Annotated in this window: 42 protein-coding genes and 3 pseudogenes (1 of these 45 running past the window's edge); 13 read left to right on the forward strand and 32 right to left on the reverse strand. The window is 70.4% G+C overall.

The annotated features are described in order from the left end of the window. A protein-coding gene (locus E0504_RS25925) for an alpha/beta fold hydrolase (protein WP_112107876.1) crosses the window boundary here: on the reverse strand, positions 1 to 299 show its 5' portion. It extends 517 nt beyond the left edge of the window; 299 of the gene's 816 nt are visible here — the first part of the coding sequence; it begins with the start codon at positions 297 to 299; its stop codon lies off the left edge, out of view. 575 nt (positions 300 to 874) lie between these two features. Here E0504_RS25925 and E0504_RS25935 point away from each other — a divergent pair. Then, a complete protein-coding gene (locus tag E0504_RS25935) occupies positions 875 to 2134 on the forward strand; it encodes a cytochrome P450 (RefSeq protein ID WP_112107877.1) in 1260 nt (419 codons plus the stop codon). Positions 2135 to 2204: 70 nt separating this feature from the next. On the opposite strand, the gene E0504_RS25940 is transcribed toward E0504_RS25935, so the two are convergent. From E0504_RS25940 to E0504_RS25955, 4 genes are read right to left on the reverse strand one after another with little or no spacing between them, the layout of a single operon-like run. After that, on the reverse strand, positions 2205 to 3419 hold the full coding sequence (locus tag E0504_RS25940; RefSeq protein WP_243657620.1) for an ABC transporter ATP-binding protein: 1215 nt from the start codon (positions 3417 to 3419) through the stop codon (positions 2205 to 2207). 4 nt (positions 3420 to 3423) lie between these two features. Continuing rightward, positions 3424 to 4281 (reverse strand): carbohydrate ABC transporter permease, encoded by an 858-nt coding sequence (locus tag E0504_RS25945; protein WP_071067025.1) that lies wholly within the window; start codon positions 4279 to 4281, stop codon positions 3424 to 3426. After that, the gene (locus tag E0504_RS25950) at positions 4268 to 5212 is read right to left on the reverse strand and encodes a carbohydrate ABC transporter permease (RefSeq protein WP_071067026.1); all 945 of its coding nucleotides are present in this window, start codon (positions 5210 to 5212) and stop codon (positions 4268 to 4270) included. The genes E0504_RS25945 and E0504_RS25950 overlap by 14 nt, the downstream gene beginning before the upstream one ends. A gap of 2 nt (positions 5213 to 5214) precedes the next feature. Beyond that, a complete protein-coding gene (locus E0504_RS25955) occupies positions 5215 to 6558 on the reverse strand; it encodes an ABC transporter substrate-binding protein (protein WP_112107880.1) in 1344 nt (447 codons plus the stop codon). A gap of 493 nt (positions 6559 to 7051) precedes the next feature. On the opposite strand from E0504_RS25955, the gene E0504_RS25960 reads away from it, so the two are divergent. Beyond that, positions 7052 to 8245, forward strand: coding sequence for a winged helix DNA-binding domain-containing protein (locus tag E0504_RS25960; RefSeq protein WP_112107881.1), 1194 nt, complete (start codon positions 7052 to 7054; stop codon positions 8243 to 8245). Here E0504_RS25960 and E0504_RS25965 read toward each other — a convergent pair. The 5 genes from E0504_RS25965 to E0504_RS25985 all read right to left on the reverse strand — a co-directional run bounded on the left by E0504_RS25965 (position 8226) and on the right by E0504_RS25985 (position 12529). Further along, positions 8226 to 8708: a PaaI family thioesterase gene (locus E0504_RS25965; RefSeq protein ID WP_071067033.1), complete on the reverse strand. Its 483-nt coding sequence runs from the start codon at positions 8706 to 8708 to the stop codon at positions 8226 to 8228. The two genes, E0504_RS25960 and E0504_RS25965, sit on opposite strands and share 20 nt — an antisense overlap. A gap of 306 nt (positions 8709 to 9014) precedes the next feature. Further along, positions 9015 to 9899 (reverse strand): pyridoxamine 5'-phosphate oxidase family protein, encoded by an 885-nt coding sequence (locus tag E0504_RS25970; protein ID WP_112107882.1) that lies wholly within the window; start codon positions 9897 to 9899, stop codon positions 9015 to 9017. A 178-nt stretch (positions 9900 to 10077) separates the two neighbouring features. Continuing rightward, positions 10078 to 10917 (reverse strand): patatin-like phospholipase family protein, encoded by an 840-nt coding sequence (locus E0504_RS25975; protein WP_112107883.1) that lies wholly within the window; start codon positions 10915 to 10917, stop codon positions 10078 to 10080. 48 nt (positions 10918 to 10965) lie between these two features. After that, on the reverse strand, positions 10966 to 11892 hold the full coding sequence (locus tag E0504_RS51395; protein WP_200835393.1) for a hypothetical protein: 927 nt from the start codon (positions 11890 to 11892) through the stop codon (positions 10966 to 10968). Positions 11893 to 11947: 55 nt separating this feature from the next. After that, positions 11948 to 12529 (reverse strand): TetR/AcrR family transcriptional regulator, encoded by a 582-nt coding sequence (locus E0504_RS25985; protein ID WP_112107908.1) that lies wholly within the window; start codon positions 12527 to 12529, stop codon positions 11948 to 11950. A gap of 158 nt (positions 12530 to 12687) precedes the next feature. Here E0504_RS25985 and E0504_RS25990 point away from each other — a divergent pair, with 158 nt between their 5' ends. The 4 genes from E0504_RS25990 (at position 12688) to E0504_RS26005 (ending at position 16557) form a co-directional block, all read left to right on the forward strand. Beyond that, positions 12688 to 13884, forward strand: a complete 1197-nt coding sequence (locus E0504_RS25990; RefSeq protein WP_112107884.1) for an acyl-CoA dehydrogenase family protein — start codon at positions 12688 to 12690, stop codon at positions 13882 to 13884. Further along, a complete protein-coding gene (locus E0504_RS25995; RefSeq protein WP_112107885.1) occupies positions 13881 to 14924 on the forward strand; it encodes a phosphotransferase family protein in 1044 nt (347 codons plus the stop codon). Before E0504_RS25990 ends, E0504_RS25995 begins: the two co-directional genes overlap by 4 nt. 30 nt (positions 14925 to 14954) lie before the next feature. Further along, complete coding sequence (locus E0504_RS26000; RefSeq protein ID WP_071059944.1) at positions 14955 to 15722, forward strand: SDR family NAD(P)-dependent oxidoreductase; 768 nt, start codon at positions 14955 to 14957, stop codon at positions 15720 to 15722. A gap of 193 nt (positions 15723 to 15915) precedes the next feature. Continuing rightward, positions 15916 to 16557: a CatB-related O-acetyltransferase gene (locus tag E0504_RS26005; RefSeq protein WP_112107886.1), complete on the forward strand. Its 642-nt coding sequence runs from the start codon at positions 15916 to 15918 to the stop codon at positions 16555 to 16557. Positions 16558 to 16569: 12 nt separating this feature from the next. On the opposite strand, the gene E0504_RS26010 is transcribed toward E0504_RS26005, so the two are convergent. After that, on the reverse strand, positions 16570 to 17193 hold the full coding sequence (locus E0504_RS26010; RefSeq protein ID WP_112107887.1) for an NAD(P)-dependent oxidoreductase: 624 nt from the start codon (positions 17191 to 17193) through the stop codon (positions 16570 to 16572). Between the two features lie 102 nt (positions 17194 to 17295). Here E0504_RS26010 and E0504_RS26015 point away from each other — a divergent pair, with 102 nt between their 5' ends. Next, a complete protein-coding gene (locus E0504_RS26015; RefSeq protein WP_112107909.1) occupies positions 17296 to 17685 on the forward strand; it encodes a helix-turn-helix domain-containing protein in 390 nt (129 codons plus the stop codon). A 59-nt stretch (positions 17686 to 17744) separates the two neighbouring features. Here E0504_RS26015 and E0504_RS26020 read toward each other — a convergent pair whose 3' ends face one another. The 9 genes from E0504_RS26020 to E0504_RS26060 form a co-directional block, all read right to left on the reverse strand. After that, the gene (locus tag E0504_RS26020; RefSeq protein ID WP_112107888.1) at positions 17745 to 18752 is read right to left on the reverse strand and encodes a LacI family DNA-binding transcriptional regulator; all 1008 of its coding nucleotides are present in this window, start codon (positions 18750 to 18752) and stop codon (positions 17745 to 17747) included. Positions 18753 to 18903: 151 nt separating this feature from the next. Further along, entirely contained in the window at positions 18904 to 20259 is a 1356-nt protein-coding gene (locus tag E0504_RS26025) for an amidohydrolase family protein (protein WP_112107889.1), read from the reverse strand. A gap of 7 nt (positions 20260 to 20266) precedes the next feature. Continuing rightward, positions 20267 to 21394 (reverse strand): FAD-binding oxidoreductase, encoded by a 1128-nt coding sequence (locus E0504_RS26030; protein ID WP_112107890.1) that lies wholly within the window; start codon positions 21392 to 21394, stop codon positions 20267 to 20269. A gap of 118 nt (positions 21395 to 21512) precedes the next feature. After that, positions 21513 to 22637, reverse strand: a complete 1125-nt coding sequence (locus E0504_RS26035; protein ID WP_112107891.1) for a CaiB/BaiF CoA-transferase family protein — start codon at positions 22635 to 22637, stop codon at positions 21513 to 21515. Then, positions 22634 to 22840, reverse strand: a complete 207-nt coding sequence (locus E0504_RS26040; RefSeq protein WP_112107892.1) for a hypothetical protein — start codon at positions 22838 to 22840, stop codon at positions 22634 to 22636. The genes E0504_RS26035 and E0504_RS26040 overlap by 4 nt, the downstream gene beginning before the upstream one ends. Positions 22841 to 22971: 131 nt before the next feature. Next, positions 22972 to 24666: a TIR domain-containing protein gene (locus E0504_RS26045; RefSeq protein ID WP_112107893.1), complete on the reverse strand. Its 1695-nt coding sequence runs from the start codon at positions 24664 to 24666 to the stop codon at positions 22972 to 22974. A 283-nt stretch (positions 24667 to 24949) separates the two neighbouring features. Then, a complete protein-coding gene (locus E0504_RS26050; protein ID WP_112107894.1) occupies positions 24950 to 26158 on the reverse strand; it encodes a hypothetical protein in 1209 nt (402 codons plus the stop codon). After that, a complete protein-coding gene (locus E0504_RS26055; protein ID WP_235014364.1) occupies positions 26155 to 26682 on the reverse strand; it encodes a SigE family RNA polymerase sigma factor in 528 nt (175 codons plus the stop codon). Before E0504_RS26055 ends, E0504_RS26050 begins: the two co-directional genes overlap by 4 nt. Before the next feature lie 146 nt (positions 26683 to 26828). Then, positions 26829 to 27968: a PP2C family protein-serine/threonine phosphatase gene (locus E0504_RS26060; protein ID WP_112107896.1), complete on the reverse strand. Its 1140-nt coding sequence runs from the start codon at positions 27966 to 27968 to the stop codon at positions 26829 to 26831. A 152-nt stretch (positions 27969 to 28120) separates the two neighbouring features. Between E0504_RS26060 and E0504_RS26065 the strand changes: the two genes are divergently transcribed. Further along, positions 28121 to 28963, forward strand: coding sequence for an alpha/beta hydrolase-fold protein (locus E0504_RS26065; RefSeq protein WP_112107897.1), 843 nt, complete (start codon positions 28121 to 28123; stop codon positions 28961 to 28963). A 77-nt stretch (positions 28964 to 29040) separates the two neighbouring features. Here the strand turns inward: E0504_RS26065 and E0504_RS54325 are convergent. The 5 genes and pseudogenes from E0504_RS54325 to E0504_RS54330 form a co-directional block, all read right to left on the reverse strand. After that, a pseudogene (locus E0504_RS54325) lies at positions 29041 to 29306 on the reverse strand (hypothetical protein). Continuing rightward, positions 29227 to 30255 (reverse strand): diacylglycerol kinase family protein, encoded by a 1029-nt coding sequence (locus E0504_RS26075; protein WP_165938604.1) that lies wholly within the window; start codon positions 30253 to 30255, stop codon positions 29227 to 29229. Before E0504_RS26075 ends, E0504_RS54325 begins: the two are co-directional and overlap by 80 nt. 1 nt (position 30256) lies before the next feature. Continuing rightward, positions 30257 to 30889, reverse strand: a complete 633-nt coding sequence (locus E0504_RS26080; RefSeq protein ID WP_200835394.1) for a DUF1003 domain-containing protein — start codon at positions 30887 to 30889, stop codon at positions 30257 to 30259. 140 nt (positions 30890 to 31029) lie between these two features. Further along, on the reverse strand, positions 31030 to 31461 hold the full coding sequence (locus E0504_RS26085; protein ID WP_112107899.1) for a hypothetical protein: 432 nt from the start codon (positions 31459 to 31461) through the stop codon (positions 31030 to 31032). Between the two features lie 336 nt (positions 31462 to 31797). After that, positions 31798 to 32265 (reverse strand): annotated as a pseudogene (locus E0504_RS54330) (fumarylacetoacetate hydrolase family protein); the annotation flags it as partial. A gap of 32 nt (positions 32266 to 32297) precedes the next feature. Here E0504_RS54330 and E0504_RS51400 point away from each other — a divergent pair. After that, entirely contained in the window at positions 32298 to 32720 is a 423-nt protein-coding gene (locus tag E0504_RS51400; RefSeq protein WP_235014366.1) for a WD40 repeat domain-containing protein, read from the forward strand. Positions 32721 to 32841: 121 nt separating this feature from the next. On the opposite strand, the gene E0504_RS26100 is transcribed toward E0504_RS51400, so the two are convergent. The 3 genes from E0504_RS26100 to E0504_RS26110 all read right to left on the reverse strand — a co-directional run bounded on the left by E0504_RS26100 (position 32842) and on the right by E0504_RS26110 (position 37417). After that, positions 32842 to 34488 carry a vanadium-dependent haloperoxidase gene (locus tag E0504_RS26100; RefSeq protein WP_131626010.1) on the reverse strand — a complete coding sequence of 549 codons (1647 nt, stop codon included), beginning with the start codon at positions 34486 to 34488 and terminating at the stop codon, positions 32842 to 32844. 755 nt (positions 34489 to 35243) lie between these two features. Further along, entirely contained in the window at positions 35244 to 35654 is a 411-nt protein-coding gene (locus E0504_RS52255; protein ID WP_235014368.1) for a CoA transferase, read from the reverse strand. Between the two features lie 62 nt (positions 35655 to 35716). Next, positions 35717 to 37417 (reverse strand): glycosyltransferase family 2 protein, encoded by a 1701-nt coding sequence (locus E0504_RS26110; protein WP_235014370.1) that lies wholly within the window; start codon positions 37415 to 37417, stop codon positions 35717 to 35719. A 799-nt stretch (positions 37418 to 38216) separates the two neighbouring features. Between E0504_RS26110 and E0504_RS26115 the strand changes: the two genes are divergently transcribed. Continuing rightward, positions 38217 to 39377: a glycosyl hydrolase 53 family protein gene (locus E0504_RS26115; protein WP_131626011.1), complete on the forward strand. Its 1161-nt coding sequence runs from the start codon at positions 38217 to 38219 to the stop codon at positions 39375 to 39377. Between the two features lie 325 nt (positions 39378 to 39702). On the opposite strand, the gene E0504_RS26120 is transcribed toward E0504_RS26115, so the two are convergent. From E0504_RS26120 to lnt, 4 genes and pseudogenes are all read right to left on the reverse strand, one after another. After that, positions 39703 to 39966 (reverse strand): hypothetical protein, encoded by a 264-nt coding sequence (locus E0504_RS26120; RefSeq protein WP_131626012.1) that lies wholly within the window; start codon positions 39964 to 39966, stop codon positions 39703 to 39705. A gap of 59 nt (positions 39967 to 40025) precedes the next feature. Next, positions 40026 to 40148 (reverse strand): annotated as a pseudogene (locus tag E0504_RS54335) (transcriptional regulator); the annotation flags it as partial. Further along, positions 40145 to 40438, reverse strand: a complete 294-nt coding sequence (locus tag E0504_RS26125) for a helix-turn-helix domain-containing protein (protein WP_071061835.1) — start codon at positions 40436 to 40438, stop codon at positions 40145 to 40147. The gene E0504_RS26125 and the pseudogene E0504_RS54335, both read right to left, overlap by 4 nt. A gap of 160 nt (positions 40439 to 40598) precedes the next feature. Beyond that, positions 40599 to 42236 carry an apolipoprotein N-acyltransferase gene (gene lnt, locus E0504_RS26130; protein WP_131626013.1) on the reverse strand — a complete coding sequence of 546 codons (1638 nt, stop codon included), beginning with the start codon at positions 42234 to 42236 and terminating at the stop codon, positions 40599 to 40601. Positions 42237 to 43112: 876 nt separating this feature from the next. Between lnt and E0504_RS26135 the strand changes: the two genes are divergently transcribed. The 3 genes from E0504_RS26135 to E0504_RS26145 all read left to right on the forward strand — a co-directional run bounded on the left by E0504_RS26135 (position 43113) and on the right by E0504_RS26145 (position 44075). Beyond that, on the forward strand, positions 43113 to 43400 hold the full coding sequence (locus E0504_RS26135) for a hypothetical protein (protein ID WP_243657622.1): 288 nt from the start codon (positions 43113 to 43115) through the stop codon (positions 43398 to 43400). A 152-nt stretch (positions 43401 to 43552) separates the two neighbouring features. Then, entirely contained in the window at positions 43553 to 43786 is a 234-nt protein-coding gene (locus E0504_RS26140; protein WP_112107904.1) for a hypothetical protein, read from the forward strand. Continuing rightward, positions 43773 to 44075, forward strand: coding sequence for a transcriptional modulatorof MazE/toxin MazF (locus E0504_RS26145; RefSeq protein ID WP_020459472.1), 303 nt, complete (start codon positions 43773 to 43775; stop codon positions 44073 to 44075). The genes E0504_RS26140 and E0504_RS26145 overlap by 14 nt, the downstream gene beginning before the upstream one ends. Positions 44076 to 45021: the final 946 nt, after the last annotated feature.

Here is a 45021-nt window from a genome sequence, read left to right on the forward strand (position 1 = left end):
ATGGACAGTCCCACCCAGTGCACGGGCGCGAGGCCGAGCCGCTGGATCACGGCGACCGCGTCGGCGGTGAGGGTGTCCATGTCGTACCCGCCGGGGGTCGGCGGTGTGTCACCCTGGCCGCGCCAGTCAAGGGTGACGCAGCGGTAGTGCTCGCGCAGCGCCGCGACCTGCGCGCGGAACACCCAGCCGCCGAACAGCAGGCCGTGCCCGAACACAATCGTCGGCGCATCCGGCCGACCTGCTGGAGAACCGGTATCTCCATAAGAGATCGACACGCCCCGGACATCGATGGTCGACACAGCGCTCCGCTCCTTCTTGAGATCTTGTCCCACGCCAGGAAGCGGGCACCCAGGCTACCCGCCCCGATATTCTCCACGACATCCGAAAAACATTCAGTTAATATACGGAAAAATAAGATCGAAAAGATTAGGATATTTCCCGCAAAGCGATTCCGGTAAGCGTTCCCGGTAACCCCGAAGTGACGTCCTGGTCGGAGGTGGCCGATCCCGCGCGCCGCCCGGCGCGAGCGACATCCTCGACCCGGAGTGCGCCGGCCGGGTCTCCGCCATCGGCGCGGCCACCGACGCGGGCGGGCCGGCCGTCGGCGACGAGGTGTGTGCCCTGCTGACCGGTGGTGGGTACGCGGCCCGCGTCAACGTTCCGGCGACGCCGGCACCGGAACACCGAACACCGAACACCGTCCCGTCGTCCGAAAGCCGTACCCATCGACGGATCGTGAAGTACTCTTGCGGCAAACCTCGCTATCCGGCTATTGTCACTGACGGCTATTGTCACTGACAATTGGCGGTCAGATGATTTGGCGGTCAGATGATGGAATCCCGCACTCGGATCGTCTTATCCGAGCGAGGCTGACATGGTGACGCGCGACGCCTCGGCCCTGGACCCTCGACGGATCCGCGAGCTGTTCGATCTCCGTAGTGAGGTGTACGCCGCCCGCGGCGGGGCGTTCGAGGGCGACATCTACCCGGAGTTCCACCGGCTGCGCGAGACCGGCCCGGTGCACCCCGGCATCGTCGGTCCTCTGGTCGGATTCCACGGCGACGCGTTCTTCCCGGGCCTGCCCTATCCGGAGCTGCCGCACTTCTCTGTCTTCGACTACGCCACCTGCCAGGCGGTGCTTCGGGACACTGGGACCTTCGCCTCGGCGCCGGCCATCCCGGGCTTCGAGAACGAGCGGAGCGAGACTGTTCTGCTCTTCATGGACGGCGCGCGGCACCGCCGCTACCGGGCGCTCGTCCAGCCGTCGTTCGTGCCCAAGCAGGCTGGCTGGTGGATCGACCGGTGGATCAGATCCACCGTGCACATGCTCATCGACACCTTCGAGGCCGCCGGCCGGGCCGACCTCAACGTCGAGTTCTGTGCCGCCATTCCGCTGCTCACCATCTGCGGCAGCTTCGGTGTCGGCGCCGCCGACGCGTTGCGCATAAAGGCGGCGGCGACCTCGGACGGGCGCAGCCCCGACGCGTTCGTCGACATCGTGATGCCCATCGTCGCGGCTCGTCGCCGTGATCCGCAGGACGACCTGATCAGCGTTCTCGCGCAGGCGGAAATCACGGATGAGGACGGCGAGCGCCACACCCTCGCCGACGAGGAGATCCTGGGATTCGCGTTTCTGCTGCTGACCGCCGGCTCCGGTTCGACGTGGAAGCAGATGGGCATCACGCTCCTCACCCTGCTGACCCGTCCCACCTGGCTGGAAGCCGTACGCGCGGACCGCGCGCTCCTGCGCCCGGCAATCGACGAGGCCATCCGCTGGACGCCCACGGACCCGATGTTCTCGCGTTTCGCGAGAGTGGACACGACGCTGCGTGAGGTCGCGATCCCCGCCGGGTCGGTCGTACATCTGTGCTTCGGCGCGGCCAACCGCGATCCCGCGCGCTGGGAGCGTCCGGACGAGTTCGATCCCACCCGCCCGGCGGGTCCGCATCTCGGCTTCGGTGGCGGACCGCACATCTGCCTGGGCATGCACGTGGCCCGCGCGGAGATCCACACCGCGGTCTCCGCGCTGCTCGACCGCCTACCCGGTCTGCGCCTCGATTCTCATGCCGAGACCCCGCGCGTCATCGGGATGTACGAGCGGGGACCGTCCGCCGTGCCGGTGGTGTGGCGATAGGAGCCTACGTCCTCGTCGCCCGGCCGGACGGCACGAACGCCGTCCGGCCGCGGCACGGCGTGACCCGCACTCAGGCGGTGGGATCGTCGATGCGCCGGCCGGTGGTCGCGTCGAACAGGTGGAGATGCGCGGCCGCGACCCTGGTCCGCACCCGGTCGCCGACGGCCGGCTGGTCGACGCCCGCCCGGACGGCCACCGCCCAGCGGCCGAGCTCCCCGGCGCAGTGCACGACGACGGCGTCGCCGGTGAACTCGACGACGTCGACCACGCCGTCGGCGTGCAGCCCCGGCCCGGTCGGCTCGCCACCGGCGGCCGCTCCGGCGTCCGGCAGCCGCTCGAGGACCCCGTCCCCGGGACGCCACCCGAGCCGGGCCTCGGCCGGCAGCCCGTCGCCGGGGATCACCACGCGCAGGCCGGGCGCGGTCAGCTCGGTCCCGGCGGGATGCGTGCCCGCCCGCACGTCGTGCAGGTTCATCGCCGGGCTGCCGACGAAGCCGGCGACGAAGGTGTCCGCCGGGCGCCGGTAGACCTCACCGGGCGTGCCGGACTGGACGACCTTCCCGCCGTTCATCACCACCAGGTTCGTGCCCATCGACAGTGCCTCGAGCTGGTCGTGCGTCACCAGGACCACGGTGTTGCCGAGTTCCCGGTGCAGCCGGACGAGCTCGGCGCGCGCGTGCTGGCGCAGCTGGGCGTCCAGGGCGGACAGCGGCTCGTCGAGCAGCAGCACCGAGGGGCGACGGACGACCGCGCGGGCCAGTCCGACGCGCTGGCGCTCGCCGCCGGAGAGCTGAGCCGGCCGGCGTCCGCGCAGCTTCTCCAGGCCCAGCATCGCGCACGCCTCGGCGACCCGGCGGGCGATGTCGGCCTTGCTCGGCCCGTTGCGCCGGTCGTGGCGGGCCTCGAGCCGCAGGCTGAACGAGATGTTCTGCTCGACGGTCAGGTGCGGGTAGAGCGCGAAGTCCTGGAAGACCATCGAGACCCCGCGCCGTCCCGGCGCGACGTCCGTGACGTCCACACCGCCGATCACGACCCGGCCCGTGTCCGGGGTCTCCAGGCCGGCGACGACCCGCAGCCCGGTGGACTTGCCGCAGCCCGACGGCCCGACGAGCACGGTGAACGAGCGGTGCGGGACCTGCAGTCGCGGCACGTCGAGGACGGTCTGGCGGCCGTAGCGCTTCGTGACGCCGTCGAGCAGGACTCCGGCGCCGTCCGGGGTGAGGTCATTCGCGGTGCCGCCGTCCGTGGTGACGCCGGCAGTCATCGGGGGGGTCTCAGTCGTCAACTGGCTACCGCAATCCGGCCTGGAGGAAGGCGTCGGCTATCCGCCGGGACGCCAGGACATACGCGGCGGCGACCGGGAGCGTCGCGAGCATCGCCGCGGCGAGCATCGGGCCGTGCTCGGGCCCCTCTGTGGTCTCGAAGAGCTGGAGCCCCATCTGGATCGTGGTGTGCTCCGGACTGGGCGCGGCCAGCGAGGGCCACAGGTACTCGTTCCACGTCGTGATGAACACGACGATCCCGACCGCGCCGAGGGCGGGGCGCAGCAGCGGCAGCACGATCTGCCGCAGCGTCTCGCCGTGCGTCGCGCCGTCAAGAGTGGCGGCGGCGATCAGCGTCGGCGGTATCGCCCGGATGTGCTCGCGCAGCAGCAGGACGGCGAGCGCGCAGGTCGCGAGCTGCGGGACGATCAGGCCGACGAAGCTGTCCCGCAGGTCCAGCCGGGTGATCATCAGGAAGTGCGGGATGATCAGCGACTGCGGGGGGACGACGAGGGCGACCGTGACCAGGCCCAGCACCAGCCGCTGGCCCCGGTGGGCGAAGCGCACGAACGACCAGGCCGCGAGCACCCCGGCGACCAGGTGCAGCAGGGTCACGCCGATCGCGGTGACGAAGGTGTTGACCAGCAGCCGCCAGAGCGGGAACTCCCGCAGGGCGTACCGGTAGTTGTCCAGCGTGCCCGGGAACGGCAGCGGGTTCGCGTTGTAGATGTCGGTGCCGGGCTTGAACGACGCGGACAGCGCCCACAGCAGCGGGAACAGCATGACGAACGCGGCCAGCAGCAGCACCGCGTGCCGGCCCACCGTCGCGCCCCGGCCACCGGACAGGGCGCGGCTTCCGGTCAGTGCGCGGCTACCCGAGGGCACGGCGCCTCCTCAGCAGGGTCGACAGTCCGAACAGCGCGGTGAGGATCAGCACGATCAGGACCGCGGCGGCGGCTCCCGTCCCGGCGTCGAAGAAGGTGAACGCGTAGGTGTACAGGCGGTAGTAGATGTTGTCGGTGCTGGCGTCCGGGCCGCCCTGGGTCAGCACGGCGACGTTGGTGAAGGTCCACTGGCCCGCGAAGACCACGCAGAGAAACGACAGCAGGACGGTCGTGTTGACCAGCTGGGGGACCACCAGATGCCGGGTGATCTCCCACTCGGTGGCGCCGTCGATGCGGGCGGCGTCGAACGCGCGGCGGTCGAGCGCGGCCAGCGCCGCGCCGTACAGCAGGATGTTCAGCGCGACGAACCGGCTGGACGTGATCAGCGAGATCGCCCAGATGGCGGTGTCGGGATCGCCGAGCCAGTCCTGCTCGGGCAGGCCGACGGCGCCGAAGACGTGGTTCGCCACGCCGCCGAGCGGGTCGAGCACGAACCGCCAGGACAGCGCCGTCGCGACCGGGGCCAGGACGACCGGCAGGAACAGCAGCGACCGGTAGTTGTCGCTGGCCCGCCCGGGCCGCTTCCACAGCATGATCGCCAGCGCCATGGGGACGATCGTGGCGAACGGCAGCAGCGCCAGGACGTAGAGCCCTGTCCGCGCGAGCGCGTGCGGGAACTCCGGTTCCTCCACCAGGCGGCGGTAGTTGTCCACGCCGACGAACGTCCTGTCCGGCGACACCAGGTCCCAGTCCAGGAGGCTGAGCACCATGGTGAACACCAGCGGGCCGTACACGAAGACGAGCAGGGAGATCAGGACCGGGGCCTGGTAGGCCCAGGGCGTCAGTCGGGCGCGGACGGCGGCGGCGGGGACACGCCTGTTCGCGTGCCCCCGCGCGTCGAGCGTCGAGGCGCCGGCCTCGAGGGTGGTCATCGTCAGGCGCTGAGCTTCCGGATCTTCTCGGCGACCGAGGTGAGCGTCGGCCCCGGGTCCGCGCCCCGCAGCACGATCGGTTCGACCGCCTCGTCCTGCAGCGCGACGACCGCCTGGTTCGCCTTCGTGCCGCGGAAGGCGGTGTACGGCGCGACGGTGTCGAGCTGCTCCAGCGACGGGGCGAGGAGCTTCACGATCGCCGAGTCCTCCAGCTTGGTGGCGACGGACTCGCGCAGCGGCAGGTAGCCGATCTTGGAGGTGATGATCTCGAAGCCGGCGTCGCTCGTGACGAACTTGATGAACTCCCAGGCCGCCCGCTTGTGGACGTCGTCCTTGGCCAGCACCGCGAGACCCGCGCCCGAGTAGGTGGGCCGGGCGGGCTTCGAGCCGAAGGTCGGGAAGCCTGCGGTCCGCAGCTCGAACTTGCCGGTGGCGGCCTTCATCGCGCTGGCGAGGACGGAGGTGCTGGTGACGAGCATGCCGAGTTTGCCGGTGGTGAAGGCGGCCAGCGCCGTCTCGGTGTTCACCGCGGGCATCGCCCCGGACTTGACCAGGTCCTGGATCCCCGTGAGTGCGCCGACCGCCGCCGGCTTGTCGAGGGTGACCTCGCCGTTGGCGTCGACCAGGCTGCCGCCGTTGCCGTTCACCACGGACTGGGTGAGGAAGTCGGACTTCGCGGAGTCCACGACACCGTAGTAGACGCCCTCGGACCCGGTGCCCTTGATGGCCAGCCCGGCCTTCTTGACCTCCTCGATCGTCGTCGGCGGCTTGGCCGGGTCGAGCCCGGCGGCCCGGAAGAGGTCGGCGTTGTAGTAGAGGACCGGGATCGACATGGTGTAAGGCATCGCCTTCACCTGGTCGTCGACCGAGACGGCCGAGAGGATGCTCTTCGACATCCCGGCGACGTGCTCGTCCCACTCCGCCGTCGGCGGGATCTCCTGGACGGGCACGATCGGCAGGGCCTGCACGGCCTCGGCCATCTTGCTCCAGCCGATCTGCGCGACGTCCGGCGGGCTGCCCGCGGCGGTGTCGGTGCGCAGCCGGGTCAGGACGTCCTTGGTCGCCACGCCCTGCGGCTCGATGGTGATGTTGGGGTGGGCCTTCTCGAACGCGTCGATGAGGGCCTGCGTCCCCGTGCCGCCCAGCCCGGGGGTGCCGTAGTTGTAGGAGAGGAACTTGATGGTGACCTTGGTCGCGCTGTCCAGCGGGGCCAGCGCCCCCGCGGCGTTCTCGGTGCCCGAGTCGCCGTCGCTGCTGCCACACGCCGCCGCGGCGAACACCGAAACCGCGGCGAGCAATGCGGGAATCAGCCGCCGACCACGCACGCGCCCTGTCCGGCCTGTCATACTGTTACCTTTCCGAGGTTCGTGCACACCCGTGTCACCGATGTGCGTGAGGCCAGCGCAACGCACTGGTGGAATCGTCGGGGAGAACCGTGCCGGCCCGCCTTCCGATCCGCGTCCGGCGGCGGGATGTCACCGCGATTCCCGAGGTCCAGGTGGAGCATGACGGCCGGTCCCCCCGAGCAGGCAGGCAGGCGGACCCCTGGGAACGGAACCAATGCCCGTTCCCCCGCCCCCTGCGCACCGGACCCGAATCGGGCTGTTCGGGCCGCCGCGAGCAATCGTGCTACCGCGGATTCCCGATCGCAAACGTAACTTCGAATCCGATCATCACGTATTCCAATCGGCGTCGGCCTCTAAACCATCCGGCCAATACGCCGATAAACGTCGGATGAACAAACCGGGTCGATTTGATGACAGCCGCCAGCCGCCAGCCGCGGGCGGCTGGCGGCTGGCGGCTGGCTCGGTTACTACGCGGACCTGGCAGGCTGACGGGATGGCAGGTCGGGACACGGCGCCGGACGAGGTGGCGCCCGCGGTCGCCGCCGCCCGGCTGGCCGCGCAGGGGCTCGCGGGCACGGCGTGGTGCACGGCCGTCGACACGGTGGCGCATCTCCTCGCGGTTCAGGCGCAGGACCCGCGCGGCATGCGGCTGGCGATCAGATCACGGGTGGCCGGCTCCCACGCCGCCGACGTCGACGAGGCCCTGACCACCGACCGCTCGCTCGTCGTCACCTGGCTGAACCGGGGGACGCTGCACCTCGTCCGGGCCGAGGACTACTGGTGGCTGCACCCGCTGACCGCCCCGCGGATGCAGGCCCAGATCCGGCGTCGGTTCACCGAGGAGGGCGTCTCCCCCGCCCAGGCCGAGAGGGGCGTCTCGGTCGTCGAGCGGGCGCTGGCCGCCGACGGGCCGCTGGGCCGCGACGCGCTGCGCGAGCGTCTCCGCGGTGCCGGCGTACCGGTGGACGGGCAGGCGCTGATCTACATCCTCATCGAGGCGTCGGTGCGCGGCCTGGTCGTGCGCGGCCCGGTGGCCGGCGGCGAGCAGGCTTACGTGCTCGTCCGCGACTGGCTGGGCCCGCCGCCGGAGCCCCGCGAGCGCGACGACACGCTGGCCGAGCTGGCCCGGCGGTACCTGGCGGGCCACGGCCCGGCCACCGACCGCGATCTCGCCCGCTGGGCCGGGCTGCCCCTGGGCGACGCCCGCCGCGGGCTGGCCGCGATCGCCGCGGACCTGGCCGACCGCGACGACGGCCGCGCGCAGCTTCGGTGCCCACCTGGCCTCGGGCCGGCAGCCCCCGCGGCCGGCCCGGCCGGGGCAGGCGCGGCGGCCGTGGCGGGCGTAGCGGGCGGTGACGGCGCCACCGATGTGGCCGGCGCAGGCCGGATGCCGCCACCGAGGCTGCTCGGTCAGTTCGACCCGGTCCTGCTTGGCTGGGAGTCGCGGGACTGGATCGTCGGGCCGCACCGCGGCATCGTCACGTCCAACGGCATCTTCCGCCCGTTCGCCCTGGTCGACGGCCGGGCGGCCGGCACGTGGGCCGTCCGCGCCGGGCGGGTCGAGCTGACTGCCTTCGCCCCGCTCTCCCCTGCCGTCACCCAGGCGCTGCGTTCCGAGGCCGCCGACGTCGAACGGTTCCTGCGCCCGGCCGGCCAACAGGCTTCCGTCAGCTCCCGGCGCCCATGACGAGGCAGGTGCTGCTCGCGGTGGCCACGACTCGGCCCTGCGCGTCGCGGACGTCGCCCTCCGCGAATGCCGCCCGGCGGCCGGGACGGGTGACCCATCCGTGCACGGTCAGTGTGTTCACCCGGCCGGGGAGAACCTGGACAGGGCGGACGTAGTTGACCTTGATCTCAAGAGAGGTGTACGCGACACCGACCGCCAGTGTCGTGTGCACCGCGCAGCCCGCCGCGGTGTCGAGAAGGGTGCAGACGAGACCGCCGTGGACGAGCCCGATCGGGTTGTACGCGGACTCGTCCGGCTCACAGGTGAAGACCACGTCGCCGACCTCCGCCGTGACCGGGCGGAAGTCGAAGACTCGTGAGATCGGCGGAGGCGGGACGGTGCCGTCGACCATCGCCCGCAGGAACTCCAGGCCGGACATGGTCAGGCTCGACCGCGCGCTGGCGGCCGGGTCGTACCAGGTCACGGTCTTGCGGCGCAGGTCGCCCCACCTGGGGTCCGCGCCCGGCGGCGCGGCGACGGGCTCCGCCGGTGCACCGGCGGACCGGGGTGCGGGCTCGGACACAGGCTCGGACACAGACACAGACACAGACACGGGCTCGGGCTCAGACGCGGGCTCGTTGGGCGCGGCGGGTGGCATGAGCAGGAGCCTAGCCACCCAGACCGTCTGAGTTGGAAATTGCTTCCCAGCCACGCCTCGCCCCCGTGACACGATCAGGTCGACGGGCTCCCGGTCGACGACTCCGCCCCGGTCCGCACGGACCGGGGCGGGTCAGGCGGCGCGGATCGGCAACGGCGGGCCGCCCGAGACCACCCGGGAGACGGTGAAGACCACGCGCCGGCCGGTTCCGCCGTCGTCGTCCGCCGGGCCGGGGTCCGCCCATTCCACATGCGCGCGGCCCGAGAGCTGCACGGTGTCGCCCGTGCCGAAGTCGACGAAGGCCAGCGCGGCCGTGTCGTCGACCTGCAGGTTGCCGAGACTGTTGAACATGTTGTTGCCGGGGTAGTCGGGCCACGCCAGGTCGCCTCCGGCGACCTGGACGAACCCGGCCGGGCCACCGCGGTGTGACGCGTCGGCACCGCGTTCCGGATGGATGGTGCCGAGGAAGAAGGTGTCGGCCGCGCGCACGATCCGGGTGGCCGACTCGTCGAGCCGATCACCGACCAGCGGAGCCGGGTGCTCGGTCCGGCGGGTCGGCCCCGTGCCGATCGTGCGCTCCTGGATGTACTGCGGGCAGTTGCCGTAGGCCTCGCCGACCTCGACCACCAGGCTCCCGGGACGGGCCGAGATCAACGTGCCGTTGACGCGCATTCGGCGCCGCGCCTGTGGATCGATCGCCACGATCCCGACCGGCTGGTCCGCGCCGAGGTCGGACAACGGGTCGCCGGGCACCGGAGCCGCGCGGATCCGCAGCAGCTCCCCGGCACCGTCGAGGAATCCCGGTGGACCCGTCAGGACCGAGATCCACAGCGTTCCGGCGCGGTCGCGCGCGGTCAGCGCCGCCAGCCGCAGACCTGCCAGGAAAGCGGTCGAGCCGGGGCGCAACCGGGTGGGCCCGAGCATGCCCGCGAGCCGAGCCGCCTCCCGGGCGACACCAGCCCGCTGCTGCACCGCCAGTTCGCCGTCATGGAAACCCCGAGCCGGGTCGGCTGTCATCGGAACGTCACCTCGCGGTCTGTCGAATGCCGACTACGCCGCCGGGAGACGGACAATCGGCCCTCGGTCGCGCCCCGCTCGGCAGCCGAATGCTCCACACCACCGATCGTCCCGCCGACGCCGCCTACGGGGAACCGTCAGATGACGGTAGCGGGAGGCCTACGGAACTCGCTCGACTTCACCGGCGGATGAGTCCGGCGGCCGTCCGGGCCTGGTTCACCCCGGCCTGGTAGACCGGCCGCCAACGGCTCCGGTCACCCAGGTCGGAGCCGAAGCTGTTCCGCGCGGCCTCGTCGGGGGCGATCCGCACGACGGCGGGCGCGGGCCGCACGGCGACCGCCACGGGCGACACGGCGGCCGGCACGGCGGACCCGGGCCTGGGAGCCCCCGGTTCGATGACCACGACCGGGTCGGCGCCGTCAGCGAGGTGGATGTTGGATCCGCCGCCCAGCGCGCCGTCCATGTAGCGCCGGCCCTCGATGGTCACCGGCGGGTAGGCGGCGGGCATGGCGCAGCTGGCCGCCACGGCGGAGGCCAACGGGACGCCGCTGGCGCGGTCCCAGACGACGGGCCGGCCGGTCTCGACGTCCACCGCGGTGATCAGCAGCCGCCGGTCCGGCCAGTCGTGGGCTCCGATCAGCCACGCCATCCGGGCGACGTGCACGTCCTCGGGAATGGTCGGGGCGGTGAGCGCGATCCGGCCGACGCGACGGACCCGCTCCGGATCGGCCTGATCGGCGAGGATCGCGAACACCTCGCCCATCAGGCCGGGGTCCGGGCGGGTCCGCGGAGCGGTCGGGTCGGGGCTCGGATCGGGCAGGGCGGAGAGGCGCTCGGGGCCACCGCCGGTGGCCAGGACCGCCCCCACGATCGCACCCGCGGAGGTTCCCACGATCAGATCGGCGTCGGCGAGGTCCACGCCGCCACGACGCAGGCCGGCTGCCAGCCCGAGCAGCCAGGCCGTGCCGACCAGCCCACCCGGCCCCAGGACGACCGCCGCACCATCGGAGAAGGTCATGCCGATCAGCGTCGGGGCTGAAGTCGGGTTCAGGTCAAGGCCCGCCGGCTACGGCTCGGCGCGCTCGTCGACGGCTCGCCCGGCCGGCCCACCGACCTCCGCGGGTGCCGCAGGTGTGAAGCCCATGACAGCGGCGACGTCCGCCGGTCGGAACGTCGGGCCCTTGACCGCCTTGCCGCCGGCGGGATGCGCCTCCTTCGTCAGGTTCGCGCGGTGGATCTCGGCGAGGACCGCGTCCAGCGGGATCCCGTACCGGGCGGCCGTGCCGTAGGCGACGTACACGACGTCGGCCAGCTCCTGGGCGAGGCCGACGAGGTCGCCGTTCTCGTCGGCGGCGACGGCCTCCGCGGCCTCCTCGGCCAGGAACTCGCGCCGCAGCCGGCGGGTCGCCGCGTCCTGGAGACGCGGCGAGCCCGGCAGGTCGTCACCCAGCGCGCCGTGGAACTCCCGCACCATCGCCATGACGGACGGCGCGGTGGGGATGCCGCGTCCGCGGCCAGCCGGCCGGCCGGGATCACCACCAGGATCACCACCGGGGTCGACACCCGGCGCCACGGCCGGCGCCGCCGGTGGCACCGTGCCCGGTGCCGGTGACGCCGCCGCCAGCCCTCCTGGTACCACCGCGACCAGCCGCGACGTCTTGGTCAGCACCTGGTCGCCGAACCGCTCGGCCCAGGAGCCGGTCAGGGACGCCGCCGTGACCAGGGCGCTGAGCGCGACGTCGAGAAGCTCGTCCACCAGATCCTGTTCGGAGGAGCGCGGCTTGCGCGGGTTCTGGCCGCGCAGACCGATCAGGGCGGCGCTCGCCTCCCCGCACTCCTCGACCAGCTTCAGGACCCGCAGCGCCAGGCCCTCCTGGGGCCCGATCCCGTTGCGCGCGTCGTTCACGTCGAGCGCGCGCACGGCGGCGTCGATCGCCGCGACGGGAAGCGCGGGGTCAGGCACCGCCGGCCGGTCCGGGAGGGAAATCACCACGTCGACGCTACCGCCGGAACCCGCACGCCTGATCGCTGGCCGAAGCCGGCCGCGCCTACGATGCGCCCACGATGCGCAGGGCGAACTGGCTGAACTGCCAGACCACGGCGTCCTCGGTCAGCTCGCCGTCATCGCGGAACCACACCGCGACGCCCATCCCCAGGTCGAGGATCGCGTACGAGGCCAGCCTCGCGGACTCCACCTGGAACCGCCCCGCCCGCAGGCCGGCCTCGATGAGGTCCCGGAAGCACCGCTCGTACTCCGCGCGCAGGCCCAGCACACGCTCGCGGTTGGGCTGGGTGAGGCTGCGGATCTCGCGGTTCCCGACGAACGCCTCCAGCCGGTGCCGCGCGTGGTACCGGACATGCGCCTCCGTGGCGCGCCGCAGCCGTTCCACCGGGTCCGCCGTGGTCGCGACGGCCGCCCGGTGCGCGGCCAGGAGCGCCTCCATCGTGCCGGTCATGATCTGCTCGAGGACGTCCTGCTTGGACGCGACGTGCTTGTACAGGCTGGGCCCGCGCATGCCCACGGCGGCACCGAGGTCGGCCATCGTCGTGGCCTCGTAGCCGGAGCGCGTGAACAGGTCGAGCGCGGCGGCGCGGATCTGCGCGGACCGCGCCGAACTGGGCCGGACCACGTCCTTTCCCGCCACGTCCCTCCCCGATCGCTAACAGGTGATAGCCAAGCCTGGCCACCATCACGTCGCATCATAGCCAGGATCACTTGCGGCCAGAACAAAGTCGTAGCTAGCATCCGGCTAATAGTCATTAGCCCCTGCGGCAGCCAGGAGATCCGATGGTGGTTGACCTCGCGCCCGAGCCGGCGGTCGCCGACCTCGCCGAGCGCACCGCGCGGTTCGTCCGTGACGTGGTGCTTCCGGTCGAGGAGCGGCATCGGGACCCGGTCCCCTCCGAGGCGGTGCGGCGCGAGCTGCAGGACGCCGCGCGGAAGGCGGGCGTGTTCGCCCCGCACGTCAGCACCGGGTACGGCGGCCACGGGCTGGACATGCGCGGTCGGGCCGCCGTGTTCGAAGAGGCCGGGTACGCGCTGCTCGGCCCGCTCGCGCTGAACATCGCCGCCCCCGACGAAGGCAACATGCACCTGCTGGAGGCCGTCGCCTCCGGCCCGCAGAAGGAGCGCTACCTGCGCCCCCTCGCGGCCGGCGAGATCCGGTCCTGCTTCGCGATGACGGAGCCCGCCCCCGGCGCCGGGTCGGACCCCAGCGCGCTGGCCACCCGTGCCGAGCGGGTCCACGGGGGCTGGCGGATCAACGGGCGCAAGTGGTTCATCACGGGCGGCGACGGGGCGGCGGTCACGATCTGCATGGCCCGCACCTCGGGCAGCCCCGGGGACGCGGGCGGCGCGACGATGTTCCTGGTCGACGCGGACAACCCCGGCATGAAGACGGTGCGACACATCGAGACGCTCGACCAGAGCCTGTTCGGTGGCCACGTCGAGCTGCTCTTCGAGGACTGCGAGGTGCCCGACGACGCCGTGCTCGGCCAGGTCGACGCGGGCTTCCGCAACGCGCAGGTCCGGCTCGGCCCGGCCCGGATGACGCACTGCATGCGCTGGCTGGGCATCGCCCGGCACGCCAACGACATCGCGATCCGGCGTGCCAACGAGCGTGAGCTGTTCGGCTCGCGGCTGGGCGAGCTGGGCATGGTCCAGCAGATGATCGCCGACAACGAGATCGACATCGCCGCCTCCCGGGGCCTCATCCTGCGGGCCTGCTGGGAGCTCGACCAGGGCCGTTCGGCCGCGCAGGCCACGTCGATCGGCAAGACGTTCTGCGCCGAGGCGGTGTGGCGGGTGGTGGACCGGTCCCTGCAGATCTGCGGTGCGCTCGGGGTGTCCGGGGACGTCCCGCTGAGCCGGTTCCTGCGCGAGGTGCGCCCGTTCCGGATCTACGACGGCCCGTCCGAGACCCATCGCTGGGCGATCGCGCGCCGCGCGATCAGGCAGCACGCCGCGGCCACGGCCGCCCGATGAGGCGCCCGACGAGAACCGCCGTCGAGGGGCTGGACCTGCCGGCGCTCGACCGGTTCTTCGCCGAACGGGTCCCCGGTTTCCGCGGCGAGCTGACGGCCGAGCGGCTGTCGGGCGGCCGCTCGAACCTCACGTACCTGCTCACCGACGGGACGACCCGCTGGGTGCTGCGGCGACCGCCGCTGGGTGGGCTCACCCCGTCGGCCCACGACGTGCTCCGCGAGCACCGCGTGGTGTCGGCCCTGTCCGACAGCGTGGTCCCCGTCCCCCGCGCGGTCGCCCACAGCGAGGGCGACCCGCTGGGCGTGCCGTTCTCCGTGGTCGAGTACGTTCCCGGCCCGGTCATCCGCACCGAGGAGGAGCTGCACGCGCTCCCCCAGATCGACATCGACCGCTGCGCCCACGCCCTGATCGACGTGCTGGCGCGGCTGCACTCCGTCGACCCGGACGGGGTCGGGCTGAGCGCCTTCGGCCGCGCGCAGGGCTATCTCGGCCGCCAGGTACGGCGGTGGAACGACCAGTGGCAGCGGATCCGCACCCGCGCCCTGCCCGACGTCGACGCCCTGTACGCCAGGCTCGCCGAGGCACACCCGGTGGAGAGCGGCGCGTCGATCGTGCACGGCGACTTCCGGATCGACAACGTCATCCTGACTCCGGGCGAACCGGCGGCGGTGCGGGCGGTCGTCGACTGGGAGATGGCCACCCTGGGCGACCCGATCGCCGACCTGGGGGTGCACATCGCCTACTCCGATCCGGCGTTCGCGCCGGTGCTGGGCGGCTCGGCGGCGTCCACCAGTCCGCGCCTGCCGGCCGCGAGCGAGCTGACCAACCGCTACGCCGAGATCACCGGCCGGGACCTGAGCAACTTCCCGTTCTACCTCGCACTCGGTTACTTCAAGGTGGCGGTGATCGCGGAGGGCATCCACTACCGGTTCGAGCAGGGCGTGACCCGCGGCGCCGGGTTCGACTCCGTCGGCGAGGCGACGGCACCACTCGCCGCGGCCGGGCTGCGCGCCCTGAGCGGAAACCTGGAGACACCTTGACCTGGGAGAGACCGTGACCCTGGAGACACCATGACCAACGTGCTGGACCTGTTCCGGCTGGACGGCAGGGTCGCCGTCGTCACCGGCGCCAGCTCGGGGCTCGGCGTCGGCTTCGCCCGCGCGCTCGGCCAGGCCGGCGCGGACGTCGTGCTCGCCGCCCGCCGCGCCGACCGCCTCGAGGAGGTCGTGCGGGACGTGCGCGGGACGGGACGGCGGGCGCTCACGGTCACCACCGACGTCAGTGACCCGGAGCAGTGCACCGCCCTCGCCGAGGCGGCGGTCGCCGAGTTCGGCCGGATCGACATCCTGGTCAACAACGCCGGAGTCGGCACCGCGGTACCCGCCCTCCACGAGCGGCCGGAGGAGTTCCGGCGGGTCATCGACGTCAATCTCAACGGCGCCTACTGGGCGGCGCAGGCGTGCGCCCGGGTGATGGAGCCGGGCTCGAGCATCATCAACATCGCCAGTGTTCTCGGGCTCATCAAGTCCTACGCACCGCAGGCCGCCTACGCCGCCAGCAAGGCCGGGCTGATCGGGCTGACCCGGGACCTGGCGCAGCAGTGGTCGGGCCGCCGGGGGATCCGGGTGAACGCCATCGCCCCGGGATACTTCGCCTCCGAGATGACGGCACAGATCCCACCAGACAAGCTGATGACGTTCATCGGCAACACCAGCCCGCTGCGCCGGCTCGGCGAGCAGCACGAGCTGGACGCGGCGGTGGTCTTCCTGGCCGGTCCGGGAGCCTCCTACATCACGGGATCAACGCTCGCGGTGGACGGCGGCATGTCCGGCCACTGAACCCCCACCCCCAGCCAGCTGGCCGGGACCAGACCGGCGTCGGCGAAGTGTGGCGGGTGGGCGTGTCCATAGACTCATCAGACCGCCACACATCATGACGATCAAGGCTGGGGATCGGACAAAATAGGTTAAAGGGTGCAGGGTTGGGTTCTGGGGGGCCTGATGGGTCTGGGCTGATGGGAGGTGGTTGGTGATGGCGGACGTGCCCGCCGATCCGACCGTGGTGCACCCGGTCCCCGGCCAGCCGCGGGTGGTGCTGCTGAAGCCGCTGTGCACCTCGCCGCTGATCGAGGTCGGGGAGTTCTCCTACTACGACGACCCCGACGACCCGACCGCCTTCGAGACCCGCAACGTGCTGTACCACTACGGGCCGGAGAAACTGGTCATCGGCCGGTTCTGCGCGCTGGGCGCGGGCGTGCGCTTCATCATGAACGGCGCGAACCACCGCATGGACGGCCCGTCGACCTTCCCCTTCCCGATCATGGGCGCTTCCTGGGCCGAGCACTTCGACCTCATCACCGGCCTGCCCGGCCGCGGTGACACCGTGGTCGGCAACGACGTCTGGTTCGGCTACCGCGCCATGGTGATGCCCGGCGTCCGCATCGGCCACGGCGCGATCATCGGGTCCGGCTCGGTCGTCGTGGACGACGTCCCCGACTACGGCGTGGTCGGGGGCGACCCGGCGCGGCTCCTCCGCCTGCGCCACAGCGAGGCGGACGTCGCCCGCCTGCTGGCGCTGGCCTGGTGGGACTGGCCGATCGAGCACATCACCCGGCACATCCGCACCATCATGGCCGGCAGCGTCGACGGCCTCGAGGCCGCGGCCCCCAGGTAGCCGGGCGCGGGGTCACGCCTCCCGGACGATGAGCGCCGCGCGGTGGTGGCCCGGTGTCCCGATCTCGTCGAGCAGCGCGATCGCGAAGTCGGCGTAGGTGATCCGGCTCGCCCAGTCCGCGTGCCCGGCGACGCGGTAGCGGCCGGTGCGCGTGCCGTCGTGATCGAAGTCGCCGGCGGGTGCGACGTACACCCAGTCGAGATCGCGGCCCCGGAGCTCGTCGAGACCCGCCGCATGGCCGAGGGCGAAGGGACGGTACTCGGTCGGGAAGGCGGGCTCGTCCATCAACGGGACACCGGACGCCCCGGCCATGATCGAGGCGAGGCCGACCATCACCAGGCGGCGCACCCCGGCCGTCGGCAGCCCGGTGCTCAGCGCACGGGCCGACGCGGTGAAGAAATCGTGGGACGGCACCGCCAGGTCGACGGCGGCGCTGATGGCGGCGTCGTGCCCGGCCGCCACCTCCTCGACACTCGCCACATCGACGACGTCGCCCCGCACTACCCGCACGTCGGACGGCATCTGGTGACGCGCCGGGTCGCGCACCACGGCGGTGACCTGGTGACCGCGCCGGCACGCCTCGGCGACGGCCTCCCGGCCGGCCCGACCCCCGGCGCCGAAGATCACGATGTTCATGCGGGACCGCCTCTCACCGGAGCCGGAGCCCTCACGCCCGGCCAGTGCCCGGACGCTATGGGGGACAGCGGTTACCTCCCGGATAGCGGCTACCATGCCGCCATGAGGGAACCACTGCCCTCCGACATGTTCGACGAGCTGTGCCCGTCCTCGCTCAACCCGATCCGGTTCGGCGACAAGTGGGCGGCTCTCGTCATCCGGTGCCTCGAGCACGGCCCGCGCCGCTTCTCCGAGCTGCGGGTTCCGCTGCGCCGGGTCTCTCCCAAGGTGCTCACCGCGTCGCTGCGCTCCCTCGAGCGGGACGGCCTGGTCAGGCGCACCGTGTACGCCGGGCCGAGCCCGCGGGTGGAGTACGAGCTGACCCCCCTGGGCCGCAGCATCCTGGAGCCGATGGCCGCCGCCTGCGCCTGGGCGGAGGAGCACTGGGACGAGCTGCTCGAAGCCCGGGAGGCGCACGACGGCGCGGGCCGCCTGGACCCCACCGGCTCGTGACGAGCCCGCCCGGCGGCCCTGACCGAGGCGTCCCGGAACACTGACCGCTGCTGCTCAGGTCACGGACTGTTTCTCTCGCCGGCGGAGCCGCGGGGGACCAGTGTCGGCTCGAAGACGATGCTGACCGCTTCACCGGGGCGTTCGACGACGAGCTCGGCTGCCCGCCGGCCCATCTCGTACGAGGGCTGGGTGATCACGGTGATCCCGAGTGCGGTGGCCCAGGGAAAGTCGTCCATCGTCACGAACGCGATGTCGTCGGGAATGGCGAGGCCGCGAGCCGTGAGCGCCGAGTACGCGGCGACGGTCAGGCGGCCCGTGGCGCAGGCGACCGCGTCCAACGGCGTTCCGCGAGCATGCGCGCGCGCGAGGAGCGCGCCGACAGCATGGTCGGCCTCTTCCGCCGTCTCGGCGACGGCCACCGCGTCCGCGGGCAGCGGACGTCCGAGCTCGATGAGCGCCTGCCGCAGCCCCGCCGTGCGCTCGAGCTGGGACGGGCGGCTCCCGGAGGTGACGACCCCGACGGACGACCGCCCGCACCCGGCCAGATGCCTGGCCATCAGACGACCGGCCCCGACGTTGTCGAGGCTGACGGCGTGCAGGTCGGGCGGAGGGTTCCGCACGGTACGCGCGACGATCACGCACGGCGTGCCGGTCTCGGCCATGCGGCGGGTGCGGCTGTCGGTCTGCTCGCCGGCGGTCACGATCAGGCCGCGCACCCGGTGCTCGTCCATCATCCTGACGAGCGCGATTTCATGGTCGGCCTGGCGGAACGTGTTGGCGAGCATGACGAGGCTGTCGTTGGCGGCGGCCACGTCGTCGATGCCACGGATCAGGTCGAGGTAGAAGGGGCTGCTCAGGTCACGGATGACAACACCGATCGTGCTGGAGCGACCGGCGAAGATACTTCTGGTGAGCGCGTTGGGGCTGTACTCCAGCGCGGTGACCGCCTCCCGCACCCGGGTCGCGGTCGCCTCGGTGACGGCGCCCCCGTTGAGCACGCGGGAGACCGTCGCCGTGGAAACGCCGGCGTGCGCGGCGACGTCACCGATGGTGACTCGCTTCGCCATGGTCGCTGCGCGTCCCTCCGAACGGTTCCGGCGGTGCCCGGTCAGGCCGCCTGGTCGGCCGACGCTCCGGTCGGGTGCCCTGCGGGCTGACGTCCCGGCGGCCGTCCAGTCGGTAGGCGGCCGTCGGATGCCCGGTCAGGAGGGCGGCCCGTCAGCGGGCGACGCACCGGCCGTCGCGAACGGCGAACCTGCCGCCGACCATGACAGTACCCACGTCGCGGAGCTCCGCCGGGTCGGTCACCACCAGGTCGGCGATCGCCCCGGGGACGACACGGCCACGGCGTGGCGCCAGGCCGGGGATGGCGTCCGCGGCGTTGGCGGTCGCCATCGCGACCGCGGCCGGCAGGGTCACCACGCCCGCCCGGACGGCCCGGTCGATCGCGAGCAGGACCGGGTCGTGGTGGCCGCCCGCGTAGTCGGTCGAGATCGTGTCGACCAGCCCCGCGGAGAACATCGCGTAGAGCAGCTCGGGGCCGGTCGTCAGCCGCCGCGCACCGAACGTGTCGAGGGTGGAGACGTCCACGACAGCGCCGAGCTCCTTGAGCCGCTCGGCGTGGTCGAGGGCCTCGCGCAGCCCGAAGCTCGAGTGGTTCGAGTGCCCCGCGACCAGTGGGACGTCGGTCCTCGCGATGGCGGCGACCTGGGTCATCGACGCGGCCGCGTTGTGCACCACCACCGGGACGCCTGCCTCACGGGCCTGGTCGGCCGCCTCCGTGAGCCCGCGCAGCGCGACGTCGAAGGCCGGCAGCACGACGGCCGAGACGATCTCACGCGCCTCCTCGGCCGACAGTCGGCCCGCCAGCCCCGCGTCCGCGAGCGCCCGATCGACGCCGTCCCGGTCGAACGCGGACGCCGAGATGTGCCGGCCCAGCACCGCGTCCCGCAGCCCGCTGGCCTGCCGCGGCGTGATCGTCACGCCGCTGCGCCGCTCGATCTCAACCGGGATGTACCGGTAACACGCCCCTCCCCCGCCGAGGGTGTGCCCGGCCCCGATCTCGCCGAGGGCCACCGCGCCGGCGTCGACTGCCTGCCGCGCGGTGAACCTCCGGTTCGCCTCGGTGAGACCGCCGCCGTCCACGATGGTCGCCGCCGCCAGGCAGGCCGGGGTGTTGCAGGAGGCGAGCCGGACGTTGACCGGATGTGCCTCGTCCGTGCCGGCGAGATCCGCCGCGGTGACGAAGCCGTCCACGCAGAGCACCGTCGTCGTCCCCTCCAGCAGGTGCCGGTCGAGGTTGGCCAGCACCTGCTCGCGCGGCAGGCCCACCTGCCCGCTGGGGAACAGCGGCCCGAACGCGGTGCCGTGGGTGTGGTTGTTGACGAGGCCCGGAAGCACCAGCCTTCCGGCGCAGTCGACGATCTCGTCAACGGCGACGTACGCCTCGGCGGACCGGGTGGGGGTGATCTCGCGGACGGTGCCGCCCACGACGATGATGTCGACGTCGCGCCGCGGTTCCCCTCCCCGGCCGTCGACGAGGTCACCTCCGTTCAGGACGACCGTGCGCGTCATCCGCCCCTCACCGGGCCCCCGCCGGGTGGAACCGCTCGAACCGGAAGGCGGCGAGCTCGTCGCCGTGGTCCTCCCCCGCCACCTCCGCCGCGACCAGGTCACCGGCGTGCACGCTCAGGGTCACACCGCTGTGCGAGACGGCGAAATGGAAGTTGGGCAGCTCGGCCGCCCGCCCCAGCACGGGCAGGCCGTCCCCGGGAATGGGCCGTTCACCGATCCGGACCTTCTCCACCGTCGCCGCCCGGATTCCCGGGTAGAGCACCCGGCTCGCCTCGAGGATCGTCTCGACCGCCGATCCGTCCGCGCTCATTTCACCGTTGCCGGAAATACGCACCGCGCCGTCGATCGCCTGGGTGTGCAGCAGCAGCCGTCCGCCCCCGTCCGGCCGCAGGTGGACGTCCGGCGCGTGGATGACGCGGGATACCGAGACGGTGACCGGGGAGGTGTGGACGAGCACGCCGTGGGTGTTGCGCATCGGCAGATCCAGGCCGGCGAGCCCGGCGATCGCGCCGGCGCGCGGCCCCGCGCAGTTCACGACCGCGCCCGCGGAGATCGAGCGACCCGAGGCGAGGCCCACGGCACGTACCAGTCCAGCGGCGATCCGCAGGCTGACGACCGGGTCGTCGGTCACCAGCTCGGCGCCCCGGGACACCGCCCTCGAGAGCAGGTGGCCGACCAGGCGGGCCGGCTCGACCCACCCCTCCCGCGGGAAGTAGGCGATCTCGTCCGCCGGAAGCGCGGCGGGATCCACGTCCGGTTCGAGCTTCAGCGCCTCGGCCCGGCTGAGCCAGCGCACCTCGTACCCGTAGGCGACGACGGTGGCGACCTTCCGGCGCAGCACCTCGTGCTCGTCGTCGGCGGTCTCCCACCGCAGGTTGCCGGACTCGTGGTACCAGTCGCCGGCGGGCGTCTCGGCCGCCAGCCTGCGGTGGGCGTCCATCGCCGCGACCCCGAAAGCGTGGTACGGGTGTGACTGCTTGCTGGAGGCGTTGATCCAGGCGAACGTCGCACCGGAGGTGCCGCCCGCGGGGGCGCCGGCCTCCACGATGACGACCCGGGCACCGCGGCGCGCCAGCGAGGCGGCGACCGCCGCGCCGTAGGCACCGGCACCGATGACGACCACGTTCTCAGCCATGCCGATCCTTTCCCTCCGGGCCGTCGGCTCTCGCCGCGTCACGCACTCTTGAAACTAGTTTCAGTAACTAGTTTCACCCTGACTCACAATGCCCGCACGGTCAACCAACAGGGCCAGCTCAGATGATGCCGTCGGCCCGCAGTCGGGCGAGCTCCCCGTCGGGGACGCCGGCGGCGAGGAGGATCTCGTCGGTGTCCGCGCCGAGTGCCGGCGGTCCGGTGGTGGGCGTCGACGACCGTCGTCCCTCGGCGTCCCGGAGCCGGACCGGCGTCGCTGGCACCAGCGTGCCCATGACGTCCACGAGGGCTCCGCGTGCCGAGGCGTGCGGATCGGTCAGCAGATCCGGGCCCTCGTTCACCGCGCCGATCGTCGCGGCGGGGTCCGACTCCATCCACTGCGCCGCCGGCCGGGTGACGAAGACTTTCTCGAAGCGCTCGGCCATCGCCGCCTGCTCCTCGACGGGGGCCGTGAGCCGGTCCGCCAGATCGTCGGCGTCGAGGACCCGGCAGAGCGCACGCCAGGTCCGGGACTCGGCCGCCGAGACGCTCACCCACCGGTCGTCGGCGCATCGGTAGAGCCGGCGGCCCGCAGCCCATCCCAACTTGGGCGCACCGGCGGTGAACTGGGCCGGCATGCCGGACAACAGCCACGTCGAGGCATCCGTGATCGAGGCGTCGACGAAGCAGCCGGTTCCGGTTCGGGCAGCGCCGGCGAGCGCGGCGGCCACGGCCATCGCCGCGACGGCACCGGCCATGGGCGCGGCGATCGCCGTCTGGGGCATCCACGGGAGCTGCTCGGCCATCGCGGCCAGCGCGCCGGACTGACCGAGAAAGGTGACCTCGTGGCCGGCCCGTCCGGCGTAGGGGCCGTCAGCGCCGAAGGCGGACAGCGCCGCCCACACCAGCCGTGGGTTGACGGCTGCCGCCTGCGGATACCCGAAGCCCGCCTCCTCCAGGGCACCCGGGCGGGAGCTGTCGACGACGGCGTCCGCCCCGGCCACGAGCCGGCGGAGCACGTCGAGCCCCGCCGGCCGCCGCGTGTCGAGGGTGATGGAGCGCTTGCCCCGGTTGAGGCCGATGTGGGCGGGCGACGTCCCGGCCGGGCCGCGGAGCGGATCGCCGGCGCCAGGGGCCTCGACCTTGACCACCTCGGCGCCGAGGTCGGCCAGCAGCAGGGTGCAGTACCCGCCGGGATGGTGCCGGGCGAGGTCGAGAACGCGGACCCCACGCAGAGGGAACGTCACCCGCCAAACCTATGCAGGTATCGGGCGAGCTGGTCGAGGGATGTGATGCGGTCTGGCTCGTCGTGCGGGCCGAGGCCGGCCGGGGCGACCGCGGCCAGCACCGCGTCGACGTCGCCGAACCTCGCCCAGGTGGACGCGTAACAGGTCAGGTAGTCGGCGAAGAGCCGGTCAAGGCGTCGTCGGTGCCGGCAGGGTGCCGTCAAGATCGAAGATCACTGCCTGGAGCGGTGCTGTGGTCATCGTCCCGAGTATCCATACGACGCTCGCCGTGCCGGGGCTCGAGAGCGCAGCCGTGAATCCGGCGCCAGGCGCCCGCGATCCATCGGATGTCCCGTCAGCCGACCCGGCATCCGGAGGGCGCCTGCCCGTCCGGGGCCTGGACGTACGCCTTGTAGGCCGCGTCGTGCAGCGGGACCGCCTGGCACAGACCGGAATCGGCGAACGACCACGGGGTGGGAAACCAACCCGGCGGGTGCGCCGGCCACAGGTCGTGCTCGAAGTCCTTCCTCCGTTCCTGGAGCATCCGCGCGACGAAGGCGACGAGCGGCCGGTCCGTCGACTTCATCGCGACCACGCCGTTCGGCGTTCCGAAGGTGCTGACCTCGTGCACCCCCGGATATTCCGGGCCGAGCGGCAGTGCCACGAATGGCTGACTCACGTCCGGGTAGACGGTGGACCATTCCTCGGCGACGGCGACGCGACCGTCGTTCAGCGGGACGAGCCTGATCATGTGCCCCTTGGCGAGGTAGTCGCTGATCAGCTTCGTCGGGGCACCAGCTGCCCAGAAGACGGCGTCCACCGGGGCCGTCGAGGATGGATCCAGTCGTGGCAGCGCCGTCTTGAGCCCCTCGTCGGGGCTGCTGTCCACCTTGCAGTTCCAGGTGTCCTGCACGTACCGGATGAGCACAGTGCTGATCTGGTTGGTGCCCGAGCTGTCCCGTCCAGCGAGAACCTGCTTCCCGCACAGGTCGACGAGTCTACGGATGGGCGAGTCGGGCGGCACGATGAGGTGCACGATGTCGTAGTAGACCTGCCCGACGTAGCGGAGACCGGCGATGGGACCGCCGTTCTCCGGACGGAAATCCCCCAGCCCGCGTTCCGCGTCCACCGGGACGTTGAGCTGGGCGAGGCTGAGGGTGCACTTCGGGTCCGCGGCGAGGGTGCGCAGGCTGGCGGAGGTCCCTGACGTGCTCAGATCAGCGGTGGCCGACCAATGGTTACCGCCGTTGAGTGCGCGATCATTGATGAGGTCGGCGAGCGTCTGGGCGTACAGGCTGTAGGGCGAACCGGCCAGGCCACCCAGCACCTGTACGTCCTTACAGCCGGTGTCGGCATACGGTGACGGCCCGGAACCGCCCAGCCAGTTCTTGAGGGCGCCGGTGCCCACAATTCCACCGCCGGTGAGAGCCACGAGCAGCACCAGCGCGATCAGCACCCGTGGGACCGGCCACGGTCCGCGCCGTACCCGGCCGCCGGGAAACTTCGGCCGCGCCAGAGGCGACCGCCGTGCCGGTGTGGGCGTCTTTGCGGACGCCGTCGCCGTGGCGGCCCTACCGGGGAAGCTCGGTGGCGACTTCGGCTTGTGCCGCTGTCCGCGGGCCGCCGCCAGCACGCGGTCCCGGGCGGTGTTCTCGTCGACGTCGAACAGGTCCGTCCCGACGACCTGCCGCAGCAGGCCGGGTTGTTCGCACTCGCCGACCCGGAGAACAAGCAGCCGGCGATGGATGCCGATCGGGTCACCCGCCCAGGCCGCCGCCCATTCGGCCTCGGCGTAGGCCGAGGCTAGATACTCGGCGGAGAGCACGGCAACCGTCCTGGCCGCACCTCCTGCCGCCCGGTGCATTTCGTGAACGAAATGAGATCCGACAGCGAAATCCCAGACCTGGATGCGGGTGCTGTACCCGGCCTCCTCGAGGTTCCAGGCGATCCACTCCGCCCACGCCTCGTCGGCGGTGGCGTACGAGACGAAGAAGTCCGTCCCGGCGACATTCGCCACCGCGCCCCCGTTGTCGCAGTCCCCCGATGCCATGGGCACACACCCTGGCACAGGTGGCGATCCGCTGATGGCGCCACCCCGTCACGCCCCGGGCTTCTCCCCGTGACACCTCGTGGCTCGACCCGTTCCCCCCGCAGCGACCGCGCCGCAACCGGGCACCGGCGACCTCGGCTGCCTGATCGACCAGGTACACCAGGCCGGGCTGACGGTGAGACCGACCACCACAGGACGGCGCCGCGTCCCCGCCCCCGCCCCCGCCGACGCCGACGCCGACGCCGAGTTCACCGTGCTCCGCCGGCGGACGAAGAAGGTCGCGTCACCAGGCCATGGACAGCAGTTCTCCGTGCCACGGGGGAAGCTTGGCCACGGCGCCGGTCGAGACGTCGATGCTGTAGCGCCAGTCGTGGCTGTCACGCAGGCGCAGATCACCGTCGACCAGGTCGACCGCCATCTGACCGAGGGAGTGAGCGGGGTCGGTGTTGCGCTGCTCGAGCAGAACCCGGGTCTGCCGGCCGTCACGGGCGTCGAGTTCCACCACCCGGGACACCCCGCTCCCGTCCGCGGCCTGTTCCGAGGCGATGACGTACACGTGCCTGGCGTCGGCGCTCAGCACCGGCGCGCTGGTCTGCGTCCGCGCCGTCGGAGTCGAGAGTCGCACCGTTCCAGGAATCAGCCGGGAGTTGGCGATCAGATCGCCCCCGTCGGCCTCGGTGTCGAGAATGCGGATGCCGTCGTCCGCTCGTGTTCCGGAGAGAAAGAAGGCGAGGTACCGACCGGTGGCGTCCCAGCTGAAGAAGGACCCGGCGCCGCCATAGGAATAGCTGGTGCCCGGACCGTTGCGGGCGAGTGTGAAGGTCTTCGTCTCCGAGGTGCCAGGAGTGACGATCTCGATGCGGTAGGGCGTGGACTGCGCCGAACCGTCGAGGTCGGGACCGGTGGGAAGCCTCCCGCGGACCAGTCGGGTGCCGTCCGGAGACGCCGAGGTGAAGTCCTCCCCGACGCCGCCGAGGTTCCGGATCTCGGTGAGGGCGGCATTCCGCCCGGAGCGATCGATGGTGAGCAGATACGCCACCACGCCCTCCATACTTCCGACCTCGGCACCCCCACGCGTGTCGCTGCCGCTGATGAAGAAGACGCGGTGGTCCTCCGTCGGGTTGAGACCGTGGAAGACGACTCCCGGCGGGTTCGGCACGCTCAGGCGCCGTGTCCCGGTCGGCGAATCCTGTTCGAAGACCTCGAGGGATCCGCCGCCCGTGATACTGACGACGAAGTGCGGCCTGGACGGGGGAGCTGCCAGCATCGCCGGATCGCGTACGTCATGACGCAGCACCACTACGACCACCCCGACAATGATCAGCACGAGTGTCGCCGCGGCGACCGGAAACGCCATGCGAGGGACGGCGGCGTATCGCCGTCGGCGGCGGTGCGTGGTGGGGGCCAGGCCCGTGGCCAGCTCCGGGACCGGCCCTGCGGCGAGCGCCGTCGCGGCGAGGGCATCGCGGAGCCGATCCTCAGTGGTGCTCATGCTTCCTCCTGCCCGAACACACGACTCAGCGTCCGCAGGCCCCTGCTCGCGGTGGAACGGACACTGGACGGGCTGATGCCCAGAACATCGGCAATCTCGTCGTCCGTGAGATCGAGGTAATAGCGAAGGACGAGGACGGCACGGCGCCGCGGGGGCAGCCGGGCCAGTGCCCGCATCACCTCAAGGCGATCCTCGCCGACAATCGCCGCGTACTCGGCCGATTCGGCCGACCAGATCGGCGGAGGGTGCGACGCGTGCAGGCGCCGGGTCAGGGCCCGGCGGCGAAGGGCCGAGTTTGCACCGTTGACGACGGCGGTACGGACGTAGGCGGGTGCACGTCCCGGGTCGCGCAGGTCAGGCCATCGTCGCTGCAGGCCGACGAAGGCGTCCTGGACGATGTCCTCGGCGGTCGCCCGATCGCCGACGAGCAGCACCGCCAGGCGGAACAGCCCCGCCCCGTGCGCCGCGAAGACGGCGGCGACCCCGGGAGGCTCACCCGCCACCAGCGTAGTTGTCTGTTTCACGCTACATAGACGCACCAGGCGCTGATCCGATGCTCACCGGGCCGAAGAATCTGTACCTCCAGGAGAGCTCGCCACCACCGGACCAGAGCTTGAGAACCTGCTCAAGCGCCCGGCGACGTCCGTCCGCTCGATCCTGGCCACGTCCACTACCCGGCCCTGAACTCCCCCGGCCCTGTCGATGTGGCCGCGGCCGACTCGCCGCCGGCTGGGAGGGCCTGCTCGGCCCCCGGCTCGGGGCGCTCCACAGCGACGAGCGCGACGTCGTCGCCAAGCGAGCCGCCGGTCCAGCAGACGAGCGCGCTGACCAGGTGCGCGTTCGCCTCGGGCAGCTCCGCGGCGGCGAACGCGTCCGACACGGCCGGGAGAAGCGGGAAGAACTCCCGGGTACCGCGGTTGCGGGCCTCGGCCAGGCCGTCGGTGTAGAAGAGCACCCGGTCAGACCGGGCGAAAAGGTAGTGGGCCACGGCCGGCGCGGCACCGAGACCGAGCGGTGGCTGCCGGTCGGCGACACCGAGTGGCTCCACGACGCCGCCCCGGACCCGCAGCGGGTCGGGGTGGCCGGCGTTGAGCAGCGACATCCGCCCGGCACGGTCGATCTGGGCGACGACCGCGGTGACGAAATCCTCGCTCTTCTCACTCCCGAAGGCGGCGACCTCGCTGTCGAGCGCCGCGACCAGATCCGCCGGATCCTCGAGCCGCCCCGCCAGCGCCCGGAAGCAGCCCAGGACACGGCTGGCGAGCCGAACCGCCTCCAGCCCCTTGCCCCGGACGTCCCCCACCAGCAGCCGCACGCCCCACCGGGTGTCCACCACCTCGTAGAGGTCTCCGCCGACGCTGGCCTCCGTGGCCGCGCTCCGGTACAGGGCGGTGAACCGCAGGCCGTCGACGACCGCCGGGACCGGGCTCAAAATGGCACGCTGCGCGACCTCGGCCACCCGCACCAGCGCGGTCAGCCGGTGCTCCCGAGCCTGGCGGGCCCGGCTCGCGACCACGGCTATCCCGCCGCCGAGGGCGATGCCGGCGAGCCGGATCACCCGCGCGATCTGGCCCCCTCCCGCATCCGGTTCCACGACCTGGTTGGCGATCTCCACCGCGCCCGCCCCGGCGAGCGCGGCGAGTGCGTAGACACCGGTCAGTCGTGGACCGACCGTGCTGGCAGCCAACAGCGGAGCCATGACCACGAGCGCGATGATGACGAAGTCGGGTCCCCCGACGGCGTCGACCACGCAGACCGCCACGATGATGACAAGCGGGACCAGCATCGCTGCCCGCGAACGGACCCGCATGACACTCACGTCGAACGTGGTACCCGTCGGGTGTGCCCCGACCCGAACGGGCGGCCACCGGACGGACGGCGACGGCGGACCGTGACGATGACCTGTCTGCCGCCGGCAGAGCGCCCTCCCCCTGGCTCACCCCTCGCTCTAGGTTCGTCACCATGACCGAGACCACCACCGGCAGGAACAGCGGACCGATCACTGGATACGCGGCCGGCGTTCCGTTCACGGCACTGCCGCCAGCCGGCGGCGCCGACGTCCCGGCACCGCTGGTGGTGACCTGGCACATGATGGACGCGCCCCGTTCGGACAGCGCGTTCGCCGCCGCGCTCCCACTGGCCGACGTCCCCGCCTGGCGGGTGCATCTCGGGATGCCGCTGGTCGGCCGACGTCCAGTGGAGGGAGCGTACGAGGCCGCGCTGGCCGATCCCGTGCTGCGGTATGTCGATCCGGTGGTCCGGCAGGCCACCGAGGAGTTCCTGCCGGCGCTCGACGCGCTGGAGGACGAGCTCCCCCTCAGCGGCGGGCCGATCGGGATCGTCGGCGCGTCGCTCGGGGGGACGGTCGCGCTCAACGTGGTGGCCCGGGTGCCGGTCCAGGTGTCGGCGGTGGCGCTGGTGAACCCGGCCATCCGGGCGCGGACCGTGGTCGACATCTTCACCGCGGCGGCGGGCACGTCCTACGAATGGGACGAACGGGCGCACGCCGCGGCCGATCATCTGGATTTCGTGGCCCATGCCGGGCTGATCAGCGGCCGCCGGCCGGCACCAGCGGTACTCGTGGTCAGCGGCGAGCTCGACTACCCGATCAGCCGCTCCGACGCCGGCGAGCTGATGGCCGCGCTCCAGGCCGAGTACCAGGACCCGGCGCGGGTCCGCCTGAGCACGATCGCCGGCCTGGACCACCCACTCGCCGAACAGCCCGGCATCGAACCGGCGCCGCAGATCCCGCTGGCCAAAGTCGTCGACCGCGTGGTCAGCGAGTGGTTCCGCGCGAACCTGTGACCGCTGCAAGCAGAGATCGTCCGCCGGAGCGGCGGGTGGTTCACGGATCGCCGCCGGGCTCCGGGAGGCGAAGGCGGTCACCTCGAGGCTGCTCGCAGCTGACCGAACTTCGCGATGGCAGCCGGGGTCACCGGGGTGAAGAAGTTGACGGGGTTGCCGTCGGGGTCACGGAACGGTTGTCGGACGGGCGGGCGGCGTCCGGCGCGAACAGCGCGACGGTGCGGGTGCCGGCGATCGCGAGCGTGGCGCAGGTGGTCCTGAGCTCAGCGAAATCCTGGTTGGACCAGTCCGCCCGCACGCCGATCGCCCGCTCGTAGAAGCCGAGACCCGCCCTGGCGCGCAGGCAGTCTGACGGGCGGGAACCGCGCTGACGGCGAGGCGCCGGGATGGCGGGCCGAGATCCGGACCCGCAACGCCGCGGGCCGGACGGCGAACCGCAGCAGCGGGTGTAGCTCCGCCGCCTCGCCGTCGATGCCCGCGTGCACCGGTGCGGTGGCGCTGACCGTCAGACCCTGTGCGCTCCAAGCCCGCCCCGGGGGGCGAACTCCGTCGCCGGGGCGGTCCAGAATGACGATTCCCAGCTGGCCGGTGTCGAGCGCCGGGCGGGTGCCGCGGTGCAGGGGGTGGTCCAGAGCGTAGGGGTTGTTCGACACCAGCACCACGGCGAGCTGACGGTGTTCGCGTCCCAGGTCGTCGACCAGGCGCAGATCGGACGCGGGTGAGCTGGGCCCGAGTACCTCCTCGGCGGTCCGCAGGAGCGTACTCAGCTTGGCGTCGCGGTAGGCGGGCTGGCGGACGGCGTCGCCGTAGATTCCGAGCGAGACGTTGTTGACGAACAGGTGGCCGTTCACGTCGGCCACGTCGATCCGGCGCTCGACCCCGTCCGTGAAGGCATCCAGCGCGCCCCCGGGATCGCGTCGGTCGACCCCCAGATCGAGCGCGAAGTGGTTGCGCGTGCCGGCGGGGACGCAGATGAAGGGCAGCCCGTGCGCGGCGGCGGCGGTGGCCACCACCGCCAGCGACCCGTCGCCTCCGGCCATCCCGACCGCGTCGGCGCCGCTGGCCACGGCGTCGTCAACCAGCGTTGCCAGGTTCTGGCCCGGGGCCAGGAGGACCGACTCGACCCCGCGTTCGCGGGCCCGCTCGGCCAGCCCGGCGCGAGCCGCCGTGCCACCACCGGACCTCGGGTTGATGAACAACACCGGCCGGCGCGGCGGGTCGACGGGCTGCCAGCCGTAACGCGACAGCCGGCGATCGGACGGGCTCGTCGCCGACGGGTCGAGCGATGCCACCTCACTCCCCTCCCCCCACTCCCGTCCGCTCTTCGACCGCGCGTTCCGCCTGCTCCCGGGAGCCGTTGCGGATCTCGACGAGAAGGTCGTGGACCAGACGAGTAAGCTCGGTGTCTTCGTGAAGGTCCTGCTCGGCCACATGGAAGTCGTGGTTTGCTTTTTCTTGCGCAAAGGCGGACTGGCGGTTCTGGCCGATCATCACGAAGGTGGAGAGGAAGATCCCCTCAAGCGACACAAACAGCGTCAGGGTCGACCAAAGGTGCTTCTCCAGCCAGATCGTCCAGGCCGCGAAGAGGGCAGCGTGCAGATAGACGAACTGCATCGAGCCGGCGAAGGCGATGATGCTGTCGGCGATCCGCAACTGGATGTCGTCGCGTCGCCGACGCAATTCGGACACGACGGCCGGGTGAAATTGTCGCTGTGCGCTCGTGGCTTTCTTGGTCGTGGGCAGCACGGTAGGGGTCCTTCGTTCAGGCGCGTCGAATCCGCCGAGCAACGACAGGTTCTTTGCCACTGGTGTGTCCGAAGGGCTCAGCGAAATCGTACGCTTTTCACCCGGGAAGATCGGTCGGTCGCCCATGGCGACCACGCGCCGGGTGGCTGACCGGCCGATGAGCCGCCGCGTGGCCGCCAAGGCATCCGTATCCCGTCGACCGCTGACCCCAGATGGGCGGTGGTTGCGCCGCTGGGGGCTCGCCCCGTTGCCTGGTGCTCGTTCGACGCGGTGCTTTCCGGGTGCTTCCCGGCACATTCCCGACGAGTGCCGCGGAAGCGCTAGCTGCGGCTCGAGGCAAACTCGTCAGCCTCGGCGCGGGCGATGACGGCGTCGGCGATGGCGTACTCGGCCTGGTCGATCACGAGGAGCGCCACGTCGATGGCGTCGACGGCGTCCTCCTCAGCCCTGTCGGCGCGGTGCTCGGCCTTCCGGACGTCCCGCTCGGCGCGCCGTTGCTCCGCCTCGGCGCGCAACTCGGAGAACCGCTCGTTCACCGACGACCGCACGGCGTTCCACCGCGCCTCCGCGCCGGCTTCCGCCTGCGCGATCTGCTCCGATGCCTTGGCCGCGCCGGCTTCGGCCGACGTCTTGATCGATTCCCGCTGCGCCTCGAGGCGCGCCCGGTTCTTCTCCCGCGCCGCACCGACGACGTCCTCGACGTGCCTCGTCCGGTCGGAAAGTTCGGTGAGTTGTTCGGACAGCGACTTCATCGACTGACCCTCCCCGGGGATCTCTGCATGATTCCGGCTGCCTCGGCAGCCGCCTGGTCATAGTCGTACGTGCCCTTTACCCCCGGTTCCTGAACACGGGAGGGGTCGTGGCGGCCCACGTTAGCCCACCTGGGGCTTACCTCCCGATATCCCTGTTGCACCCAAAGGCGTACATGGCGAAGTCGTCCTATTTCTCGCGACGATTTGGTCCGCTGCCCGTCTTTATCCCGGTCTGCTCCCGGGACGGGCGACGGCTGACCGAGGGGCAGGGCACGGTAGACGGGGCGGGGCGAGAGGGGGCAGGGCGCGGCAGCGGTCGGCGTGGTCGTGACCGTCGTCCAGCAGCACCAGGGCGGGCCCGACCGGGGTGAAGGTGGGGTAGGACTTCGACTCGTAGAACTGGGTCTTGGGCAGTGGACGTCGCGCACGGAGACGTCGTTGGTGACCACCATCCCGGCCACATACTCGGCCAGGATATCCTCGCCGATCTCGGCGTCGACCGGTATTTCGCGGCCGAGCACCAACCCGATTTCCACCTCGTAGTCCAGCAGCCGCACGTGGGCCGGCTTGACGATGTCGGTGTGGGGGCCGCTGATCGATCCGGACGCCTTGCGGAAGAACGTCAGCGGCACCGCCTTCGGGCCGAAGCCGGCGTCGGCCGCGTGGGAGGCGTAGTTGGTCATCTGCGCGACCACCCTGCACGGCGCGGTGAGGAGCGAGACGGGGGCGAGCGACGGGCACGGTGCCGGTGACCGCCCGCAGGTCGGCCAGCAGCTGCCCGGTGGTCCGAGCCGCGGTATCGACCGGCTCCGGCGACCAGACAGTGCGGTTGTGGGATGTGTCCGACCAGGGCGCGCCAAGCCCCGCTCGGCCAGCCCCTCGCCGGCCACACCAACTCGGTGTTCTCGATGGCGTTCGCCCCGGACGGTCACACCCTGGCCAGCAGCAGGGACACCGCAATCCGACTCTGGGACGTCACCGACCGGTCTACTCCCCGTCTACTCGGGGCACCGATCACCAGCCACACCAACACCGTCGGACCGGTGACGTTCTCTCAGGACGGCGACACCCTGGTCAGCGGAAGCTACGACGAGACCGTACGAGTATGGGACGTGACCGACCGGTCCCATCCCCGCCCACCTGGTCTGCCCCTGACCGGTCACACTGACTGGATTTGGTCGGTAGCGTTGTCGCCGGACGGCCAAACCCTTGCCAGCGGCAGCAAGGACAACACAATACGACTGTGGGCCCTTCCCTGACCAGGAGCCGCGCGAACCAAAATTTGCGGCACTGCGGTGCGGACGATCGGGGGTCAACCGTTGCACCACCTATCAGTCGGGTGACGGGTGGTGCAACGGTCTTCCCTCGTTCAGGCTCAATTCAGAGACTGCTGCACTGATTACTCTTCCAACCCCCGACGGTGTTCAGCACTCCATAGTTGACAGGTGCGGGCTGATTACCAGAGCAGGACAGGCTACCGCCGATATTGTTCCCCGACACCACAATCGGCCTTTGCCCTGTATTGTTGTTAACTATCAGCACTGAGGACCCGATATTCGTGTGAGAAACGAGCACCTGTCCGGTTGTCTGGCCGATGCTGAGCGACCCACCGACACCGACGTCACGGATGTGAACTCTGGTCGCGCCACCGGTGTTGATCGACCCGCCGATGCTGGCTTTATCAGCGACGAAACCAGCGCCACCCGAGACATTAATCGAACCGGTCACTCTGGCGCCTGGTGCCAGGCACGTAACACCCGTGGTCAAGCTCAGCGAACCCTGATGAGTGCCGGCCACAGTGTGGTCACACGACTGGAAGTAGTTCTCGAACTCGTAGTCAGAGATTTTTTGACCACCCCTCGTACCCACCTCACCACTGGTACGGAAGTGGACCCCCACGTTGATCCGAGCATTGATCATCTCTTCTGCCATTTGAGAGAAGCTCGTGAAGCTCCGGGTTGTGTTGGAAGACCGACTGAAGACACTGATCGCGCCTCCGGCGATGGTGTCACTGCCGAAGAAATCCTCGAACGCCCTCGTGTACACTCCAGCAGCGTAGTTGTGGCCCGCCGGGTATTCCGGATGCTCCCACTCCGACTGGTCTTCCAACGGCAACCAATCCGGATCGACCGCTGTCGCCGGGTTCCCGTCTGCGTCAGCCTCGCGGATCGCCGTAACCGGCCGCCACCTGTGGTAGAGGTACTTGTTGTGGCCAACCATTATCTGGCCGTCGGCCTCCGCAAGAGCTGTCATGGCGAACAGGCGAGCCGTCTCTGACCCATCAAGGCTCTGACGCCGGGCGAGTTGCGCGGCGATGTCGCCCCACGGCGCCTGTTGCCAATATAGTCCAACATCAAGTTGTTCCGGCGTCCGCGTCGTGCTTGACTGCGACCCCAGGCTCTTTGTCTCGTTGACGTCTGCCGCGTACCGTTCACTTGTCAGCGGGATCGGCGCTTCAACCTGAAATCGCTCAACTCCGGGAATTAGGAACGGCTTCACATTCCTAACCCACGCATGGGCATCCAGTTGGTAGCTCGGAGGTACCGGCCGGAATTCCCCAGGCTCGTTTCCGGTTGGGAAGATCTCGTCTTCCGCATTGCGTCCATCGTTCTGGCGGGCGGCGAGCATCGCCGATGCAGCCTCCTCACCCACAGCGATGCCGCCGTTCTTCGCTGGGCTGTTGGGAATCAAGGCAAGGGTGGACTGGTATTTGGAATCGAGCATTGCTTCCATCTCCGGGAGGAGGCTCAACAACACCCTGTAGGAAGCTGTCGCCGCCGCCGCTCCCACAGAGTCGCCCGGATCCGCCGAGGGAGGTATGGCAACGTATGCCTGATGGGTACGGGAGATCCCGTTTGTCGCGTCATAGACCGCACCGTTGACCATCGCTTTGTCGGGTGCGGAGACCCACGGCGGGGTTGCGCTGGTCAAACCCCTGTTGAACAGCAGAAACCCACTGGTCTGGTACCAGTCGATGATTATATTTCTATCGGTTTCGGTTGATGCGGATGCGGGTGCCGCCGACATGATTGGGACGGTGGCCGCAGCCAGGCAGGACAGGGTGGCGCCCCAAATTCCCGCCAGAAATCCTTTACGACTTAACTGTCGGTTTCTCATACCTACCTTCTCCCTTGCCGGCATCATGAGGATTCTTTGCTTCGGGGCCAACAGCCCGCCGCTATTACAGCAAAACCTCCTGGCGTGTCGTCGACGACACGCCATACATGAAGTCCCGTAGCCACGGAGATCGATAGGTGTAGCCGGCCGGAGGGAAGGTACACTTCCGGATCGCGAGGGGTTTTACTGTAGCACTATTGGCAGGATTTAAAATATCCGCACTATCGCACTTTTGCAGGCACCTGATCATCGATCGAACCTGCTACCACTCGCCTGTAAGGCGCCACGGCGCCAGCGCCGTAGTTGACCTGTATGAACGCAGGTCACCCCGGAGTGTTGGGCACACAATTGTGTTGTGTCTCAACGATCTCGATCGAGGCGATTTCGAGAACCCGATGCCGTGGAGATCACACTCCTCACGGCACTGCCGGGCCTCCTGAGCGAGTCGTACTGGAGCGCCGGCGAGAGCGATGGCTCGCTCGAGGGGGCTTCGCGCCGTCAGGCGACGTCGAGCCAGGCACGGCTTTCCCAGCGAGCACCGCCCGCCCGTTCGACTGGACCGCCTGTTCCTCGGCGGACACCGTCAGCCGGTCAACGAGATCGTCGGCTTCGAGGACGCCGCAGAGGGCACGCCAGGTCCGGGGTTCGGCCGCCGAGGCGGTCACCTATCGGTCGTTGACAGATCGGTAGAGCCGTCGGCCCGCGGCCCATCCCATCCTGGACGCACCGCCGGCGAAGCAGCCCGGCATGCCGGACAACAGCCACGTCGACGCGTCCGCGATGGAGGCGTCGACGAAACAGCGGGTGTCGGTGCGAGCCGCACCGGCGAACGCGGCAGCCACGGCCACGGCCATCGCCGCGACGGCACCGGCCACGGGCGCGGCGATCAGTGCCCGGGACATCCACGGGAGCTGCTCCGCCATCGCGGCCAGCACACCGGAATGGCCGAGGAAGGTGATCTCATGACCGGCACGTCCGACGTAGGGGCTGTCCGCACCGAAAGTGGACGGGGCCCGCTCACACCAGCCGCGGGTGACGCCGGCCGTCTGCGCGTATCCGAAGCCCGCCTTCTCCATGGCCCCCGGTCAGGCACTGTCGACGACGGCATCCGTTGAGGCGCGCACCCGCCCGCACGACCTCACGCAGAGGAGAGCGCCACCCAGATCGGGTGCCAGGAGGCGATCGCGGTGGCAACTGTCGCGGCCGTGAGCAGTCCCGTCATAGCCAACGGCGCCGCCGCGCGGCGCAGCCGAACGGCGAGCGGCGTACCCCCGTCTCCGGACAGCCGGACCTCCTGCAGGATCACGACGGACAGGACCAGCAGGAAGGTCAGGGAGTCCTGCAGGGCGAACAGGAGATAGCCCGATCTCCCGCCCGCGTGATGGACGGTGAGATAGGTCCAGCAGGCCGCGAGCGGGACGACCACCATCGCGACGTAGGGAGCCATGGGTCGCAGCGAGACGGCTCCGGCCTCACCCCCCACCCCCTTCTTCGTGATCATGTATGGTTTCTTGACTCTGAGGACGACCTGGACGAGCGCGGAGAGGACCACGATCCAACGGGCGGCATGCAGGACGATCCCGCGCCAGGTCAGCCGTATACCGGTCGGCACGTGCCACGGCCGGCTCCACCACCAGATCAGCAGCGAGGCGACGCTCAGCGGAACGCTGTGGGCGAGGAAGTCCAGATAGTGGACCTTCGCGATGGCCTGGTTCAGGCAGAGCGCGAGAAGCGGCAGCGCGAAGAGGATCAGCATCGACAGCGACCAGAGGGTGTACCAGGTCTGAGCGAAGAGAAACTGGACGGCCTGCCGCAGTCCGTACCGGCGGAGCAGTCGGGGCGTGTGCCGCAGGAGGACCTCGATCATCGAGTACGCCCACGCGAACTGCTGCGACAGATAAGTCTCGAACGTCTCGGGCCCGTCACCGGTCGCGATGACATCCGGGACGAAGACGCCCTGGTATCCGCGCGCAGCCAGGCAGACGGTGTCGAGGTGGTCCTCCGCCCTGGTCGGCTGGAACCCGCCGATCTCGAGGATGCCGGCCGTGTCGTAGGTGCAGTGACTCCCGATGATGAAGGGCGTCCGCGAGAACCCGAAGAACCCCATCTGAAGCGGTCCCTGCAGACCCAGTTCCTGCTCGGCCGCGCCCCGGGCGGTCCAGTGTTCGAAATTCCCGTACACACTCGGCGCCTGCACCCACTTGACCTTTGGGTCGGCGAAGTAGCCGAGCACCCGGTCCAGGTAGTCGGGGTTCGGTATGTGATCGATGTCGAGCTGGGTGAAGTGGCTGTACTCGTGGCCGTGGGCATCCAGCCAGCTGTTGACGTTGCCGGCCTTGGTCTTGCGTTTGAACGGCGGGTTCCGGCGATTCCAGCCGGCCACCCCCTCCCGCCCCCAGCGGGCCTCGTCATGCCGCGAGAAGTATCGGACACCTACCGACCGGGCGAGCTCCTCGATCTCCGGTGAGGAGACCTTGTCGACGAGTATCCAGCTGTCGTGCGGATATCTGATCCTGCTCATCGCCACCAGTTGGCGACGGACGATCTCGAGGGACTCCGAGCCGGGGACGGTGAGGCTGATGACGGCAACCCGCCGGATCGGCGCCGAGATCTCCGCCTGGCGCACCGGAATGGGAACGGGCCGCCGCATGTGCCCGACAAAAATCAGATACATCCCCGCCAGGAGGGTACCCACGTAGAAGAAGGACACCGACATCAGCACGAACAGCACGATCGAGCCGACGTTGTCGGCGCGTAGCCACCACCACCAGAAGAACACCGTGGCAGCCAGCCACCCCACCGTGATCAGCCAGTACTGCAGTTTCTGCCACCGGCTCATCACGGCCGTAGACCGGACCCGGTTCCCGGAATTTTCCAGGAGGCTTGGCGCTAACCTCTGGTACTGCAGGGGGACGGTCAGCGGCCCGACACCACCCGCCAGATCCTCCGAAAGGTACGCCTCGCGCACCGGACCATTCACCGGTCTCCCCCAGAAGAATGCGCGCGCTCGTTTCGACGAGCGGCGAAGAAAAGAGCCACCATGCGTCCCCGCACACAAGGTGCACGGAGAGGAAGAGCGCCACCGCCGGTCACACAGAAGAAAGGCGAGGCTACAGAGGCGAAGGGATCACCCGCGAGTAGAAGCACCCCGCTCCGGCGAACACCTCCGCGACAAAAAGTGATCTTTCATCGTCATGACCAACACTGACGATCAGCTCGTCGCCCGATGACCTGCCACCGCAAGTCCGCCCCCCCAAGCCCAGGCATTCGACCGGGGCACCCACACAAAGGTCAGCATAGCCCGGATGATGTTCGAGGCTAGACCACTATCATCCGACTGGCAACGCTTGGCACCTTTCGCGACAACCTCATTACCCAGAGCGACCACCGACACCGACGGTCCGGCGCCACCGGGTGAGAGTCCATGTAGACCAGCAACCAAGATCGAGGATCGGAAAGTCGGCGAAGCGGTATATTTCACCGGCGGTACGCGCGCCGAGCGCGCTCCACGACAACGCGGTGAATCGGCAGCCCGGAGTCACCGTCCCCGGGCACGCACACGGCGGACGGCTGACGGCTGACGGCTGACGGCTGACGGCTGACGGGCAGGCGACCTGCGGGAAGAGGAACCGAGACCCATGCGGGGCAGCGCCGCGCGCGTGATTCACATCGTGAGCCTGATCGTGGCCGCGGGTACGGTGGCGGTAACGGTCACCGTCCTGACCGGGCGCGACAGACCGTCACGCGAGGTCCTCAGCGTCCGGGGCGCGGACATCTCGTTCACGCTCCAGGAGGAGGCCGCTGGGACCGGCCTCTCCGACGGCGGGCGGCGCCTCCCCATCGAAAGGATCCTTGCGGCGCACGGCGCGAACTACGTCCGGCTCCGGGTCTGGGTCGATCCACCCGCCGGATACAGCGACGAGCAGTCTGTCCTCACCCTGGCACGCCGCGCGACGGACGCGGGGCTAAGAATAGTGCTTAATCCGCACTATTCCGACTTCTGGGCGGACCCGCATTCACAGGAGATCCCGGTGGCGTGGCGTGGCGCCGATCTCGTGACGACGGCAGCGAAGGTCCGGGAATACACACGCGGTCTGGTCGCCAGACTGGCGGCGCAGGGAACGCCCGTCGACATGGTTCAGATCGGCAACGAGATCACCAACGGGATGCTCTGGCCGCTCGGCGATGTCCGGGACGGCACACGAACACAGTGGTCACGCCTCGCGGAGCTGGTCAACAGCGCGATCGAGGGTGCCCGCGAAGGCACGTCGGGCCGGCCCGTGGCCATCGTCCTCCACGTCGACAGCGGGGGCGACCTCGGCCGCTCGGAGTATTTCTTCGGCAACCTCATCCAGGCGGGCGTCACCGCGTTCGACGTCATCGGGGTGAGTTACTACCCGTACTGGACCGGCTCCCTGGCGGCGCTACGGGCGACGCTCGACGGCCTGGCCCGGCAGTACCACCGGGACATCCTCATCGCGGAGACCGCGTATCCGTGGACGTTGGTCGACCCCGGGCTGGGCGACTGGGTCACGTCCCCCGACCAGCTACCGGACGCCATGACGGTGCCGGCGACGCCGGCCGGGCAGGCAGCCTTCTTCGCCGAGCTGCGGCAGATCCTCCACGACGTTCCGGACGGCCGAGGCCTGGGGTTCCTCGCCTGGGAGCCCGGCTGGCTCACAGTTGCCCCCAAACCCGGCGAGCCGATCCCCGGAGCGAACCTCGCGATGTTCGACCGGAACGGGGTCGGGCTGCCCAGCCTCGCCGCGTTCGCACCCCCCGACGCCACCGGCCTGTGAACGCAGATCACACCAGGCGACGAAGAGGACGACCGCCGGGACGACGCCGCGTAGGGGCCTATCCCCTCCGGACCCGGATTGAGGTCGGCATCTACCAGCAGCGGGGCATCCTCACCAAGGACAGCCTTCGCGAACAGGCCGGACGACGACTCGGAATCGTCTCAGCGCGGGGCACCTGGTATCTCGTCCCGCGTGTCCTCGGGAGAGGCCCGAACCTCACCGGGAACGACACCATGTTGCTCCCCTGCGGCGCACAGGCGGGACCAGACCACCCGGGTGGCGTCGTCGCTGGGGAAGAACGACTCCAGTCGTAGTTCCTGCGCGGTCACATCGATCGGCGTGCCGCTCGATGTGACGACGGAGAACAGGTCAAGGGCGTGCCGGCCACGTCGAACCGCACGTCGATCACGGGCGCGGCGGCGTCCCACGGCTCGGGGGCGGCGAGCAGCGCGGCGACGTCGGCTCGCGCACGCAGCCGGCGCACCAGCGCATCGGTGCGCTCATCCAATACTCCGCCCACAGCCTCGCGCCGGGCCCGTTCCAGCAGATGCGGGACGACGCTGTGCCAGTTGCGCACCGCACGCCGCACCGGCCCGGCTCGATAACCATCTGGAGGACGTTCGCGGACTCCGGCAGGGGATCCGGCGCATACAGCCGCCCGAACAGCAGCCGGGCACCGTTGTTGGCCCGCACCAGGTCCCAGCTGCGGTTCAGCACCACCGCCGGCAACGGACGTGGCCGCGGAGCATGGGCCGACAGCGCCGTGTTCACGCGGTCCAGCTGGGGCTGTCCAGCGGCTCCGCGGTGTATGCCGGCGCGTAGCCGCCGGCCAGCAGGAGCACGTTGCGCTCCCGCAGCGGCACGTCCAGGGCGCGGGCCAACCGCCCGATCATCTGTCGGCTGGGCTGCGCCCGGCCGCTTTCGATGAAGCTCACGTAACGGGGCGTGCTGCCCGCCGCCGACGCGAGCTCCAGCTGACTGATCCGGCGTACCCGCCGCCAGTGGCGCAGCTGCTCTCCGAGCGGCGGACCGGCAGGTGACGCGGACTGCGGTACCGACATGACACGCACCGTACGGTGCAGCCCGGGCGGGATCCCTTCCCTGGCAGGGAATCGCGCCCCTGCCTCGGACTACGCCGCGCCGTCGCGACGGCCGTGAACCGTCCCAGAGGCGTTCCGCACAGCCTCGTCGGCGCGGACAGCCCCGCCCTGCCACCCCGAATCACCCCGCCGTGAAGCGCCTGGCGCGGTGCAGACGGACCGCCCGCAGCACCGCGGCATCGAGCGCGACGGCCGCGACGATGGCGAGCGAGCCGAGGGGCACCCAGTCGCCGAGGCGGGCATACGGGGTGCCGGTCGCGCTGGTCAGCGGCAGGTCTACGACATAGGCGCCGCGCCCGTCCCTGCCCAGGCGGAACAACTGCCGGCCGGAGGCGTCGAAGGCGGTGGACACGCCGGTCAGCGTGGCGTGAAGGACAGGCCGTCCCGCCTCGACCGCCCGCAGCGCGGCGAGGCTGGCGTGCTGATCGGGTGCCCAGCTGTCCTGGAAGGTCGAGGTGGCCGACTGGACGACGACCACGTCCGCGCCGTCGTTCGCCAGACGGCGGGTCATGTCCGGGAAGGCCGACTCGAAGCAGACCAGCGGACCGAGCCGGATCGTCCTGCCGTCCGGCTTCCCCGCGGCGAGCACGGTAAGCCGGACGCCCTTGCGGCGGTTCTCAGCGGCTGCCTCGGTCACCGCGGTCAGCCAACCGAAGACGGGGCGCAAGGGGATGTACTCCCCGAACGGCACCAGCCGCATCTTGTCGTACCGCCCGCGCGGGCCGTCCGGTCCGACCAGCACTGCAGACTTGTAGATCCCCCCGCCCCCGTCGTCGGGGCTGGCGACCTCATCAGCACGCCGCGCATCGGTGTTGACCAAGACCGGGACACCGAGCATGCGGGACAGATCCTCGAGCCGGCGCAGCCGTGCCTGGTCGTCGACGAGGTCGAACCCGACGCTGCTCTCCCCCCACACGACCAGGTCGACCCCGGTGCCGACCAGGCTTCTGGTGGCCGCCTCACCGTCGGCGAACCGCACGTCGGCACCGTGGACGACGCCTGGCTGGACGCCACCAACGGTGAGCGTGCCGGTGTTGGCCGGGGTGGGCACGGCCGCCGCACCGGCCACCATCACGGCAACGAGCAGGCCGGCTGCGAGCGCGACGCCAGCCCGCCACGGTCGCCGCCGCCCCGACCGCAGGCCCGGCATGACCGCGGCAGCCACCAGCAGGTTGACCGCAGCGAGCAGGAAGCTCAGCAGCCACACCCCGCCGACGGCGGCCAGCGGCAGAAACGGTCGGGCGTTCCACTGGCTGGCACCGAGCAGCGCCCACGGCCCACCGAAGCCCTCCCACGACCGGGCGAACTCCCCGATCACCCAGCCGGACGGGACGGCGACCAGCGCCCAGGCGAGACGGCGGTACCCGGGCGGTTGGGAGGGCAGCCGGGGGCGCAGCGCCGTCCAGACCAGGACACCCCACGGCATCCAGGTGACGCCGAGCGCCAGACCGAGGACGACGATGAACGGACCGGTGTTCGGAACCAGCCAATAGCAGGTCGCCAGGAAGAACCCGGTACCGCCGCACCAGGCACGGATCGCCGCCTCCCGCGGGACGGCGGCCGCCACGATCACCAGGGTTGCCGGCACCACCCCGACGAAGCCGACCGGCCACGCCGACAGCGCGGGGAACGCCACGGCGGGCACCGCCCCGAGCAACGCGGACAGCGCCCGGTACCGCCACCGGGACCACCGGGTCGGCACCAGCCACACATGCCCGCCCGCGTCGACGGACACGGGGCGGCCGGCGCTGCTGGCCATGTCTCGATGGTGCTACCGGGCCCGGCGGCGTGCGCCCGGAGGAGCCCGCCCGGCCACTCCCGCTCGTCGAAGGCGGAGAACCACTCGGCCCTGGCCCGACTCGACGACCGCCTGAGCGGAACCCGACTGACCAATCACTCCCGCGACGGTGGTCACGCTGCGCGTTGCTCATGGGGTTGCACCGGTCCCCGAAAGATATCGCGGCTGGTCACGAGCTTGATCGGAGATCAACGAGCATGCGGAACCAGCGCGTGGGCGCGGCAGGGGTCGAACCTGCGACCACTCGCCTGTAAGGCTCCAGAGGGCAAACACTGTACTCGACCTGCATATATGAAGGTCGCTACTAAGCGTCGGGCACACAATTGTGTCGTGTCTAAACAATCTCTCGGGCGATGACTCAGGCGATCACAACGTGGGGAAAATCATGTTCACCTCGATCCTAGGCGCCATCCTCCCGTACGAGCTTTGTTGTGCCGCCACCGCCTCCCGGTGACACTGAACGCATGGAAGGAACCCCGTTTACCATCGGTGGACCCGAGCTGGTCACCGACGTGAGCCCGGCGGGCTGGGTCGTGGACGGAACCCGCGGCCCCGGCTACACCGTCGGTTCCCTGGTGCCGCGGAAATGAACGCCTACCCCACCCCTCCATGGAGTGGATCTCCATCACTGGCTCCTGGCAATACTTGCAGGGCAGCAGCGATCAGCCCGGTCTGTGGAACAACCAACCAACGCAAGGATCCCTCCCCGTTCCACAGCCAGCACGTCTTTCCGGCCTGCTCGCTCGGCACACGACCACCGCGAATCGGTGCTGGTTCGCCGTATGGCGAGGATTCGGCGCACTCGCCGTGCCCACCGCCGGAATTCCGACCATCGCCATGACGCACCGTCCCATGGTCCTGCTGACCGGCCCACTGACTGCGGCGACCACATCGCTGGAGCATCCACCCTGGGATCGGCGGGCCAGCCTGTGGTGGCCCGAGGACCGCGCATGGTGCGTCGCCACCGATGTGGACCTGATGACCACCTACGTCGGCGGCAGCCAGGCCTGCATCAACGTCCTCACCGCAGACGACCAGCTCGAAGCCATGCCCGTCCCAGTCGACCAGCGGATCACTTGGGACAGCGACAGCATCAACCCGACCCCGCCGCGGACAGCCCACTGAATGACTCGCCTCACGCGGACCAGAGCCGGAGGCGGGCCTCGACTCCGGCACCGCGCGGGCGTGGAGGTCCGGTTGGGCCGGACCCTCCCGGACGGCGCGGCGAAGAGCGAGATCGCACTGCCGATGGGATGGGCCGTCCTATGATGCGTAGCATGCCGAATCTGAGCGTGTCGGTTCGTGAGGCCACCCTGCAGGACGCTCGAACTCAGGCCGAAGCCGCCGGACTCACCCTGTCAGCCTGGGTCGACAAGACCCTGACCGAGGCCATCTGGACAGCCCGGTTCGCTCGACAGCAGCAGCGCAACGCAGCGCTCGGAGTGACTCCCAAGGCCCTCGACGCCGAGTTCGCCCGCCTGGAGGAGCTGCGCCGCCGTGCAGCAGGGTGAGGTGTGGGCGCGCGCGGACGCGCCAGCCCACGCCCTGATCGTTTCAGCCGACCTGTACAACCGAGCGGGTACGGGCCGAGTCGTGACCTGCCCGGTCATCCCCGGTGAACCGCTGCCCCACGACGACTACGCCGCCGACGCCGGGATCACCACCCCGATCAGGGGCACGATCCTGCCCGAACTCGTCGCGTGGATGCCGGTCTCCGGACTGTCCCATCCACTCGGCCCCATCCCCTCCGACGCATGGCAGCGGGTCGACCAGATCCTGCGCCGCGTCCTCGGACACTAAAGGCGAGCCAGCAAGCAGCAGCGCCTTCGATCAGTTGAGCGCCGACACCCGCGTCGGGCGTGAACCGCCTCGGGTTCAGTCGTCGCGGTCAGCACCAGGCTGGTACGACGAGCGTTGCTGCGGACGATCCTGGACAGGATCCGCGGCGCGACGGATGACATCTCGACGGTCAGATCGTCGATGCTCGATGTTCCCGGGCAACCGCCGACAATCAGGGACGTCCCGTGAGCCTGGCCGGGTACCTGCATGATCGAAAACTTGTGTTGTGCCTGAACGATGTGCTCTACACGCGGGCCTACGGAACGATCTCTGTATCCGTCGAGGCGTTCGAGGATCCGCCACCGAGGGGACATAGCAGCTGGTCGCGAGCTTGATCAAAAATCAAGCGAACACCCGGAACCGGCGCGTGGGCGCGGCAGGGATCGAACCTGCGACCACTCGCTTGTAAGGCGCTCCGGGGCCAACACTGTACTTGACCTGCAGATATGCAGGTCACCGAGGAGCGTCGGGCACACAATTGAGTTGTGTCCAAAAGATCTCCATCGAGCAGCCCACACAGAGCATTGACGTGACGATTATCACAGCCGGTCGGGGTCGCAGCACTGTTCTACGGGGTCGTTTCACGCCACGCCACTCCCGTTCCGGTCGGCCCGGACCGGCGGGGCTGACGGTCCACGCGGCACATCGACGTGGGTGGCGGGCAACGTGGCTCAGCGCGCTGACACCCTTTCCACCCAGCCGACAATCCTGGAAAGCGCCGGGGCGCTGTGCGACCCTTGAGATGGCGTCTCACGTGGAGTGAGGAAGCTGCTTCCAGCAGATGAGCGGCGGCGAGGCTGCGGAATCCGGGGAAGTTTTCCATGATCCCGATACCGGGACACCCACGCAGAACGCACCCTTAGCCAGGCGACCAGGTCCGAATCAAGCTAGTGGTCGTCGCCGTTAG

It is taken from the genome of Parafrankia sp. BMG5.11 (genome assembly GCF_004337455.1).

Coding starts and splice junctions, on each gene's coding strand:
- E0504_RS25955 (WP_112107880.1), bottom strand. CDS start 6,558: ATGACAGGCCGGACAGGGCGCGTGCGTGGTCGGCGGCTGATTCCCGCA.
- E0504_RS26060 (WP_112107896.1), bottom strand. CDS start 27,968: ATGCGGGTCCGTTCGCGGGCAGCGATGCTGGTCCCGCTTGTCATCATC.
- E0504_RS26085 (WP_112107899.1), bottom strand. CDS start 31,461: ATGAAGTCGCTGTCCGAACAACTCACCGAACTTTCCGACCGGACGAGG.
- E0504_RS25970 (WP_112107882.1), bottom strand. CDS start 9,899: ATGACAGCCGACCCGGCTCGGGGTTTCCATGACGGCGAACTGGCGGTG.
- E0504_RS26025 (WP_112107889.1), bottom strand. CDS start 20,259: ATGACGCGCACGGTCGTCCTGAACGGAGGTGACCTCGTCGACGGCCGG.
- E0504_RS26135 (WP_243657622.1), top strand. CDS start 43,113: ATGACGCACCGTCCCATGGTCCTGCTGACCGGCCCACTGACTGCGGCG.
- E0504_RS26010 (WP_112107887.1), bottom strand. CDS start 17,193: ATGAACATCGTGATCTTCGGCGCCGGGGGTCGGGCCGGCCGGGAGGCC.
- E0504_RS26065 (WP_112107897.1), top strand. CDS start 28,121: ATGACCGAGACCACCACCGGCAGGAACAGCGGACCGATCACTGGATAC.
- E0504_RS25990 (WP_112107884.1), top strand. CDS start 12,688: ATGGTGGTTGACCTCGCGCCCGAGCCGGCGGTCGCCGACCTCGCCGAG.
- E0504_RS25995 (WP_112107885.1), top strand. CDS start 13,881: ATGAGGCGCCCGACGAGAACCGCCGTCGAGGGGCTGGACCTGCCGGCG.
- E0504_RS26110 (WP_235014370.1), bottom strand. CDS start 37,417: ATGAGCCGGTGGCAGAAACTGCAGTACTGGCTGATCACGGTGGGGTGG.
- E0504_RS26000 (WP_071059944.1), top strand. CDS start 14,955: ATGACCAACGTGCTGGACCTGTTCCGGCTGGACGGCAGGGTCGCCGTC.
- E0504_RS52255 (WP_235014368.1), bottom strand. CDS start 35,654: ATGGAGAAGGCGGGCTTCGGATACGCGCAGACGGCCGGCGTCACCCGC.
- E0504_RS25950 (WP_071067026.1), bottom strand. CDS start 5,212: ATGACCACCCTCGAGGCCGGCGCCTCGACGCTCGACGCGCGGGGGCAC.
- E0504_RS26005 (WP_112107886.1), top strand. CDS start 15,916: ATGGCGGACGTGCCCGCCGATCCGACCGTGGTGCACCCGGTCCCCGGC.
- E0504_RS26050 (WP_112107894.1), bottom strand. CDS start 26,158: ATGAGCACCACTGAGGATCGGCTCCGCGATGCCCTCGCCGCGACGGCG.
- E0504_RS25960 (WP_112107881.1), top strand. CDS start 7,052: ATGGCAGGTCGGGACACGGCGCCGGACGAGGTGGCGCCCGCGGTCGCC.
- E0504_RS26140 (WP_112107904.1), top strand. CDS start 43,553: ATGCCGAATCTGAGCGTGTCGGTTCGTGAGGCCACCCTGCAGGACGCT.
- E0504_RS26115 (WP_131626011.1), top strand. CDS start 38,217: ATGCGGGGCAGCGCCGCGCGCGTGATTCACATCGTGAGCCTGATCGTG.
- E0504_RS26045 (WP_112107893.1), bottom strand. CDS start 24,666: ATGGCATCGGGGGACTGCGACAACGGGGGCGCGGTGGCGAATGTCGCC.
- E0504_RS26020 (WP_112107888.1), bottom strand. CDS start 18,752: ATGGCGAAGCGAGTCACCATCGGTGACGTCGCCGCGCACGCCGGCGTT.
- E0504_RS26125 (WP_071061835.1), bottom strand. CDS start 40,438: ATGTCGGTACCGCAGTCCGCGTCACCTGCCGGTCCGCCGCTCGGAGAG.
- lnt (WP_131626013.1), bottom strand. CDS start 42,236: ATGGCCAGCAGCGCCGGCCGCCCCGTGTCCGTCGACGCGGGCGGGCAT.
- E0504_RS26015 (WP_112107909.1), top strand. CDS start 17,296: ATGAGGGAACCACTGCCCTCCGACATGTTCGACGAGCTGTGCCCGTCC.
- E0504_RS26100 (WP_131626010.1), bottom strand. CDS start 34,488: ATGTCGGCGGCACCCGCATCCGCATCAACCGAAACCGATAGAAATATA.
- E0504_RS26030 (WP_112107890.1), bottom strand. CDS start 21,394: ATGGCTGAGAACGTGGTCGTCATCGGTGCCGGTGCCTACGGCGCGGCG.
- E0504_RS25935 (WP_112107877.1), top strand. CDS start 875: ATGGTGACGCGCGACGCCTCGGCCCTGGACCCTCGACGGATCCGCGAG.
- E0504_RS25975 (WP_112107883.1), bottom strand. CDS start 10,917: ATGACCTTCTCCGATGGTGCGGCGGTCGTCCTGGGGCCGGGTGGGCTG.
- E0504_RS51400 (WP_235014366.1), top strand. CDS start 32,298: ATGTGTCCGACCAGGGCGCGCCAAGCCCCGCTCGGCCAGCCCCTCGCC.